General features: G+C 32.7%; 50 protein-coding genes (1 of these 50 running past the window's edge). 23 read left to right on the top strand and 27 right to left on the bottom strand.

All coding sequences use genetic code 11. The features are described from left to right. The 6 genes from FLACOL7796_RS23195 to FLACOL7796_RS23170 form a co-directional block, all read left to right on the top strand. Positions 1-1,383 carry the 3' portion of a glycogen synthase gene (locus FLACOL7796_RS23195; RefSeq protein ID WP_173973148.1) on the top strand. 45 nt of this gene lie to the left of the window's left edge, so only the last 1,383 of its 1,428 coding nucleotides appear in the window; its start codon lies off the left edge, out of view; it ends in the stop codon at positions 1,381-1,383. Next, positions 1,373-2,653: a glucose-1-phosphate adenylyltransferase gene (locus tag FLACOL7796_RS23190; RefSeq protein WP_173973147.1), complete on the top strand. Its 1,281-nt coding sequence runs from the start codon at positions 1,373-1,375 to the stop codon at positions 2,651-2,653. Before FLACOL7796_RS23195 ends, FLACOL7796_RS23190 begins: the two co-directional genes overlap by 11 nt. Before the next feature lie 92 nt (positions 2,654-2,745). After that, positions 2,746-4,650, top strand: a complete 1,905-nt coding sequence (gene glgB / locus FLACOL7796_RS23185) for a 1,4-alpha-glucan branching protein GlgB (protein ID WP_173973146.1) — start codon at positions 2,746-2,748, stop codon at positions 4,648-4,650. Between the two features lie 203 nt (positions 4,651-4,853). Further along, positions 4,854-7,253, top strand: a complete 2,400-nt coding sequence (locus tag FLACOL7796_RS23180) for a glycoside hydrolase family 31 protein (RefSeq protein ID WP_173973145.1) — start codon at positions 4,854-4,856, stop codon at positions 7,251-7,253. 86 nt (positions 7,254-7,339) lie between these two features. Next, on the top strand, positions 7,340-8,152 hold the full coding sequence (locus FLACOL7796_RS23175; protein ID WP_173973144.1) for a M48 family metallopeptidase: 813 nt from the start codon (positions 7,340-7,342) through the stop codon (positions 8,150-8,152). Between the two features lie 173 nt (positions 8,153-8,325). Beyond that, complete coding sequence (locus tag FLACOL7796_RS23170; RefSeq protein WP_173973143.1) at positions 8,326-9,645, top strand: MFS transporter; 1,320 nt, start codon at positions 8,326-8,328, stop codon at positions 9,643-9,645. 93 nt (positions 9,646-9,738) lie between these two features. On the opposite strand, the gene FLACOL7796_RS23165 is transcribed toward FLACOL7796_RS23170, so the two are convergent. The 4 genes from FLACOL7796_RS23165 to FLACOL7796_RS23150 all read right to left on the bottom strand — a co-directional run bounded on the left by FLACOL7796_RS23165 (position 9,739) and on the right by FLACOL7796_RS23150 (position 12,727). Then, positions 9,739-10,470 carry a head GIN domain-containing protein gene (locus tag FLACOL7796_RS23165; RefSeq protein ID WP_173973142.1) on the bottom strand — a complete coding sequence of 244 codons (732 nt, stop codon included), beginning with the start codon at positions 10,468-10,470 and terminating at the stop codon, positions 9,739-9,741. A gap of 45 nt (positions 10,471-10,515) precedes the next feature. Continuing rightward, positions 10,516-11,574, bottom strand: coding sequence for a DUF4097 family beta strand repeat-containing protein (locus FLACOL7796_RS23160; protein ID WP_173973141.1), 1,059 nt, complete (start codon positions 11,572-11,574; stop codon positions 10,516-10,518). After that, positions 11,558-12,094, bottom strand: coding sequence for an anti-sigma factor (locus FLACOL7796_RS23155; protein ID WP_173973140.1), 537 nt, complete (start codon positions 12,092-12,094; stop codon positions 11,558-11,560). Before FLACOL7796_RS23155 ends, FLACOL7796_RS23160 begins: the two co-directional genes overlap by 17 nt. A gap of 78 nt (positions 12,095-12,172) precedes the next feature. Continuing rightward, the gene (locus tag FLACOL7796_RS23150; protein WP_173973139.1) at positions 12,173-12,727 is read right to left on the bottom strand and encodes an RNA polymerase sigma factor; all 555 of its coding nucleotides are present in this window, start codon (positions 12,725-12,727) and stop codon (positions 12,173-12,175) included. Between the two features lie 190 nt (positions 12,728-12,917). Here FLACOL7796_RS23150 and FLACOL7796_RS23145 point away from each other — a divergent pair, with 190 nt between their 5' ends. The 6 genes from FLACOL7796_RS23145 (at position 12,918) to FLACOL7796_RS23120 (ending at position 20,922) form a co-directional block, all read left to right on the top strand. Then, positions 12,918-13,919 (top strand): DUF6252 family protein, encoded by a 1,002-nt coding sequence (locus tag FLACOL7796_RS23145; protein WP_173973138.1) that lies wholly within the window; start codon positions 12,918-12,920, stop codon positions 13,917-13,919. A 247-nt stretch (positions 13,920-14,166) separates the two neighbouring features. After that, a complete protein-coding gene (gene lon, locus FLACOL7796_RS23140; protein WP_173973137.1) occupies positions 14,167-16,620 on the top strand; it encodes an endopeptidase La in 2,454 nt (817 codons plus the stop codon). 278 nt (positions 16,621-16,898) lie between these two features. After that, entirely contained in the window at positions 16,899-17,918 is a 1,020-nt protein-coding gene (porQ, locus tag FLACOL7796_RS23135) for a type IX secretion system protein PorQ (protein ID WP_173973136.1), read from the top strand. A 4-nt stretch (positions 17,919-17,922) separates the two neighbouring features. Further along, positions 17,923-18,522, top strand: coding sequence for a murein L,D-transpeptidase catalytic domain-containing protein (locus FLACOL7796_RS23130; RefSeq protein ID WP_173973135.1), 600 nt, complete (start codon positions 17,923-17,925; stop codon positions 18,520-18,522). A gap of 261 nt (positions 18,523-18,783) precedes the next feature. Then, positions 18,784-19,476, top strand: coding sequence for a (d)CMP kinase (gene cmk / locus FLACOL7796_RS23125; RefSeq protein ID WP_173973134.1), 693 nt, complete (start codon positions 18,784-18,786; stop codon positions 19,474-19,476). 69 nt (positions 19,477-19,545) lie between these two features. Further along, a complete protein-coding gene (locus FLACOL7796_RS23120) occupies positions 19,546-20,922 on the top strand; it encodes a nucleoside permease (RefSeq protein WP_173973133.1) in 1,377 nt (458 codons plus the stop codon). A 79-nt stretch (positions 20,923-21,001) separates the two neighbouring features. Here FLACOL7796_RS23120 and FLACOL7796_RS23115 read toward each other — a convergent pair whose 3' ends face one another. Further along, a complete protein-coding gene (locus FLACOL7796_RS23115) occupies positions 21,002-21,511 on the bottom strand; it encodes a hypothetical protein (protein ID WP_173973132.1) in 510 nt (169 codons plus the stop codon). Between the two features lie 124 nt (positions 21,512-21,635). Between FLACOL7796_RS23115 and FLACOL7796_RS23110 the strand changes: the two genes are divergently transcribed. The 3 genes from FLACOL7796_RS23110 (at position 21,636) to FLACOL7796_RS23100 (ending at position 27,211) form a co-directional block, all read left to right on the top strand. Further along, a complete protein-coding gene (locus FLACOL7796_RS23110) occupies positions 21,636-22,472 on the top strand; it encodes a hypothetical protein (protein WP_173973131.1) in 837 nt (278 codons plus the stop codon). 485 nt (positions 22,473-22,957) lie between these two features. Next, the gene (gene rpsA, locus FLACOL7796_RS23105; RefSeq protein ID WP_056253708.1) at positions 22,958-24,736 is read left to right on the top strand and encodes a 30S ribosomal protein S1; all 1,779 of its coding nucleotides are present in this window, start codon (positions 22,958-22,960) and stop codon (positions 24,734-24,736) included. A 138-nt stretch (positions 24,737-24,874) separates the two neighbouring features. Continuing rightward, entirely contained in the window at positions 24,875-27,211 is a 2,337-nt protein-coding gene (locus FLACOL7796_RS23100) for a DUF7619 domain-containing protein (protein ID WP_173973130.1), read from the top strand. A gap of 353 nt (positions 27,212-27,564) precedes the next feature. Here FLACOL7796_RS23100 and FLACOL7796_RS23095 read toward each other — a convergent pair whose 3' ends face one another. Then, positions 27,565-28,095, bottom strand: a complete 531-nt coding sequence (locus FLACOL7796_RS23095; RefSeq protein ID WP_173973129.1) for an ExbD/TolR family protein — start codon at positions 28,093-28,095, stop codon at positions 27,565-27,567. A 27-nt stretch (positions 28,096-28,122) separates the two neighbouring features. Continuing rightward, positions 28,123-28,647, bottom strand: coding sequence for an ExbD/TolR family protein (locus tag FLACOL7796_RS23090; RefSeq protein WP_173973128.1), 525 nt, complete (start codon positions 28,645-28,647; stop codon positions 28,123-28,125). Between the two features lie 211 nt (positions 28,648-28,858). Between FLACOL7796_RS23090 and FLACOL7796_RS23085 the strand changes: the two genes are divergently transcribed. Continuing rightward, positions 28,859-29,413, top strand: a complete 555-nt coding sequence (locus tag FLACOL7796_RS23085; RefSeq protein ID WP_173973127.1) for a fasciclin domain-containing protein — start codon at positions 28,859-28,861, stop codon at positions 29,411-29,413. 93 nt (positions 29,414-29,506) lie between these two features. Here the strand turns inward: FLACOL7796_RS23085 and FLACOL7796_RS23080 are convergent, their stop codons facing one another. The 9 genes from FLACOL7796_RS23080 to FLACOL7796_RS23040 form a co-directional block, all read right to left on the bottom strand. Continuing rightward, positions 29,507-30,352 (bottom strand): EamA family transporter, encoded by an 846-nt coding sequence (locus FLACOL7796_RS23080; RefSeq protein ID WP_173973126.1) that lies wholly within the window; start codon positions 30,350-30,352, stop codon positions 29,507-29,509. Positions 30,353-30,464: 112 nt separating this feature from the next. Beyond that, entirely contained in the window at positions 30,465-30,605 is a 141-nt protein-coding gene (locus FLACOL7796_RS23075) for an SsrA-binding protein (protein WP_173973125.1), read from the bottom strand. Between the two features lie 86 nt (positions 30,606-30,691). After that, positions 30,692-32,140, bottom strand: a complete 1,449-nt coding sequence (locus tag FLACOL7796_RS23070) for a serine hydrolase domain-containing protein (protein WP_173973124.1) — start codon at positions 32,138-32,140, stop codon at positions 30,692-30,694. 21 nt (positions 32,141-32,161) lie between these two features. Further along, positions 32,162-33,976, bottom strand: coding sequence for a M56 family metallopeptidase (locus FLACOL7796_RS23065; RefSeq protein ID WP_173973123.1), 1,815 nt, complete (start codon positions 33,974-33,976; stop codon positions 32,162-32,164). A 5-nt stretch (positions 33,977-33,981) separates the two neighbouring features. Beyond that, complete coding sequence (locus FLACOL7796_RS23060) at positions 33,982-34,350, bottom strand: BlaI/MecI/CopY family transcriptional regulator (protein ID WP_173973122.1); 369 nt, start codon at positions 34,348-34,350, stop codon at positions 33,982-33,984. 26 nt (positions 34,351-34,376) lie between these two features. Further along, positions 34,377-35,981 (bottom strand): M56 family metallopeptidase, encoded by a 1,605-nt coding sequence (locus FLACOL7796_RS23055; RefSeq protein ID WP_173973121.1) that lies wholly within the window; start codon positions 35,979-35,981, stop codon positions 34,377-34,379. A 49-nt stretch (positions 35,982-36,030) separates the two neighbouring features. Next, positions 36,031-38,052 (bottom strand): M56 family metallopeptidase, encoded by a 2,022-nt coding sequence (locus FLACOL7796_RS23050; protein ID WP_173973120.1) that lies wholly within the window; start codon positions 38,050-38,052, stop codon positions 36,031-36,033. A gap of 5 nt (positions 38,053-38,057) precedes the next feature. Beyond that, on the bottom strand, positions 38,058-38,426 hold the full coding sequence (locus tag FLACOL7796_RS23045; RefSeq protein ID WP_173973119.1) for a BlaI/MecI/CopY family transcriptional regulator: 369 nt from the start codon (positions 38,424-38,426) through the stop codon (positions 38,058-38,060). Positions 38,427-38,762: 336 nt separating this feature from the next. Beyond that, positions 38,763-39,980 (bottom strand): MDR family MFS transporter, encoded by a 1,218-nt coding sequence (locus FLACOL7796_RS23040; protein WP_173973118.1) that lies wholly within the window; start codon positions 39,978-39,980, stop codon positions 38,763-38,765. Positions 39,981-40,077: 97 nt separating this feature from the next. Here FLACOL7796_RS23040 and FLACOL7796_RS23035 point away from each other — a divergent pair, with 97 nt between their 5' ends. The 7 genes from FLACOL7796_RS23035 (at position 40,078) to FLACOL7796_RS23005 (ending at position 45,158) form a co-directional block, all read left to right on the top strand. Next, on the top strand, positions 40,078-40,677 hold the full coding sequence (locus tag FLACOL7796_RS23035; protein WP_173973117.1) for a DUF1684 domain-containing protein: 600 nt from the start codon (positions 40,078-40,080) through the stop codon (positions 40,675-40,677). Beyond that, positions 40,677-41,324 carry a TatD family hydrolase gene (locus FLACOL7796_RS23030; RefSeq protein ID WP_173973116.1) on the top strand — a complete coding sequence of 216 codons (648 nt, stop codon included), beginning with the start codon at positions 40,677-40,679 and terminating at the stop codon, positions 41,322-41,324. The genes FLACOL7796_RS23035 and FLACOL7796_RS23030 overlap by 1 nt, the downstream gene beginning before the upstream one ends. Before the next feature lie 128 nt (positions 41,325-41,452). Beyond that, positions 41,453-42,166 (top strand): tRNA threonylcarbamoyladenosine dehydratase, encoded by a 714-nt coding sequence (locus FLACOL7796_RS23025; protein WP_173973115.1) that lies wholly within the window; start codon positions 41,453-41,455, stop codon positions 42,164-42,166. Positions 42,167-42,337: 171 nt separating this feature from the next. Continuing rightward, positions 42,338-43,000 carry an HAD family hydrolase gene (locus FLACOL7796_RS23020; protein ID WP_173973114.1) on the top strand — a complete coding sequence of 221 codons (663 nt, stop codon included), beginning with the start codon at positions 42,338-42,340 and terminating at the stop codon, positions 42,998-43,000. A 71-nt stretch (positions 43,001-43,071) separates the two neighbouring features. After that, complete coding sequence (locus FLACOL7796_RS23015) at positions 43,072-43,914, top strand: DUF2911 domain-containing protein (RefSeq protein WP_173973113.1); 843 nt, start codon at positions 43,072-43,074, stop codon at positions 43,912-43,914. Positions 43,915-44,217: 303 nt separating this feature from the next. Continuing rightward, on the top strand, positions 44,218-44,742 hold the full coding sequence (locus FLACOL7796_RS23010) for a TetR/AcrR family transcriptional regulator (protein WP_173973112.1): 525 nt from the start codon (positions 44,218-44,220) through the stop codon (positions 44,740-44,742). A gap of 2 nt (positions 44,743-44,744) precedes the next feature. After that, positions 44,745-45,158: a nuclear transport factor 2 family protein gene (locus tag FLACOL7796_RS23005; protein WP_173973111.1), complete on the top strand. Its 414-nt coding sequence runs from the start codon at positions 44,745-44,747 to the stop codon at positions 45,156-45,158. Positions 45,159-45,164: 6 nt separating this feature from the next. Here FLACOL7796_RS23005 and FLACOL7796_RS23000 read toward each other — a convergent pair whose 3' ends face one another. The 11 genes from FLACOL7796_RS23000 to FLACOL7796_RS22950 all read right to left on the bottom strand — a co-directional run. After that, on the bottom strand, positions 45,165-45,794 hold the full coding sequence (locus tag FLACOL7796_RS23000) for an MCP four helix bundle domain-containing protein (RefSeq protein WP_173973110.1): 630 nt from the start codon (positions 45,792-45,794) through the stop codon (positions 45,165-45,167). A 78-nt stretch (positions 45,795-45,872) separates the two neighbouring features. Continuing rightward, the gene (locus tag FLACOL7796_RS22995) at positions 45,873-46,481 is read right to left on the bottom strand and encodes a hypothetical protein (protein ID WP_173973109.1); all 609 of its coding nucleotides are present in this window, start codon (positions 46,479-46,481) and stop codon (positions 45,873-45,875) included. 80 nt (positions 46,482-46,561) lie between these two features. Next, on the bottom strand, positions 46,562-46,723 hold the full coding sequence (locus FLACOL7796_RS22990) for a hypothetical protein (RefSeq protein WP_173973108.1): 162 nt from the start codon (positions 46,721-46,723) through the stop codon (positions 46,562-46,564). A gap of 336 nt (positions 46,724-47,059) precedes the next feature. Next, positions 47,060-47,746 (bottom strand): SH3 domain-containing protein, encoded by a 687-nt coding sequence (locus tag FLACOL7796_RS22985; protein ID WP_173973107.1) that lies wholly within the window; start codon positions 47,744-47,746, stop codon positions 47,060-47,062. Positions 47,747-47,748: 2 nt separating this feature from the next. Next, positions 47,749-48,063 carry a hypothetical protein gene (locus FLACOL7796_RS22980; RefSeq protein WP_173973106.1) on the bottom strand — a complete coding sequence of 105 codons (315 nt, stop codon included), beginning with the start codon at positions 48,061-48,063 and terminating at the stop codon, positions 47,749-47,751. Between the two features lie 19 nt (positions 48,064-48,082). Further along, the gene (locus FLACOL7796_RS22975; RefSeq protein ID WP_173973105.1) at positions 48,083-49,819 is read right to left on the bottom strand and encodes a sodium:solute symporter; all 1,737 of its coding nucleotides are present in this window, start codon (positions 49,817-49,819) and stop codon (positions 48,083-48,085) included. A 122-nt stretch (positions 49,820-49,941) separates the two neighbouring features. Then, on the bottom strand, positions 49,942-52,473 hold the full coding sequence (locus FLACOL7796_RS22970; protein WP_173973104.1) for a PIG-L family deacetylase: 2,532 nt from the start codon (positions 52,471-52,473) through the stop codon (positions 49,942-49,944). Between the two features lie 205 nt (positions 52,474-52,678). Then, on the bottom strand, positions 52,679-54,310 hold the full coding sequence (locus FLACOL7796_RS22965) for an LVIVD repeat-containing protein (protein WP_173973103.1): 1,632 nt from the start codon (positions 54,308-54,310) through the stop codon (positions 52,679-52,681). Positions 54,311-54,523: 213 nt separating this feature from the next. Continuing rightward, positions 54,524-55,063, bottom strand: coding sequence for a hypothetical protein (locus FLACOL7796_RS22960; RefSeq protein WP_173973102.1), 540 nt, complete (start codon positions 55,061-55,063; stop codon positions 54,524-54,526). A gap of 198 nt (positions 55,064-55,261) precedes the next feature. Next, on the bottom strand, positions 55,262-57,055 hold the full coding sequence (locus tag FLACOL7796_RS22955; RefSeq protein ID WP_317168360.1) for a BamA/TamA family outer membrane protein: 1,794 nt from the start codon (positions 57,053-57,055) through the stop codon (positions 55,262-55,264). A gap of 120 nt (positions 57,056-57,175) precedes the next feature. Continuing rightward, positions 57,176-57,671: AI-2E family transporter (locus FLACOL7796_RS22950; protein WP_173973100.1), on the bottom strand; the 496-nt coding region annotated here is incomplete at its 5' end.

Genomic DNA, 57,671 nt, shown 5'->3' with positions numbered 1-57,671 from the left:
GTTGGTGGTTTGGCTGACGTTGTAGGCGCTTTGCCAAAATATCAGACGAATGCAGGTCATCAGGTTCGTGTTGTTGTTCCTTGTTACGATACGAAGTTTAAAAATGAAAATAATTTTGAATGTGTTCACTGGGGGACGGTAAAACTTGGAAATTTTGATTTTCCGTTTAGTGTCTTAAAAGAAACAACAGATAAACTGGGCTATGAATTGTATCTGATTGAAATTAAGGAATTATTTGATCGACCAAATATTTACGGATATGAGGATGATATAGAACGTTTCTTCTCTTTTCAGATAGCCACTCTGGATTGGATTACAGCACGCAAAACGGTTCCGGATGTTATTAATTGTCATGACCATCATACGGGATTAATTCCGTTTTTGGTAAAATATGCTTATAAGTATGAGAAATTAAGACCTGTAAGAACAGTAATTACGATTCATAACGGATTATATCAGGGATGGTTTGGTTTTGATCAGTTGCATTATTTACCAGAATTTGATTTAATTCATGTTGGCTTTTTAGAATGGAACAATTCTCTTAATTCATTGGCAGTAGGTGTAAAATGTGCACATGCTGTAACTACCGTTTCACCAAGTTATTTAAACGAAATTAACATTGCAGCAAATGGTCTGGAATCTTTATTTAATTCGGTTAGGGATAAATCAAGAGGTATTTTGAACGGCATTGATTTTGAAGTATGGAATCCGGCAAAGGATCAAATGATTACAGAGAATTATGCTATAGATACTTTAGAAATTGGTAAACAAAAAAATAAAGAAAAGCTGTGCGAACAATTTGATTTAGATCCTGAAAAGCCATTATTTAGTTTTATCGGTCGTTTGTTTGAAGAAAAAGGAGGGGACTTATTGCCTCAGGCTTCCGCTTTAGCCTTATCTGAGAATTTTGAAAATATCAATATCCTGATTTTAGGATCTGGAAATGCACAAATAGAAGAACAATTGCTTCAATTACGAAATGATTATAATGGCAATTACAATGTATTTATTGGTTATAATGAAGAGTTGGCGCATTTAATTTATGCCGGCTCAGAATATATTTTAATGCCTTCACGAGTTGAACCTTGTGGACTGAACCAAATGTATGCTCTTCGATACGGTGCGGTGCCTATCGTGAGGAGAACTGGCGGTTTACGTGATACAGTAATTGATTTTGGAGATAACGGAAACGGAATCTGTCATGATCAGGCATCTGTAGGAGATATTTGTTATTCTATAAATCGTGCCGTGAAATTGTACGATGATAAAATAAGTTTTAATGCAATAAGAAAGACAGGAATGGCAATTGATCATTCCTGGGAAAGAGTTTGTCAAGAATATATTGAAGTATACAACCTAATAATTGAGAAAAATGAAGTTTAAAAAGAAAAATGTAGTTGCTATTATTTTAGGAGGAGGACAAGGATCACGTTTGTTTCCGTTAACAGAAACCAGATCAAAACCAGCAGTGCCAATTGGTGGAAAATACCGATTAGTAGATATTCCTATTTCAAATTGTATCAATTCTGATATTTTTAAAATATTTGTCTTGACGCAGTTTAATTCAGCTTCTTTAAATGCGCATATCAAAAACACTTTCAATTTTAGTATCTTCAGTCAGTCATTTGTAGATATTTTAGCGGCAGAGCAAACTCCGGATAATCCAACCTGGTTTCAGGGAACTGCAGATGCTGTTCGTCAGTGTATGTCGCATTTTTTAAAGCACGATTTTGATCATGCCTTAATTCTTTCGGGCGATCAGTTGTATCAAATGGATTTTAACGAAATGCTGGAAGCTCATATCGCAGCCGAAGCAGAAATTTCGATAGCTACTTTACCTGTAAATGCAAAAGACGCTCCTGAATTTGGAATCTTAAAAACATGTCACGAAAGTTTTGTAGAAGCTTTTATTGAAAAGCCTGACGCATCACTTTTACCGGAATGGGAATCTGAAGTAAGTGAACATATGCAGGAGAAAGGTAAAAAGTATCTGGCCTCAATGGGAATTTATATTTTTAACCGTCAATTGTTAGAAGATTTGATGGCAGATCCTGAAACAAAGGATTTTGGTAAAGAAATTATTCCGCAGGCTGTTGGTAAACATAAAATTTTGAGTTACCAATACGAAGGCTATTGGACAGATATTGGAAATATTGAATCCTTTTTTGAAGCCAACATTGGTTTAACGGCAGATATTCCTGAGTTTAATTTATTTGATAATGATAATAAAATTTTTACGAGACCAAGGTTATTACCGCCATCAAAATTTAGAAATTCGAACATCAATCAATCCTTAATTTCTGAAGGTTGTATTATTAATGCTAAAGAAATTAAAAGTTCTGTAATTGGTATTCGCTCCAGAATAGGTGTTGGTACTGTACTTGAGAATTGCTATGTAATGGGGAACGATTTTTATCAGGATCTTGATGAGATGAATCACGAAAGCAGTATCAATAAGATTCACGTAGGAATAGGTGAAAATTGCTTTATAAAGAATGTTTTGGTAGATAAAAATGTTCGCATAGGAAATAATGTTCACATTAATGGGGGCAAGCATTTAGATAATTTTACAAACGAATTATATAGTATAAAAGACGGTATTGTGGTTATTAAAAAAGGAGTTGTTCTTTCTGATAATTTTAGAATAGAATAAACTGGAAATATTTAAATCTCAAATTCCAAATTCCAAATTGCTTCGCCCGTTCGCTAACGCTCGGGTTCAAATTTCAATTATAAAAGCCAAATATGACTAAAGTTATCACGCATTCTCTTTTTACTGATTTTGATATTGATTTATTCAAAGCAGGAAAACACTTCAAATTATATGAAAAATTAGGAGCACATTTAGTTGAAGTTAACGGAGTAAAAGGCGTTTACTTTGCAGTTTGGGCACCAACGGCTCAATCTGTTTCTGTTGTTGGTGATTTTAATTACTGGACACAAGGAGAGCATTTATTGCAGGTTCGCTGGGATTCTTCAGGAATATGGGAAGGTTTTATTCCAGATGTTACCAAAGGAGCACTTTATAAGTATAAAATTCAATCGAATATAAACGGAATCGTAACTGAAAAAGCAGATCCTTTTTCGCTGTATTGCGAAAAACCACCTCATACAGCATCAGTTGTGTGGGATCTGGATTATAATTGGAAGGACGAAAAATGGATGCAATCACGTCAGGATAATAATGGTTTAGACAAACCTTATTCTGTTTATGAAGTTCATTTAGGCTCATGGAAACGTGGCGAAAACAATCGCTTTTTGACTTATCTCGAGCTTGCTGATGATTTGGTTAATTATGTAAAAGAAACAGGTTTTACTCACGTAGAATTCATGCCTGTGATGGAATATCCGTACGATCCATCTTGGGGATATCAACTTACAGGATATTTTGCACCAACTTCCCGTTTTGGGAAACCGCAGGATTTTATGGTTTTGGTCGATAAATTACACCAGGCTGGTATTGGGGTTATTTTAGATTGGGTTCCGTCACATTTTCCTGATGATGCACATGGTTTAGGTTTCTTTGATGGTTCACATTTATACGAACATCCGGATCGCAGAAAAGGATATCATCCGGACTGGAAAAGTCTCGTTTTTAATTACGGACGTAATGAAGTTCGTGCATTTTTAATAAGTAATGCCGTTTTTTGGTTGCAACATTATCATGCGGATGGTTTACGAGTTGATGCTGTAGCTTCGATGTTGTATCTTGATTATTCGAGAGAAGAAGGCGAGTGGGAACCTAATATTTATGGAGGAAGAGAAAATCTGGACACGATTAGTTTTCTTAAAGAATTTAATGAAGTAATCTACGCTAATTTTGATGGAGTTCAAACTATTGCCGAAGAAAGTACTTCCTTCCCGATGGTTTCGAGACCTACTTTTACAGGAGGTTTAGGTTTTGGAATGAAGTGGATGATGGGATGGATGCACGATACCTTGAAATATTTCCAGAAAGAAACGGTATATCGAAAATACCATCAGAATGATTTGACGTTTTCGATGACGTATGCTTTTACGGAGAATTTTATGCTTCCGTTCTCGCATGACGAAGTAGTTTATGGAAAAAAATCTATTGCCAATAAAATGCCTGGCGACGAATGGCAGAAATTTGCGAATTTAAGATTATTGTATGGTTATATGTTTACACATCCCGGAACAAAATTGCTTTTTATGGGTTCTGAATTTGGACAAAGTAACGAATGGAATTTCGAGAATAGTCTGGATTGGCATTTACTTCAATACGATTATCATTCCGGCATTAAAAAAGTAATTACAGATTTGAATAATTTGTACAAAACACGTCCTGCCTTATATGAAAAGCAGTTTACAGGAGAAGGTTTCGAGTGGATTAATTATTCGGATCATCAAAATGCGGTATTGTCTTATATTCGAAAAGGGAATAATCCAAAGGACGATCTGGTTGTCGTTTGTAATTTCACGCAAGTGATACGAGAAAAATATAGAATAGGAATTCCGAGGAAAGGTAAATTACAAGAAGTCTTTAATAGTGACGCCAGTATTTATGGAGGAAGCGGAGTAACCAATTCCGGTATTTTAAAAATTGAATCTTCAGCATACGATGGCAGAGATTTTTCGGTAGAATTAATTTTACCACCTTTAAGTGTAACGGTATATTCTTTTGTATAAAAAAGCAACAATTATTTTCTTCAATATTAATTTATCAATTTAAGGTTTTTAAATTATCGAATTACTTGTTTTTAGAGCTGTAATTTGACACTCGTTCAGAAAAAACGTTTTCGTGAATAAACCTTATATTGATAGTCGTTTATATGCTTTTTTTGTATGTTTGAAAGAGAGTTAACGTTATTATAATTAATTCATTTAGCGATATGATTACAAATACATCATTAGAATATAAAGGCGATTTATATCCGTCAAAAATTGTTTCATTTGAACATGAAGGCGATTCGATTTTTTTCAATACAGATAATAAAGTAATCTTAAAAGTCACTATTCTTAGAGACAGTTTAATTCGGTTTCGCTTTACCACAAAAGGTTATTTTAGTAATGATTTCTCGTATGCAATTGATAAAACGCAATTGCACGGTTATAATTTTTTAGAACTTACAGAAGAGGAAACTTATTTCCAGATAAGAACGAGTAAAGTAAAATGTAAAATTCAGAAAGCAGATCTTCGCTTGTCTATTTATGATTTAAACGATCTTTTGATTCTTGAGGACGAACTTGGTTTTCATTGGGAAGAAAGTTATGAATATGGTGGGAATATCGTAAAAATGAGTAAATCTTCAAAAGATGGAGAATGTTTTTACGGACTTGGAGACAAAGCGACTCAAATGAACTTAAAAGGCAAAAGATTAGAAAATTTTGCTACCGATCAATATGCTTATCAAAAAGATCAGGAACCATTATATAAGGTAGTTCCGTTTTATATTGGTTTGCACAACAAACAATCTTACGGTATTTTCTTCGATAATACTTTTAGAACTTTCTTTGATTTTTGTCAGGAAAGACGAAACGTTTCAAGCTTTTGGGCAGAAGGCGGTGAAATGAATTATTATTTCATTTACGGACCTCAAATGCAAGATGTTGTGACAACATATACCGATTTAACCGGTAAGCCAGAACTACCGCCACTTTGGGTTTTAGGATACCACCAATGTAAATGGAGTTATTATCCGGAAAGTAAAGTCAAAGAAATTACATCAAAATTCAGGGAACTAAAAATTCCGTGCGATGCCATTTATCTGGATATTGATTATATGGAAGGATTTCGATGTTTTACCTGGAATAAAAACTATTTTCCTGATCCAAAACGAATGGTTGCGGAATTAGCTGAAGACGGTTTTAAAACTATCGTAATCATCGATCCGGGAATTAAAATCGATAAAGATTACTGGGTTTATCAGGAAGCTTTAGAAAAAGATTATTTCTGTAAAAGAGCTGATGGACCCTATATGAAAGGTAAAGTTTGGCCCGGAGAATGTAATTTTCCGGATTATACAAATCCCGTAGTTAGAGAATGGTGGGCAGGTTTATTTAAAGAATTAATTTCAGATATTGGTGTAAAAGGCGTTTGGAATGATATGAACGAACCAGCAGTAATGGAGGTTCCGAATAAAACATTCCCAATGGATGTTCGTCACGTTTACGACGGAAATCCTTGTAGCCATAGAAAAGCACATAATATTTACGGTACACAAATGGCGCGCGCCACCTATCACGGTGTCAAAAGATTTACATATCCTAAACGTCCGTTTGTTATTACCAGATCAGCATATTCAGGAGCTCAACGTTATACATCGTCATGGACAGGAGATAACGTAGCGACTTGGGAACACTTATGGATTGCTAATATTCAGGTACAAAGAATGAGTATTTCCGGAATGGGTTTTACCGGTTCTGATATTGGTGGTTTTGCAGAACAGCCAACAGGCGAACTTTACGCACGTTGGATACAATTAGGTGTTTTTCATCCGTTTTGCAGAACGCATTCTTCCGGAGATCACGGCAATCAGGAACCATGGGCTTTTGATGAAGAAGTAATCAATATCACCCGAAAATTTGTGAGCTTGCGTTATCAGTTATTGCCTTATTTGTACACCATGTTTTGGCAATATATCGAGGAAGGAATTCCGATGCTGAAACCATTGGTTTATTATGATCAGGAAGATACTCAAACCCATTATAGAAACGATGAATTCATCTTCGGAAATCAAATATTAGTATGTCCGATACTTGAACCTAATGCTGTAGGTAGACGTATGTATATTCCAAGAGGTGAGTGGTATAACTATTGGACAAATGAATTCTCAACAGGTGGAAGAGAAGTATGGATTGATACAAAATTTGATGAAATTCCGGTGTTTGTAAAAGCAGGCGCTATAATTCCAAAATACCCGGTTCAGCAATATGTGGGCGAACTTGAATTTGATGAATTGACACTTGATTTATATTTTAAGAACGGAAAAGAAAAGTCTGTTGTTTATGAAGATGCTCAGGACGGTTATGATTATAAAAAAGGACGTTACAGTTTCTTATCTTTTAGAACGATTGGAAAAGAAAAAGAGCTAATTGTTCAGCTTCATAAAGAAGGAAAGTACCATACTCCTTATTCAAAATATAAAATTAACTTAATCGGACTTCCTTTTAAAGTAACAGAAATTGAAATTGATAATGAAAAAATAGCTTTTGATAAAATTGCTTTTGAAGAAAATCATTTCTTAATTGTTGATAAAGAGTTCAGTGAGCTTCATATTAGTGGCGAATAAGTAAATTCTGATAAAAATTTAAGTAATTATATAAAACAAAAAATAATTATAATTGTATTTTTGTGTGTGTTAAAAATTTAAATATCATGAAAAAACATTTATTATCGGGGATTATTACAGCTGTATTAGTTGTTGGCTGCGCAACTAACCCTGTTACAGGAAAGAAAAATTTAAACTTCGTTTCGAATGCTGAATTGTTTCCGTCGTCTTTTCAACAATATAGTACTTTTATAGCAGAGAATAAAGTTATAACAGGAACTGCAGATGCTAGATTGGTAGAAACTGTTGGTGGAAAAATTAAAAAAGCGGCAGAAAAATATTTAACTTATTTGGGACAAGGTGAATATTTAGCAGATTACCGTTGGGAATACAAACTGGTAGACAATAAAGAAGTGAATGCCTGGTGTATGCCCGGAGGTAAAATTGTAGTTTACTCGGGAATCTTGCCGGTAACACAAAATGAATCTGGTCTTGCTACCGTTATGGGACATGAAGTTTCTCACGCCTTAGCGAATCACGGTGCACAAAGAATGAGCGCTGCACAATTGCAACAAATTGGAGGAGCTGCTTTAGGAGCTGCAACTAGCGGAAAATCTGAATCGACTCAACAAATTTTTGCTCAGGCTTACGGCCTTGGATCAGAAGTAGGAGTAATGCTTCCGTTTAGCAGAAGTAATGAAACTGAAGCAGATAAAATAGGCTTGACACTTATGGCAATTGCGGGTTATAACCCAGATGATGCCATTGCATTCTGGACAAGAATGTCGGCAAAATCAGGAGGGGCATCTCAACCGGAATTTATGAGTACACACCCATCTGACGCAACAAGAATTGCGAATTTGAAGTCATTGATTCCTGAGGCAAAAGCTACCGCATTAAAAGTAGGTATCATTAGATAAAAACAAATTACTTAAAAAAATAATTAAAAGCTATTCATCGCGGTGAATGGCTTTTTTTATGAAAAAATACTACTTTAAATTGTTCATAATTTATTAATACACGATTTGTCGAATTTCTATTTGATTATGATAAAAAATAGATAAATTCGTAACCTGTTAACAAAACCATTTCTATGAAAGATTTACAAAAAGGAGATAAAAAACTATTAAACGCCTGGGCTTTTTATGATTGGGCAAATTCGGTTTACACACTTACCATCGCATCAGCAGTATTTCCTATTTTTTATGAAGCTTTATTTTCTGAACGTGATCATTATATAGATGTTTTTGGCATGCACTTAAAAAATTCGGCTTTGATTAGTTTTATCACAGCTACGGCATTTTTAGTCGTTTCTTTTATATCTCCTTTATTATCGGGAATTGCAGATTATGTTGGAAACAAAAAAGCTTTCATGAAGTTTTTCTGTTATTTGGGAGCTTTATCGTGTATGGGTTTATACTGGTTTGATCTTGATAATATTTATGTAGGTTTATTGTTTTATTTTCTTGGTTTATTAGGATATTGGGGAAGTTTGGTTTTCTACAACTCCTATTTACCAGATATTGCATTTGAAGAACAACAAGATAGAATTAGTGCCAAAGGATATTCTTTAGGTTATATTGGAAGTGTAATCTTATTGATTATCAATCTGGCGATGATTATGAAACCAAAACTTTTTGGAATCACGGGAACAGATGGAGAAGCTGCAATGAAAGCAATGCGATATTCATTTGTAATGGTGGGAGTTTGGTGGATTTTATTTAGCCAGTATACCTATTATTATTTACCAAAAGGAAGAAAAGAAACGGGTGAGAAATTAACAAAATCTGTTGTTTTTAATGGTTTTAAAGAACTTAAGAAGGTTTGGTTATTATTAAAAGAAAATATTCCGTTAAAAAGATATTTAGGCGGATTTTTTGTCTCAAGTATGGCAGTGCAAACAGTTATGCTTGTAGCGACATATTTTGGAGCTCAGGAAATTCAATGGTCAACAAAAGAAGAAGGAACTATTGGATTAATTATTTGCATTTTAATAATACAATTGGTAGCTGTTGTTGGAGCTGTTTTAACCTCAAGAGCTTCTGCGAAATTCGGAAATATTCCCACTTTAATAGTCATTAATATCATTTGGGCAGTGTTTTGTGCTCTCGCTTTCTTTATAACTTTACCAATGCATTTTTATGTAATGGCGACTGTTGCAGGATTTGTAATGGGAGGAATTCAGGCTTTGTCACGTTCAACCTATTCAAAATTATTACCGGAAACAGAAGATACAGCTTCATTTTTTAGTTTTTATGATGTAGCAGAAAAAATAGGAATTGTAATCGGGATGTGTGTTTACGGTATTATCGATCAGATCACCGGAAGTCCTCGTGCAGCAATTGTAATTTTAGGAGTTTTCTTTGTAATAGCTATTTTCCTATTGAGAAGAATACCAAAAAAGGCACTTTAAATTAATAAAGTGCCTTTCGGGGGATTTTTAATTTGTTCTAAAATAGAACAAATTGATTTGATTGATGATCGTATTTTCTCTAAGTTGTTTTAGTTACGCTTTTGATATACTTCCTGAACCCGAAACTTTTACATCTCTTTTTTCAGGATTTCCTGTGTATTTAATATCGCCAGAACCTGCTATTCTTGCTGTTAAGCTTTCTGCGCAGTTAACGCGGCTGTTGCCAGATCCTGAAACATTTGCATCAACATTTTTTGCTTTTAAATTTGAAGCTTCGATATTTCCTGATCCTGCAAGTTTGGTAGTTAAGCTATCTGAGCTTCCTTTTAGACGTATATTTCCTGAACCGCTTAAATTCAATTCTAAATCATTTGAATTTACGTCTAAATCAAAGTTTCCTGAACCCGCGAGTTTTGCTACAAACTTATCCGTTTTGATCGCGTTTTTAGACTGAACATTTCCTGAACCTGATAAACTTACTTCTGATATTTTTTCGAAAGGAACTGTAACTTCAATTTTTTTACCCAAACTAGGTCTAATATTGCTGCCTCTTTCAACATAAATCTTTAGTACATTGTTTTCAACTTCAACTTTTATAGCCGCCACTAGATTTTCTTCTCCTTTAATAATTATTTTGCCTTCTTTTCCGGCTACTAAATCCACGTTAAATGACCCGGCAACTTTTACCGCATCGTAATCTGCTGTAGTTCTGGTTTCAGAAATAACATTTCCGTTTCCTTTAATTTTATTATTAGACCACTGCGCATTTGTAATAGAGCTTACTAATAATGCACTAAAAACGAATATTTTAAAAGTGTTTTTCATTGTTTTGATTGTTAAATTGTTGTTTTTGATTGATTTATGATTTTATTATCTTTTAGTTAGAATCACGTTTCCGTAACTAGAGTTAATAATGACTTTATTTTGGCCTTTTTTCTTATTATAACCACTTATTCTTTTTGTGTTGCTTTTAATCTCGCTCACTAAAACTTCTAATGAGCTATCATTTTTGATACTTCCGTATCTTGTATTAATATCAAAGTCAAAAGAATAATTTGCGTCATAACCTAAAGAAATATTGGTGTATCCAGTATTGATATTAACGTTCTTTGACTTTTCACTCATTGAATCTACGTTTATTTTAGAGTAGGTAGCATCAACACTTAGGCTATTTAATATTTCTGCGACAGATATTGTTACATAATTACTGCTGCCAATAAGTGAATTTATTTTTTGAAATTTAAAACTGCCGTAATTTCCCTTGCATTTAATGTTCTGACCTTCCAGTAATGATACATCTGTATAATTTGCATCTAAATTTAAGTTTCCTGACTCATTTATTTTTATTCCGGAATAACGTGCTTCAATGTTTCCATTTTTAATGTAGTCAATGCTTGAGTTCTGACTGTATCCAATTTCTATTCTATTACTGTCACCATTAAGTTTGCCCAATATAATCTTGCCATATTTACACGCAATATCAGTAGTAGACTCTAACGTCAGAGTAGTAATATTTCCGTATTTATTATTCAGTTTTACGGTTCCGTTTTTTGGAATTTTTATCACATAGTTAATTTCAAAACTATTGCTGCTTCCTCGGCTTTTTAGTGAAGAATTTCCAATATTAGTAATGGCCGTAACCATAGATTTAAGCGCATTAATATCGACATCGATACTATTTAATCTTTCGTTCACCCAGTTTTCATTCCCGCCAGAAACTTTAATGGTAATATCCAGATCAATTTTATTCTCGTCCCAGGTACTTACCGTGATATTGCCATATTTGTTTTCAATATCAATTCCTGCATTAGAATTTACTATAAAGGTTTTTTTTATGTTTTTTTCTTTAGAAATAAAAGTATCATCATTTGAAAATCCTAAAAAAGGAATCAAAATGAATAAAATAAGTATGTTATAATGTTTTTTCATCAGTTGTATTTTTAAATTTTTCGTTTTCTTCAATTCTCTGTAAAACCGTTTGCAAAAATGAGATTCGGGTTTGCAGGTTACTGATCATAGCGTAAATAATTTGTTTGTTTTCGCCATTCTTTTGAACTTCCTTTAGAATTTTGGTGTAATCAGCATCAAAAACTTTCATTTGTTTCAAAGCATCATTAATAATTTGCTCATTCTCAGGCGAACTTTTTTCTTTTAATTTAACTAGCTCATTATCAATTAAAATACTGAAAATAGAATCGGTTCGTTTGGTTTCTTTAGAAGCAAATTTAAATTCTTTAGGCTTTTCGTTATTGTTATAGAATAAAGACACACCCAGCAACACCACGATAGATGCAGCGATTGCCCAAACAGCGTAATTCTTTTTCTTAGGTTGTTTTTTATTGAGTTTGTTTAAGAAATCAACCTGATGATCAGCATTCATCCTTTTTACATCCCACTGATTCTCAAATTTTTCAAATAATTGATCTAAATCGTCATTTTCCTTTTTCATATATCTAATATTTATTTTTTAGTGGTGAGTCTGTTATCGCTTTACTGATCTGTGCGCACAAATTTGTTGTTAGTGATTTCATATCTCCTCTAATTTTTTTCGTAAACTCTCTTTTGCTCTACTTAACGTCGTTCGGCAGTTGGCATAACTAATATTTAAAATTTCGCTAATCTCTTCCTGATCATAACCTTCAATATAAAAAAGGGTCAAAACCATACGGTAATTATCTTTTAAGCTTAAAATTGTATCTAAAACCTGTTTCACTTTTAGTGAATTCAAATCTATATTTTCAGAAAAAAAACTTTCGCCATCTTCTGTTTTATACAATGTCTTGCTCAAATCTTCGACCTGAAAAGCATTATTCTTTTTATAAAAATCAATACTATAATTGACAATTATTTTCTTTAACCATGCTCCAAAAGCCACTTCTTGTTTATAGTCGTTTATTTTTGTAAAAGCCTTAAGGAAACCTTCTTGCATGACGTCTTGTGCAAAATGTTCATCTTTTACGATACGGTAGGCCACATTATACATGACTTTACTGTAACGATTGTAAACTTCGAATTGTGCCTTTTGATTGTTTTCTTTACAAAGCGCGATTAATTCTTCGATATTTTGGTTAGTTATACTCAAGTAATGATTGCTAGTTTTTTATAAGGACGGTGCTTTTTTTGGTTTGTTACACTTTTGCTAAAAATAATTTTATTTTTTTTGATAATAGCCACAATAATCGGGTGTATAAAAAAAAATATAAATTGAAATAATATTCTATGTAAGATTTTTATTTTATAAAATATATATTTGTACTCAAAAATAAACAAGTATGAAAAAAATCAATATTTTATTTCTTTTGCTTTTGGCAGAAGCGATATCATTTAGTTCATGTACCAAAGATTTTGAGGACGGACTTAATTACAATGGATTTAATAATGGTAATGAAGGAACTGGTGGCGTTGTGCAATCTGGCACTTTTAAAGCAACAGTTGGAGGCCAATCTTTTGTTGCTAATACTTCTAGTGCCATTGTAACAAATGATTTTGTACTTATTGCAGGAATTAGAACATCTAATAAAGATTTAATTCAAATCACTTTACCAAGTAACAAAGTAGGAACGTACAATTGGGCAAATAGTAAAGATCAAGGCGATAAATTCGTACTGTCTTATGGTTCAGTAGATTCTGAAAATCCGTTTATAAGTGCATCAAACGAAGTTGCAGAATTTTTTGGAGTGACAAACTACACTGATACAGCAATTGTTACCATTACAGCAGTAGATAAAACTAAAAAAACAATTTCAGGAACATTTCAATTTACAGGTTTCAGAGATATAGGTGATGATAAAACCGAAACAAAGGTAATTACGAATGGTTCTTTTACGAATATACCTTATACAGAAAATGCGCCTGTAATAGAATCTGATGGTTTTTTAAAAGCAAAAATTGACGGAGTTGACTTCGTTCAGGACAAAATTGATGTTGCTGCTGTAAGCTCAAGTGGTACTTATCCTTATTACAGTATAGTAGGAGTAAAGGACGGAGAGAGAGACAATAGTATACTTATAGGAGTTAGCAAATCGTATGCTGTTGGGACTTATCAGGCTTCGAGCGCTATATTAAATGGCGGAGGAGACGGTCCTGTAAATGTCGCTAATTCATCTTGTATATTAGATGATCTTATATATACTACCGAATCAGGTTCGCTAACCATTACTTCAAAAACAGCAACTAAAATAGAAGGTACTTTTAATTTTGTTGTTAGTAATTTTACTACTGGAAAGAAAAAAACAATTTCAGGCTCTTTCGGTATAAATACAGAAGATTTGTAATAATAAAAATAGTAAAGACATTAAATCCACCTTTGGGTGGATTTTTTTTTGGTAATGCAATTTGATTTTACTAGATTGGCTCACTAAATCGATAATCTATTGCCCATTTTGGCATAGTGATTGTCTATTTTAACAATCTATCTTGTAAATGAAGCGCTTAGTATGTTTTTATTACAAACTAATTAATCTAAGAGTGTAATTGCGGATAGAATTAAACTTTTAATGACAAAACGACTTATATATTATTATGTCAAATCATAAAATACTCACTATTGACAATCTGTCACTTCAAGAATTTGATTCAGAAGCAGAATTGATTCCATTATTAACTCCGGAAGACGAAGAGGAAATGAACAATGAAGAGCTTCCGCTTTCATTGCCAATTTTACCTTTACGTAATACTGTTTTATTCCCGGGAGTTGTTATTCCAATTTCTGCAGGAAGGGACAAATCGATTAAATTAATAAACGATGCTAATGCGGGTGGAAAAATCATTGGAGTAGTTTCTCAAATTAATGAAGAAGATGAAGATCCATCTAAAGATGATATTCATAAAATAGGAACTGTTGCAAGAATTTTACGCGTTTTAAAGATGCCTGACGGAAACGTTACGGTTATTTTGCAAGGAAAGAAACGTTTTGAGATTGATGAAGTTACTTCAGAAGATCCGTACATTACTGCAACAATAAAAGAAGTTTCAGAAGAACGTCCAGAAGAAAACGATACTGAATTTACGGCGATTTTAGATTCTGTTAAAGAATTGGCTATCCAGATTATAAAAGAAAGTCCAAACATTCCTTCAGAAGCTACTTTTGCGATTAAAAACATTGAAAGCCAATCGTTTTTAATCAATTTCGTTTCTTCGAATATGAATCTTTCGGTAAAAGAAAAACAAGGTTTATTATCGATAAACGGATTAAAAGAAAGGGCGCTTGAAACCTTACGTTATATGAACGTAGAGTTGCAAAAATTAGAACTAAAGAATGACATTCAGTCAAAAGTTCGTTTTGATTTAGATCAGCAACAACGTGAATATTTTCTTCATCAGCAAATGAAAACCATTCAGGAAGAATTGGGTGGCGTTTCGCAAGAGGAGGAAATGGACGAAATGGGATTGAAAGCGAAAACCAAAAAATGGGACGAAAAAACGCAGAAACATTTCGAAAAAGAGTTGTCTAAAATGCGTAGAATGAACCCACAATCACCAGATTTTGGAATTCAGCGTAACTATTTAGAATTATTTTTAGAATTGCCTTGGGGTGAATATTCTAAAGATAAATTCGATTTAAAACATGCTCAGAAAATATTAGATAAAGATCATTTTGGACTTGAAGAAGTTAAGAAAAGAATGATCGAGCATTTGGCGGTATTAAAACTTCGTAACGATATGAAGTCTCCAATTATATGTTTAACAGGACCTCCGGGAGTTGGTAAAACATCTATTGGACGTTCAGTTGCAGAAGCTTTAGGACGTGAATATGTGCGTATTTCATTAGGTGGTTTACGTGATGAAGCGGAGATTCGCGGACACAGAAAGACTTATATTGGTGCAATGCCAGGAAGAATTATTCAGAGTTTAAAGAAAGCAGGAACATCAAATCCTGTCTTTATTTTAGATGAAATCGATAAATTGTCAAGCGGAAATAGTGGAGATCCATCTTCAGCTTTATTAGAAGTGTTAGATCCGGAGCAAAACAATGCTTTCTATGATAATTTCCTTGAAATGGGTTACGACTTATCGAAAGTAATGTTTATTGCGACTTCAAACAATATGGCAAGTATTCAGCCAGCGTTGCGTGACAGAATGGAAGTAATCAAAATGTCAGGTTATACAATTGAAGAAAAAGTAGAAATTGCAAAAAGACACCTTTTTCCTAAACAATTAGAAGCACACGGTTTAACGGCTAAGGATTTAACAATTGGTAAAAAACAATTAGAAAAAATCGTAGAAGGATATACACGTGAATCTGGTGTTCGTAACTTAGAAACTAAAATTGCTCAGGTCATTCGTAACGCAGCAAAATCTGTAGCGATGGAAGAAGAGTATAATAAAAAAGTAACTGACGAGGATATCATTAAAGTTTTGGGTGTGCCAAGATTAGAGCGTGATAAATACGAAAATAATGATATCGCAGGAGTTGTGACAGGTTTAGCCTGGGCAAGTGTTGGTGGAGATATTTTATTTATTGAGTCGTTAATTTCCGAAGGTAAAGGTTCATTGACCATTACAGGAAATTTAGGTACCGTAATGAAAGAGTCTGCTACAATTGCGTTAGAATACATTAAAGCAAACGCGAAGAAATTAGGTCTAGATGTTTCTTTGTTTCAAAAGTACAATATTCACTTACACGTTCCGGAAGGAGCAACGCCTAAAGACGGTCCAAGTGCTGGTATAGCAATGTTAACTTCTTTGGTTTCTTTGCTGACTCAAAAGAAAGTTAAGAAAAGCTTAGCTATGACAGGTGAAATTACGCTTCGCGGAAAAGTTTTACCAGTAGGTGGGATTAAAGAAAAAATCTTAGCAGCAAAAAGAGCTAATATTAAAGAAATCATTTTATGTCACGAAAACAAAAGTGATATTGACGAAATAAAAGCAGAATATTTAGAAGGTCTGACTTTTCATTACGTAAAAGAAATGAGCGAAGTTCTGGCTTTAGCTTTGACAGATCAAAACGTTAAGAACGCAAAAACTTTAAAATAAAATTTTTAAAAGTTAAATTCCAATATTTTTTAAATTCCAAATTCCAATTTGACAACTCAGTTTTGGGTTTGGAATTCTTTTTTTAATTGGAATTTGGAATTTAAATATTGGAATTTCCTCGTAAAGTATTGGAATTTGGAATTTAAAAGATTGGAATTTCCTCTAAAGTCCGAGCTTAGAATTTTTTTATTGGTAATTTAAATTTATTTATTTTTTATCAGTTATATAATTTTATCTTCGCAGTTGCGTTATTCCCATATAGGATTCGCCCCAAAAGCATGTTGAAACGATTCGTTTTACTTTTATTTATGTTAATTTGTTCCGTTTCTTTCGGGCAAATAGGAGGGCGTTACACTTATCAGTTTCTTAATTTAACGACGTCACCAAGGCAGGCAGCGTTAGGAGGAAAAAATATAACGATTTATGATGAAGATGTCAATCAGGCGATGTCTAATCCAGCAGCTTTAAACGAAGATATGGACAATCACCTTGCAATGAATTATGGTAATTATTACGGAGAAGCTTCTTACGGAACAGCTTCATATGCCTATACTTACGATAGACACGTGCAGACTTTCTATGCTGGAATAAGTTATGTAAACTACGGCTCGTTTGATGGTTATGACGAAAATGGTCAGGCTACATCAGATTTTACAGGGAGCGAAGGCGCATTATCCCTAGGATATGCTTATAATATTCCTTTCACAGATATACATGTTGGAGCAAATGCTAAGCTAATAACTTCAACTCTAGAAACTTATAATTCTATTGGTGGAGCAATTGATGTGGGAATTATGTATGAAATTCAAAAAAATAATGTAAATTTGGCCCTAGTATTTCGAAATATAGGAACACAGTTTACCACTTATTCGGGAATACGCGAAAATATACCGTTTGAAATCATTGCCGGTGTTTCGCAAGAATTAGAACACGTACCCATTCGTTGGCATCTTACTTTAGACAATTTGCAACAATGGAATGTTTCTTTTTCGAATCCCGTTCGTGGCGAAACCAACATTGACGGATCAACAAGTAATGAAAAAGTTTCGTTTTTTAATAATGCCCTGAGGCATGTTATTGTAGGGGTAGAGCTTTTTCCTCAAAGAGTATTTAATTTTCGTTTAGGTTATAATTTTAGAAGAGGTGAAGAATTAAGAATTGATGAACAGCGTAATTTTTCAGGAATTTCATTAGGGTTTGGTTTAAAAATGAATAAGTTAAAATTTAATTATTCATATTCAAGATATACATTGGCAGCTAATACAAGTCTTTTTGGTCTAATTTTAAATTTTCAATAGTTATATGAAAATATTCAGTTTGTTTTTGTTCATGACTGTGGGGTTTTTTACGGGTACAAAACACTACTATAAAAAAGAAGTTATGTCTACTCTTGAAGTAGAAAGAATGAATACCAGAATTAGCGAGATAAAAAATATGATTAGTATTGATCCTAAATATAATACTAAAATCGCTTTTTTTGTTGATATGAGAATACCATCAGGTAAAAATCGTTTTTTTGTTTACGATCTTGTAAACAATAAAATTTTAGATCAGGGATTGGTAGCTCATGGTTCGGGATCTGAAACCGGAGTAAAGGGAAGCTTAAGATTTAGCAATACACCAAATTCAAACTGCACTGCATTAGGTAGATACGTTATAGAAAGCTGTTACAAAGGCGGATTTGGAAAGTCTTACAAATTAAACGGTTTAGACGAAACTAATAATAATGCTTTAAAAAGAGCTATCGTTTTGCATTATTACTCTGCGGTTCCTTATGAAGAGCAGGATTATTACATCAGCAATAGTCATGGATGTCCAATGGTAAACGAACAATTTTTTAAAAGAATCGAAAAAATAATCGACAGTTCAAAGTCTAAGATTATACTTGATGTTTACTATTAATTGTAACTGAATAACAAAAAAATAAATAAACTTTACGTTGAATAATACTATTATCAGTAAATATTTTTTTTACTGATAATTTTTTTTGCGTTCATTTTAAAATCTTCCTTTAATAAAAGTTAATTAAATCCTGTATTTTATTTTTACTTCTGTTCAATACTGTTTTATATTCGCAGAATGATTTAGAAAGTACAATGAAGATACGGCTGAAAAGGATTGAATTTGTATGGCAAAAGCATAATGAATTAAATTAAAACAAAAATGAAAAAAATTACCATTGCTATTGATGGATTCTCATCAACAGGAAAAAGCACTTTAGCAAAACAACTAGCAAAAGAGCTTGAATATGTTTATGTAGATACCGGAGCGATGTATCGTGCCGTTGCTTATTTCGCAATGCAAAATCAGTTTATAGGAAGTGACTTTTTTGATAAAAATGCCTTAAAAGAAGCATTACCTAAAATTCTGTTAGAATTTAAGTTTAATACAGATTTAGGTTTTGGAGAAATGTATCTGAACGGTGAAAATGTAGAAAAACAAATCAGAACTATCGAGGTTTCAAATTTTGTAAGTAAAGTAGCAGAAGTTTCTGAAGTGCGTTCTAAATTGGTAGAACAACAACAGGAAATGGGAAAAAATGCTGCTATTGTGATGGACGGAAGAGATATAGGAACAGTAGTTTTTCCGAACGCCGAACTTAAAATTTTCATGACAGCAAGCGCCGAAACCCGTGCGCAAAGACGTTTTGATGAATTACAGCAAAAAGGGGATAATGTATCGTATGAAGATGTTTTAAAAAATGTAGTAGAGAGAGATCATATCGATACACATCGCGAAGATTCTCCTTTAGTGATTGCCGATGATGCGATAGAAATAGATAATTCTTACTTAAGCAGGGAAGAGCAGTTCTCGGCTGTTTTAGAATTGGTAAATGATGTTGTAAAAACGAATTAAATTTTGTAGATTATTTATTTTAATGGTAGTTTTACCGCTTCATTTATATTTTAAAGACAATTTCATCATATGGGAATTAAAAACAGGTTGATTATAATGAGCTTTCTTCAATTTTTTGTTTGGGGAGCCTGGCTTATAACAATTGGAAATTATTGGTTTGGAACAAAAAATTGGGAAGGAACCCAGTTTGGTCTCGTTTTCGGAACCATGGGAATTGCATCTTTATTCATGCCCACTCTTACCGGAATTATTGCTGACAGATGGGTAAATGCCGAAAAATTATATGGTTTTCTTCATATAATTTATGCTTTAGTTTTATTTGGTATCGCACAAGTAACTACACCGGATAATTTTATTTATGTAATGTTTGCTGCAATGTGTTGCTATATGCCTACAATTGCTTTAAGCAATTCGATATCCTACACTTCGCTAAAATTAAATAATAAAAACATTGTAAAAGATTTTCCACCCATTCGTGTGTGGGGAACTATCGGTTTTATTGCCGCAATGTGGATTACTAATTTAAGCGGAAGCAAAGCAACTGAGTATCAATTTTATATTGCGGGAGTTGGAGCTTTGGTTCTTGGAATTTATGCTTTTACATTACCAAAATGTAAACCACAGCGTTTAACTAAAGAAGACGCTACACTAACAGAAACTTTAGGTTTAGAAGCTTTTAAGTTGTTTGGAAATTATAAAATGGCATTGTTCTTTGTGTTTTCTATGTTTTTAGGAGGTGCTTTGCAATTAACAAATGCTTACGGAGATGTGTTCTTAGATGAGTTTAAACATTTCCCTAAATATGCAGATTCATTTGTAATTCAATATTCGACTATTATTATGTCGATTTCTCAGGTATCAGAAACGTTATTCATTTTGGCGATTCCGTTTTTCTTAAGACGTTTTGGAATCAAACAAGTAATGTTGATTAGTATGCTGGCTTGGGTATTGCGTTTTGGTTTATTTGCCTTTGGAGATCCTGTAGGAGGTTTATGGATGATCATTTTATCTTGTATTGTATACGGAATGGCATTTGATTTCTTTAATATCTCAGGTTCTTTATTCGTAGAAAGCAATACCGATTCTAAAATACGTTCATCGGCTCAGGGATTATTCATGATGATGACTAATGGAGTAGGAGCGGTTTTAGGAAGTTTAACTTCAGGTTGGGCAATTGATCGTTTCTTTACAAAAACATTCAGCAATACAACTGAATTGGCAGGATTTTTACAAACAGATACTACTAATTCTAAAATGTTAGATTTTGTAAAAAGTCAGGGAAATTCAGTTTCTACAGAGGGAATTTTTGCAAATCCAATTTTAATGAAAGACTGGCACACGATCTGGTTGTCATTTGCAGCTTATGCATTGGTTATTGCAATTGCTTTTGCGATTCTATTTAAACACAAACACGATCCTAAAGAAATAGAGAATTTGAGTCACTAAGATCTCTATAATTATATAAAATCCCGTTTTCGATATATTGAAAACGGGATTTTCTTTTTTAGTGATGAATGTAGAGAACTTATTTTAGAGAAGCAATCAAATCTTCTACCTGTATTTTTTGTTGGGCGTATTTTTGCTGAAGCTCGGAGCCTTCTCCCATTCGGTTGTAATATTCAAGACCTTTATTAGCGAAGAATTTTTTGTGAAAGTTGGATATTTCCGGAATTTGTGGAAACTGAACATGAAAGTTCATTTCGTAATAAGCCTGCCATTCTCGTTCATTTTTATCTAAGACATAAGGTTTTATTGTTTTCTGATTGACATGAACCAATTCGTGCGCGATTAAAATAAGCATTAATTCTAGCGGAAATTCGAAAGTGTTTTCGGGTATACGAATGATTTGAGGTTTGCCAAAATCACCTTCAGTTGTCATGAGGATAAAATCGGGTTTAGCAGTTTCTCTAAACTCAAATCCTTTTAAATTAGCATTTTTGAGATTGTACTTTTTTAATAACCAATAAACAGCATTGATAACTTGTCCGTTTTTATGGAAAGTGTCTATTTTTAGTTTTGTTTCATCAAGTGTCATGGTCGTAGGATTATAATAAGGGATTAAAGTTCTGTATAAATTTACATTTATATTTTGAATTGATGTTTTTTATAGGTTTTTATTTACAATTTAAAGATTGTACATTTGCCTGTAAAATTGCAATATGTTATCTCAATACAAGAATTCTCTTCCTCCGTTTCGTACTGTTCGTTCGGTTTCTAATACATTTTGGGACTTTACTACTGGTGTTTTTGTTCTGGCGCTTGCATTAGCAGGGGCTTGTCTTATCGCTTACTTGATAGTGGAATTATATACAGAACCTTTACTGTCCGGAAAAGAGATTTTAGGTATAATTGTTTTGGTGTTATCCATTGCCGGCGCAATTGGCTTTTTTATATATAAGGTAGTCTATGAAAGAGGGAAACGATACACCACTACTATAATAGATGAAAAAGGAGTTCATTATTTTAACAGATTCAATAATACGATTGTCAACGAGTTGCTCTGGAGTCAATTTACAGAAAGGCCTTTAGGGAAACAAAAAGGACCTTATATCGCAAAATTTGATATTGATTGTTTGAGCTATAATTCAAGAGGAGGCAGGTCTGAAGGCGGTAGTATAACGAAACTTTTTTGGAGGATTAAAGTAAATGAAAAGGAAATTATCCATAGCGAATATTTTACTTCGAGTCATCTTTTTGGCGGCATTTATACTAATCGAGCAGATTTGATTAGGGCATTTTTATTGGGTTTAGCGCATTACAGACCTGAGCTTACCATAAATCCCTGGATTTTTATTGCAAACTCAATCAATATCAAGGATTACACTTTTTATCCTAAGTCAATATTGATTAATGTACTTATGGTTTTGTTCTTTGTGTTGTTGATGTTATTTATTGCGTTTTTGCTGTATGAAAGTTCAACTCCGTTAGAGCAGGAAAATGTTCTAAAAATGATTCATGATGTGTTTGTAAAACTTAAAAGTTTAATAGGTTTTTAAAGATGATAAGTGTTCGAAATCTATGGTTAAACCCGAAAGGTTTTTTTAAACCTGTTGGGTTTGTTCTGCTTACGGATCAAATCTTTGTCAAAGTTTGAAACTTTGACAAAGATAGCTGCGCATCGTAAACTTTAGCAGCAAAGGGCTTCGGCTTCGCTCAGTCTGACAAGTTGGGTTATTGAAAACGATAAAATTTCTAATCTAGCCCCGATAGAGCGGTTATCCTTTTATGGCGGTGTTCGCCATAAAAGATAGGAGCGAAAGCGGGACATTACGCCCTGAAAACCCTTAAATTTGCTGCTCCTGAGCAATAAGCTGATTATCATATAGAATTGTTTTGCTATTACAAATAAATGTAGTAATTTTGCAAACCTTTTGGCAGAGAAGAGTTTCCATTAGGTATCAACTATTTATGTAAAACAACTTCTGTTTTTTCTATCGCTTTATGAAACTCGAGAAAAGCAGAATACAAATTTTTTATCAGCATGTCTGAACAATTAAAATCACAAGAAGAGTTTTTAGCAAATTTTAACTGGCATAACTTCGAAGAAGGTATCGATGCAGTAGATGAGAAAAACTTACAAGAATTCGAAGACTTAGTATCAAAAACTTTCATCGCTACAGATCAAGAAGAAGTAGTTGAAGGTGTAGTTGTTAGAATTACAGATAGAGACGTTATCGTTGATATCAATGCAAAATCGGAAGGTGTTATTTCTTTAAACGAATTCCGTTACAACCCAAATTTAAAAGTTGGTGACAAAGTAGAAGTATTAATCGACATCCGTGAGGATAAAACAGGTCAATTAGTATTATCTCACAGAAAAGCACGTACTATTAAATCATGGGATAGAGTTATTTCTGCAAACGAAACAGGAGAAATCGTTAATGGTTTTGTAAAATGCAGAACTAAAGGCGGTATGATCGTTGACGTTTTCGGAATTGAAGCTTTCTTACCAGGATCTCAAATTGACGTTAAGCCAATTAGAGACTACGATGTATACGTAAACAAAATGATGGAATTCAAAGTGGTAAAAATTAACCACGAATTCAAAAACGTTGTTGTATCTCACAAAGCTCTTATCGAGGCTGATATTGAAGTACAGAAAAAAGAAATCATCGGTCAATTACAAAAAGGACAAGTATTAGAAGGTGTTGTTAAAAACATTACTTCTTATGGTGTGTTTATTGACTTAGGTGGTGTTGACGGATTAATTCACATTACTGACCTTTCTTGGAGTAGAATCAACCACCCAAGTGAAGTTCTTGAATTAGACCAAAAATTAAACGTTGTAATCCTTGATTTCGATGATGAGAAAACAAGAATTCAATTAGGATTGAAACAATTAAACGCTCACCCATGGGATGCTTTAGATGCTAATTTAACTATTGGTGATAAAGTAAAAGGTAAAGTAGTTGTAATCGCTGATTACGGTGCATTTATCGAAGTTGCAGAAGGTGTTGAAGGTTTAATCCACGTTTCTGAAATGTCATGGTCAACTCACTTACGTTCTGCTCAGGATTTCGTAAAAGTTGGAGATGTTGTTGAGGCTGTTATCTTAACTTTAGATAGAGATGACCGTAAAATGTCATTAGGTATCAAACAATTGACTCAAGATCCATGGACTGATATTACTTCTAAATACCCAGTAGGTTCTAAACATACAGGTATCGTTAGAAACTTTACAAACTTTGGTATTTTCGTAGAATTAGAAGAAGGAATTGATGGATTAATCTACATTTCTGACCTTTCTTGGACTAAGAAAATTAAACACCCATCTGAATTTGTAAATGTTGGTGAAAAACTTGATGTAGTTGTATTAGAATTAGATGTTGAAGGACGTAAATTATCTTTAGGTCACAAACAAACTACTGCTAATCCTTGGGATCAATACGAAGATTCTTTCGCTGTAGGAACTATCCACAATGGTGAGATTTCTGAAATCGTTGACAAAGGAGCTACTGTAGAATTCGGAGATGATATCGTTGCTTTCATTCCTACTCGTCACCTTGAAAAAGAAGACGGAAAGAAATTGAAAAAAGGTGATACTGCTGATTTCAAAGTAATCGAATTCAACAAAGAATTCAAAAGAGTAGTTGCTTCTCACACTGCTATCTTCCGTGAAGAAGAAGAGAAAAACGTGAAAGCTGCAACTGAAAATACTTCATCTAACTCTTCTACAAATGCACCAGCTGCAACTTTAGGAGATAACAATGATGTATTAGCTGCATTAAAAGCTAAAATGGAAAAAACTGAGAAAAAATAATTCTTAGTTTCCTCTAAATAGAAAGTTCCACAGCAATGTGGGACTTTTTTTGCTTTATAGTTTTGATTTTAAGATATTTTAACAAATAAAGTTGTGTTATAATCATAAAAAGTTATTTTTGTTTCAAAATACCACTTTATGAAAAAAATCTACTTTTTAGTTTCGGCTTTATTTTTTTTTAATGGTTTGAATGGGCAGGTTATTAATTTTGCTGACGCGAATTTTAAAACTAAGTTACTAGAGGCTAGTGACGCTAACAAAATTGCCAAAAATTTAGAGGGTAATTATTTTAAGATTGACAATAATAACAATGGTGAAATTGAGGAAAATGAAGCTCTAGCCGTTAAAGAATTGGATGTTTCACTTTCAAAAATTGCTAATTTAAGTGGAATTGAGTTTTTTATCAATCTAACATATTTAAATTGCTACTATAATGAAATAACTAATTTAAATATCAACAAGAATGTTGCTTTAACCTATCTGAATTGTATTCAAAATAAATTGACTAGTTTAAATGTAATTAATAACATTGCACTTGAACGATTATCTTGTGGCAACAATAAATTAGCAATTCTGAATTTAACCAATAATAAAGCTTTAATTACTTTATTATGCGGAAGCAATCCTTTAAAAAGTTTAGATATAAGTAATAATACCTTATTAACTACTTTACATTGTGACATGATTCAATTGACGAGCTTAAACGTTAATAAAAATACTGCATTAACCGTTTTATCTTGTGATGGTAATTATTTGACAAGCTTAAATGTAAGTAAAAATGTATTGTTACAGGAATTAGATATTAGTTCAAATAAATTAACGAGTATAGATGTTAGTAATAATGTCAAATTAACAAAGTTGTTTTGCGAAGACAATAAGCTTACAAATCTGGATGTGAGTAAAAATAGTGTACTAACCACATTATGGTGTGAAAAAAATGAATTAACAAGTTTGTTTGTAAAAAATGGAAGCGATGAAAAAAGCTTCACATTTTATGATAATCCCAACTTAAAATACATTTGCGCAGATGAATTACAACTTAGCAGTCTTCAAGGTTCAATCGAATTATATGGCTATACCAATTGTCATGTAAACGCTTATTGTTCATTTTCACCTAGCGGAACTTTCTATTCGATTCAGGGAAATCTAAAATTAGACAATAACAATGATGGCTGTGACGCTTTAGATATAAGTGTTCCAAATGTAAAATTTAAAACTACCAACGGGGCGACCACAGGAAGTTTAATATCTAATAATTTGGGAAATTATTCAATTTCAGCACAAAAAGGATCTTATACTATTACGCCAATTTTGGAGAATGAAACGTATTTTAATATATCTCCAGCAAATACAACTGTCACTTTCCCAGTGCAGACTAGTCCGGTTCAACAAGATTTTTGCATCAATGCCAATGGTATTCATTCAGATTTAGAAATCTCTTTACTGCCGTTGCAACCTACAAGACCAGGTTTCGATGTAGTATATAAAATAGTTTATAGAAATAAAGGAAACAATACACAATCAGGTTCAGTAAATCTAACTTTTGATGATGCAGTCATAGACTTTGTTTCAGCAAATCCTGCAACTACTACAAGAGCCGAAAACAATTTATCATGGAATTTTTCTAATTTAAAACCATTCGAAACGCGTGAAATTATATTTACTTTAAATGTAAACTCACCTATGGAAACTCCACCAGTCAAGAATGGTGACGGTTTGAAATTTATAGCTGTAATAACATCCGAGAATACAGATGAAACTCCAATAGATAACATATTTAATTTAAGCCAAATCGCTGTAGGATCTTATGATCCGAACGACAAAACCTGCCTTGAAGGTCAAGTAATTACCCCTGGTTTAATTGGAGAATACGTTCATTATATGATTCGTTTTGAAAATACAGGAACTTACAAAGCTCAGAATATTGTAGTAAAAGACATGATCGATTTATCTAAATTTGATATTTCTACCTTAATTCCCACAAGTTCAAGCCACTCTTTTATTACTAAAATTTCAGAAACGAATAAGGTGGAATTTATTTTCGAAAACATTAATCTTCCCTTTGATGATGCCAATAATGACGGTTATGTTGCTTTTAAAATTAAAACAAAACCAACATTAAAGGTTGGAGATTCTTTTACAAATGACGCAAATATCTATTTCGATTACAATTTCCCAATCTTAACCAATAAAGCAACTTCGACTTTTAAATCATTAGCAAATCAGGATTTTGATTTCTCTAATTATTTTACGTTATATCCAAACCCTGCAAATGACATTTTAAATATTACTATTAAACAAGATATAGAAATACAATCGTTTGCTATTTATGACATTTTAGGGCAATTGGTCATCGCGGTTCCAAATGCAAAAACAGTCTCAAATATCGATGTTTCAAAGCTTAGAACAGGTAATTACTTTATAAAAGTAAAATCGGATAAAGGAAGTTCAAATATGAAATTTATCAAGAAATAACAATTTAATTCTAAATAGGAAGTCCCACAGCAATGTGGGACTTTTTTTTAAACTTATAGTTTTTTGTTCTCTTTGTGATATAGTACACGGATGACACAGATCCGCAAGCGAAAACACGGATATAAAACGGATTTTTTAATTTTGTTGCTACGAGGAGGAATGATTTTACTCAGTTGTCAGTTCGAGCGAAGTCCAGAACTTTTCATGAATTGAAATTTGGAATTTCACCATTGAATTTTATTTTTTCAGGAGCTATTTCCTGCTTTCCGCTTCAATCTTTTTATTTTTTAAAGAAAAAAATAAAAAGGATTTCCACTTCAATCAGGGCTAGGGCAGTCGTTTTTAAAAGATATTTATCTCACTGCCAATAATTTTTCTTCTTCAGCAGTAAATTCATTTAGAATGCTGTAATTCTGAATGTTTAGTATCTTCATTTTATCTAAAATATTAACTAGATTTCCGTAATTAGATTTTTGAGAGGGTTTAATAATTACAATTATTCCATTTTTAGGTTTTCCAATATTTTTAGAATATTCAAGCACAATTTTACTTTTTTGAATTAATTCTTTTCGAATTCCGTTTTTACTGTAATTGATTTTTTTAGGAGTTTCAGTAGGATAATCAATTAGCCCCGAATAAATAATCATTTCGTCATTATCGTCTAGTAATATTGTCAATATACGGTTTTCATCTATGTATCTACAGCCAAAATACTCACCGCAATCATCACAATCAGGCATTCCATATTCTAAAATCTTAGGTTTAGCCAATTCACCAACAACCATAAAAAAGATTATCAACAAGAAAGAAACACTAACCATTGCGGTTAGATCGACTTTTGCGCTTAACTTTTTGCTTCTAACTTTTTTAGGCAGGTTTTGCATAGTTTTATGGTTAAATTAAATTGATAATTATCTTGAAGCTAAAAGATTAGATTCTTCCGGAGTAAATTCGTCGACTATTGAATAAGTATCAATGTTAGCAATTTTCATTTCATTTAGAATGTTTACTAAACTCCCATAGTTCGAGTTTTTACTTGGTTTAATAATTACAATAACGCCATTTTTTGGTTTACCAATAGAAGCGCAATATTCATGTATCCTTTTATTTTTCAGATATATTTCTTTTCGAATACTAGTTTCTTGAACATTCAATTCTTTTGGCTTTTCAAGAGGTCCTACTAGTAAACCAGAATAAGTTATCATCTTATCATTTTTGTCTAGTAAAATTGTGTAAAGTCTATTACTGTCTATACACGCAATAGGACCGCAACCTGGATCTTTATCGGGCAAAGCTAAATCAATTCCTTTAGGTTTAGATAGCTCAATCGTAACCATAAAAAAGATAATCAACAAGAAAGAAACACTTACCATTGCGGTCAAATCAACTCTTGTGTTTAACTTTTTACTTCTAACTTTTTTAGGTAGGTTTTGCATAAATGATAAATTGATTTACTAAAGTTAACAATAAATTTAACATATTGATCAATGTGCTTTTAAAAATAATCAAAAATAAATTTAAGTATTAAACGCTTGTTTTACAGTCATCTTTGAGGATGTTTCAATGTTTTTTAAACTTTTTTAAAGATTTAATAAAACCAAAACAATTATTACCGCGTAAATGAGCTTATAACTTAAAATATTAATTATGAAAACTAGAAAATTTTTAGCCGTAGCAATCTTAGCATTAGGATTTGGATTTACATCATTTGCACAAAAAACTGTAATGGTTGGAGGAGCTGCAATGTACCCGAATAAAAATATTATTGAAAATGCCGTAAACTCAAAAGATCATACGACATTAGTAGCTGCTGTAAAAGCTGCCGGATTAGTTGAAACACTAGAAGGTAAAGGACCATTCACCGTTTTTGCCCCAACAAATGCCGCGTTTGATAAGTTACCAAAAGGAACTGTTGAAACTTTATTGAAACCAGAAAACAAAAAAATGTTGCAAACGATCTTGACCTATCATGTTGTTGCAGGAAAAATGAATGCTTCTGATATCGCTAAAGCAATTAAAGCAGGAAAAGGAAAAGCTACTCTTAAAACTGTTAGCGGTGGTACTCTAACTGCATGGATGAAAGGAAAAGATTTATACATCAGTGACGAAAGCGGAAACAAAGCTAAAGTTACAATTGCAGATGTAAATCAATCTAATGGTGTAATTCATGTTGTAGATACAGTATTATTACCTAAACAATAATCACTGTTTCAATAGTAGGAGACAAAATTAAAAATTCCAAATTCCACTTTATATGTTGGGATTTGGAATTTTTAATTTTATAATTTTTGCAGTTTATCTTTTCGCTGTCAAAGTTGATCCGGCCGAAGCAATAACAACACAAAATACTGCCAGAATTTCATATAAATTCAGTTTTTCCTGCAAGAATATAAAGGCACATATAGAGGCTGCTGCTGGCTCTAAACTCATTAAAATACTAAATGTTCGTGGAGGAAGCTGACCTAAAGCCTTCATTTCGAGTGTAAACGGAATCGCGCTTGATAAAAGAGCTAAAGCAACACCCATACCAAAAAGTTTAGGAGTAAGATTTGCCAGTCCGTTTTCGTAGAAACCGAAAGGCAAAATTAAAATAGCAGCAAATAACATTCCGGTTGATACTGCCTGACCATCATTCATAATTTGAGAAACCTTTCCGCCCAAAACAATATAAGTTGCCCATAATGCACCAGCCAAAAGCGCAAAGAGAACTCCTAAAAGATCTACACCTTCATTTGTCCAGGGAGCAATTAAAGCAATTCCTATAGCGGCCAATATCACCCAGCAATAATCAATCAAACGTTTCGAACCAATTATAGCCACTAATAAAGGACCTACGAATTCAAGCGTAACGGCTAATCCGATAGAGATTCTTTCTATTGCTAAATAGAAAACCAAATTCATTGCGCCTAAACACAAACCATACGGAATAACCATTTTCCATTGTCTTGGTGTAATTGTTCTTAAATTTGGTCTGTAAGCCAATAATAAAATTACAGCGGAGAATCCAATTCGGATAGAAGCTGTTCCGGCAGCTCCAATTGCCGGAAATAAACTTTTGGCAATTGCAGCTCCGCATTGCACACTAACGATTGCTAAAAGCACAGCGTAAATAGGAGGGATATTAAAATCTTTGTTTTTCATTAGAAATAATTGATGAGATAAAAAATGTATTGACAAAGCAAATAATTTCTTTCTCAAGAGGGATTGTTGAAATTAAGTTCAACTCTTTATATAAAGGTTTGGGATATTTTGATTACTCTACGGCACGTTTTGTAACAAAAGCACGATAACCAATGATAGCCATTTGCCATTTTTTTGCTTTCGAAATGTCTAAACCTTGTTTGGTAAAACTAGGTAAAAGGACTTTATTGATTTTGGCTAAAATTTTATACATGGCATTTTAATTTTTGCAAAGATATAAAAAAAGACCTTGCGGTTAGGCAAAGTCTTTTTTGGTTGATTTTCAGGTTTCAGCTTGATTTATGATTTCTGCTGTAAGAGTTTATCAATCTTATCCAGCATTTCTTTTGCATTTGTATTGTCAGGTTTTAGTTCTAATGACTTTTTATAGGTTTCTTTTGAAATTTCGAGTTGATTGTTTCTAAAATAACCATCCGCCAAACTATCAAATGCATTCCCGGATTTTGGATTTTCTATCGTATTTAATTCTAAAACTTTGATTCCGTCATTGATTCTTCCGTGATCCATCAAAGTATAACCAATAATATTGAGTCGGTATTGAAAATCCCAATCAGGATGACTTTTTTTGATAGCTAAATAATTTTGTTTTGCTTTTTCGATATTCAATTTTAAAAAAGTCTGATTAATTTTTTCACCAGCGAGATAATAATCATCTTTTAATGATTGGTCTACAATTGATGCAACGTGGTTGATCACCTGACTCTGAACGTACAAAGAAGAATATTTGTGCCCGTTTGATAAAAATATAATCGTTAATTTATTATCAGGAAATTTTCTAAATGCTGTTTCATTTCCTCCGGTAAAACCATACGAAAGAATTTTATTCACAGGAACAATTTCCCAGCCATAACCAAAACGGTCTGTGTTGTTGGCAAATTGAAAAGATTTCCACATCGAATATTTAGTTTCTTTATTGAGGTAAACATCTTTACCTAGATTTTCGTTCCATTGTATAAAGTTCTGTAAAGTAATGTTTAAGCCGTTAGCAGAATGCGCATCAAAACCAAAATTTGAAGTGCTTTTTATATAACTCTTCGTTTTGATATCATAATTATAGCGAGGAGCACTATAAGGGAAATTTTCTCCAAAATTTGAAGAGAAATAAACGCCTGATTGTATTGCCGGAAACTGATTTTGCAGAATATAATCTTCAAAAGTTAAACCGGTGATTTTCTCTATAATTTTGGTTAAAAACAAATAGTTAGTCTGATTATAACTGTATTCATTTCCAGTAACAAACTCCATTGGTTTTTGAGATAAAATTGCCATTTTTTCATCAAAAGACATTGTAATTTTAATATCCTCGAACATCACAATATTAGGTAAACCAGAAGAATGTGATAGTAAATTTTTAACCTGTATGGTTTGCCATTCTTTAGGAAGATTCTCAATATATTTAGAAATAGGATCTTCTAATGACAATTTGCCTTTTTCAATAAGATGAAATACACCTATATTGGTTATAAGTTTTGTTGTAGAAAAGAGTTTAAAAGCAGTGTTTTTATCCACTGCTTTATGATCTTCAAGAGAAGCTTTTCCAAAATACTTCTCATAAATAACTTTACCGTTTTTTACAACGCCTAGTGCTACTCCCGGGATTTCGTTTATTTGTATTACTTCTTTAATGTAAGTATCAATTTTTTGTTCTATTAGTCGATCTTCATTTTTTTGACCAAATGACAAATTAAAAATCAATAGGAGAGATGTTATAAAAAATGAGTTTTTCATGTATGTTTTTAAGGATATTGATTACGATTTTTTGCTCTCTAATTCTTTTCTTTTTAATTCTTTTTCATAAAGTTTCATATCCTTCTCATATTGCTTCATGTGTTTTTCCAGTTGCTTCATATCAAGTTCGTGCTGTTTCATGTCAATTTCATATTGCTTCATGTTTACTTCAAAAGCTTTAGAGTCTTTGCCATATTTTTGCTCGATACCCTGAGTAAATTTATCCATATCGGCATTAAATTTATCCATAGCAAGTTCGTATTTAGCCATTTCCTTCTCGTACATCGCTCCTTTTTGCGACATAATTTCATCTACTTGTTTTCCGTAAGCTGATATTTGCGGTTCGATAACGGCCATTTTTTTCTCAAAATCAGCCATTTCTTTTTCGAATTTTGCCATTGCAGCTTTATCTTTATGATTTAACGGAGGCGTAGGAGGGGTTGGAATTTTAAAATTGGCATTAGGCGCTTGCGGCATTACTCCGCCGGGAAATGCAGGAGGAGTTGGCGGTACAGGTGGAGCAGAAGGTGCAGTTAACACACTGCCATTTACAATATTTGCCTGACCTATTTGTGTCATACGCCTTCCAACAACCGTTGTTTTATCTGAGGCATCCTCTGTAATAATGCCAACTTTTTTAGCACCATTACTTTCAGTGTTGATTACAATACCACAATTTGCGATAGCTTCGTCACCATCAATTTGCAGTATTTGAGAATCTTCTGTTCCTTTTTGAATATCAACTCTAATAGCGATTAATTCCTTTTTGCTATTTCTTTTTACATCAGAAATTACAACATCAATATTATGTTTTTGCTTTAAGTTTTCAGCCATTTCTTTTAATTGCTGATCAGTTGTATTTTTCTGAATTTTAAAAACATAAACAGGATCTTGTTTTTCAGCGACTTGCTTACGTGCTTTTTGTTCTTTTTCTTGCGCGATAATATTAATTTGAAATAAAAGAACAAAAGCTACAAGTGCCGGAATTATAGCGTAATACTTCCAGTAATTACGCTTTTTTGATTGATTTTTGTTTAACATGACGATTCGTTTTTTGATTAATGATTGATAAAAATGATTGGTAATAGCAACACAAGTTTCATGCGTTGTAATTTTTAAAAGCGTGTATTGATACGCTTTTTTATCGGATATTTTTTTGGCAGCTTCACTATCAGCAATAAACTCAAGGTTTTGCAGAATAGCTTTTTTGTACAGCCAAATGATTGGATTGAACCAGAATAACACACAGAAAACGCGTGATATCAATACATCTACAGTATGATTTTGATCACTATGTACTTTTTCGTGTTCAATAATATTCTCTAATTCTGAAGCCGTATACATTGATGAGTTGTACACGATGTAATCAAAATAAGAAAAAGGAGCAATGTTTTCGTTAATATCTATAAATTTAAAATCAGCTTGTTGTTGTACTTCTTTACCTTTTAAAACCGTATTCAAACTATAAAAATCAATGGCGAATTTTATTACCAAAGCAATAAAGCCAAGAACATAAATACCCAACAGAACATAATTCCAATTAATTTCAAAAGATTCATTTTGAACATTATGAAACGGAACATGAGAGAAATTCAAATTTGCAACTGCATTAGTTTTTTGTTCTATAGCCGGAGTTTCAATAGCAGCACTTGGCTCGACCCAAACAATCTTGTTGTATACCAAGAATGGTAAAATTACTGAGGTTATCAAACCTGCCAATAAAAACCATCTGCTGCTGCTAAAAAAGGTTTCCTTGCGCAATAAAAAGTAATAAGCGAAATAAAAAAGAACCAACAATCCGCTTGATTTTGCGATAAAAATAAAAAGTGCTTCCATAACAATTATATTGCTTCTTTTGAAGTTTCAATCATAGCTAAGATTTCGCGTAATTCTGCTGCAGAAATTTTTTCTTCTTTAGCAAAAAACGAAACCATATTTTTATAAGAACTATTAAAGTAGTTGTCGATTGCAGTATTCATATACTTTTTACTATATGCTTCCAACGTAACTACCGGATAATATTGATGCGTGTTTCCAAAAGCATTATGACCTACAAAACCTTTCTCTTCAAGATTGCGTACAATTGTCGAAAGCGTGTTGTAATGCGGCTGCTCTTCAGTAATCTCGGCTTGTATTTCTTTTACAAATGCTTTTTTAAGCCTCCATAAAATGTGCATGATTTCTTCTTCTTTATTGGTTAACTTTTGCATGATTTTAGTTTTTTAAGTAACTGAAACTATTCTTTTTTAGTTTCGATTACAATTACTCCGTTTTTACCTTCTTCACCATATTTTTTCGCAGCCTCCGGACCTTTAAAAACATTCATCGTTTTGATATTAAGCTCCTGAAGATCTTCGGCACTATTATTTGAGGTAATTACAACACCATCAACAATTACCAATGGATCTGATTTTTTCGCATTATCACTACTCGAAGAAGATACCGTAATAACAGTTCCGTCCTTGATGTTACTATTTATATTATAGCTATAAGAAGTATTTACATCAGCATTTACAACATTAGTACTAGTACTTGCACTAGTGTTTTTATCAGAAGTAGAATTATTTTTAGCATTTTTAGCAGAATTAGTATTGCTTTTAGCGTCTTGTTTAATAGTTATTGTTTTACTGGTAGAGTTTTGTTGGTCTTTACCTGATTCATCACCAGTTTGAAAACCTACTTTTTTACTGCCGTCTTTCTCTGTTGTAACGATTATTCCAAAATTTTTGATAGGCTTGCTTCCTCCAGTCTGAATAGATTGTGATTCGTTCTTGCCAATTTTGATGTCAATTTTAATCGAAGTCAGATCGCTTTCGGCATTTCTTTTTATATCAGAAGCTTCAAAGTCAATATTATGAATCGCTTTTAATTTCTCTTTGATTTCTTTTAATTCAGCATCCGTAGAATTCTTTTTGACTTTGTAAATATCAACAGACGCAATTTCTCCTGAATTTTCTTTTAGAATTTGTTGTCTTTCTTTTGCAATTACTTCAACCTGAAATAAAAGAACAAAAGCTACCAGCGCCGGAATGATCACATAGAACTTCCAGGAATTTCTCTTTTTTGATTGTTTTTTGTTTAACATAATAATTCGTTTTTTGATTAATGATTGATAAAAATGATTGGTAATGGCAACACAATTTTCATGTGTTGTTATTTTTAAAAGCGTGTATTGATACGCTTTTTTGTCGGATATTTTTTGTGCAGCCTCGCTATCAGCAATAAACTCCAGATTTTGCAATATGGCTTTTTTGTACAGCCAAATAATTGGATTGAACCAAAACAACACACAAAAGATTCTCGATACTAAAACATCTATAGTATGATTTTGCTCGCTGTGTACTTTTTCATGTTCAAGAATACTTTCTAACTCTGAGGCGCTGTACAGTGATGAGTTGTACACGATATAATCAAAGTAGGAGAAAGGAGCAATATTTTCGTTAATGTCTACAAATTTAAAATCAGCTTGTTGTTTTACTTTTTTGCCTTTTAGCACAGAATTCAGGCTATAAAAATCAAAAGCAAACTTTAGTAATAAGCCCAGAAAACCCATAACATAAATTGCTATTAAAGCTAAATTCCAATCGATTGTAAAAGATTCAGCTGCGTTAGGTTCCGGCGTATAAATTTGAGAACCATTTACTAAAAATGGAGTAGGATCGACCCAAACTGTTTTGGTATATACAACAAAAGGCAATACAATAGAGGTAACTAACCCGGCTAATAAAAACCATCTGTTACTATTAAAAAAAGTCTCTTTGCGCAGTAAAAAATAATAAGCACAGTAAAACAATACTAATAAACCTGTTGATTTTGCGATAAATGTGAAGAGTGTTTCCATAAATATTTATTTATCTTTTTTGAAGGTTTAATTACAACTAAGCTTTGAATTATTTTCTTGTCGTAATAACAATTACGCCGTCTTTTCCTTTTTCACCGTATTTGGCTACAGCTTCAGATCCTTTAAAAATTTCCATCTTTTTGATGTCTAATTTATCTAATTCACCCAGACTTTTATCTTTTACGATTACTCCGTCAACAATTATTAATTGTTTGTCTTTTTTATCAGATTGGGTAGTAGTTGATGATTCGCTGGTGTTACTTTTAATTATTGGATATCCTTTGTAAACCTTCTTTTCATTACCATCTTTGTCTGTTGGAGTTTTGGTAGTAATTTCTATTACACCATTTTTTCCGTCCGAACCATATTTTGCAGTGGCTTTTTCTCCTTTCAGGACATTTATACTGCTAATTTTGTTCGGATCCATATCTTTAGTGTCAAAATCAGGACTTGCTAAATCACCATTGATCACTACAAGCGGTTTTTCCTGTTGATTTACTATTGTTGTAACCTGTGAGTTTGTTTTTACAGTACCGTTATTAGAAGTGCTGGTTACAGTTTTTGTAGTGATGCTTATTGTGTTTTCTTTAGTGTTTACATCTACTTTGTCAATTGTTTTCTGATCTAAAAGTGAAAGTTCTTTTTCGTTCGATTTTACACCATTAATATAAATTTCTTTATCACTAATTTTAAAAGATTTAGTAAGATGTTTGGTAATAACAGTAATAATTGTTTTACCTGATTTTTTTGAAACATCTACACTTTCTATTTCCTTAGAATCCAGTTTTGCCAAATCCTCTTCAGTTGATTTTTCGCCATTAATAAAAATCTCTTTTTCTCCGGCCGCAACTGAATTACTTAATGCTTGTATATTGTTATCGGTAATTGATGATTCATCACTTTTAAAATCGATAGTTAATTTTCCGTTTTCAAGCGTAGAGACAATGATAGCAAAAGCTTTGATCGCATCATCTCCTTTAACCTGCATTTGTTTCGAAATTTCGTTTCCTTTTTTTAATTCGATTTTAATAGCAGTCAGTTCGCCTTTCGAGTTTCTTTCTAAATCTGAAAAACTTGCTGTAATATCAAAATTCTCCTTTAGTAATTTTGTTTTTTGATTGAATTCTCCGTCTGTGGTTGTTTTTGTAATTTTAAAAACATCCATTCCTCCTAAATTGCTTTTTGCCGTTACAATTTGAGGTTTTTCATGCGCAACAGTTTCAATTTGAAATAAAAGAACAAAAGCAATAAGTGCCGGAACAACAACGCAAAACTTCCAGGAGTTTCGTTTTTTTGATTGATTTTTGTTTAACATAACAATTCGTTTTTTGATTAATGATTGATAAAAATGATTGGTGATAGCAACACAATTTTCATGTGTTGTTATTTTTAAAAGAGTGTATTGATACGCTCTTTTGTCGGTGATTTTTTTCGCAGCTTCTTTATCGGCAATAAACTCAAGATTTTGAGTAATTGCTTTTTTATACCCCCACACAATTGGATTGAACCAAAAAAAGATGCAAAAAGCTCTCGAAATAAGTACATCTACAGTATGATTTTGCTCGCTGTGTACTTTTTCATGTTCAATAATATTCTCTAATTCTATAGCCGTATACATTGATGAGTTGTAAACGATATAATCAAAATAAGAGAATGGAGCTATGTTTTCGGTAGTGTCAATAAATTTAAAGTCAGCTTGTTGAGATACTTTTTTTCCTTTTAAAAGAGAATTTAAGCTTTTAAAATCCATTAAAAATTTCAATACAAAAGCAAGAAAACCAATACTATATAAAGCGATAATGATATAATTCCAATTGATCTGAAAAGATTCTTTTACCGGTTCAGAAATATTTATTTGAGTAAGATTCAAATTTATCATTGGAGTAGGATCGACCCAAATATCTTTGGTATACACCAAAAAAGGTAATACGACTGAAGTGATTAATCCGGCCAATAAAAACCATCTGTTGCTATTAAAAAAAGTCTCTTTGCGCAATAAAAAATAATAAGCACAATAAAACAAAACTAATAGCCCACTGGATTTTGCGATAAATATGAAAAATGCTTCCATAATAATTATTTTTCTTCTTTTGGAGATTCAATCATGGCCAGGATTTCGCGTAATTCTTGTGCCGAAATTTTCTCTTCTTTGGCAAAAAACGAAACCATATTTTTATAAGAACTATTAAAATAGTTGTCAATTGCAGTATTCATATACTTTTTGCTGTAGGCTTCTAAAGTAATTATAGGATAATATTGGTGCGTGTTTCCAAATGCATTATGGCCCACAAAACCTTTTTCCTCCAGATTACGAACAATTGTCGAAAGTGTGTTGTAATGAGGTTGGTCTTCAATAATTTCTGCCTGAATTTCTTTTACGAATGCTTTTTTAAGTTTCCATAAAATTTGCATGATTTCCTCTTCCTTGTTGGTTAACTTTTGCATGTTTTTCTAATTTTAATTCAAACCTACAACTATTTTTTTAGTTACGCAACTATAAAAGTAGTTAATTAACTAAAAAACACGTTTGAATAGAATTGAGAGCTTGAAAATGATGGGAGAGTTAACCGTAATTCCGATGGCTAACAGGAGCAAGGTTTTTCTATAATAGTCAAATATAAACGCAAAATTCGCAAGGCTTTATGTAGATATAGCCTTGCGAATTTTGCGTTTATATAAGAATCTAAAAATAAAAAAAACTAGCGTGCATTGCGGTTAAAACATACAGCTTTAATCTATTTGCAGTAAAATTTGTCAGATGAGTACAAGCAGAATAAATCTTTAGAGAACTTTCTCTTTATGCAATGCCTTCTTAATCCATAAACAACAAAGCGTTGCAATAATTCCGATAGAAGCCATGAAAAACCAATTGGTCTGATAACCTAATTTCGAGATGATTTCGAAACCAACTTTAGAACTAATAATGTGAGCCAAACTAAAACTCATTGTATAAAGCGCCATATATCGGCCTTCCTGTCCACGCGGAGCCCGACTCAGCGCAAATGCATTCGAAAACGGAAAGGTTAAGATTTCTCCAATCGAAATACAAATCATACTAATAACGAGAATTCCCGCCCAAACATTAATCAACAATAAATAAAAACTCAGCGCCATTATAAATGATCCGAGAATAATAATCCTGATCTTCGGAAAGCCCTTTCGTTCCATAAAACCAACGGTAGGCATTTCGAGCGCAAAGATTAGTAATCCGTTTAAAGTCATTAATAAACCGGTTTGAAATTCGCTTAAACCAAATTTCTCATTATGATATAAAGGTAAAGTCGTAAAAAGCTGAAAGAAAATCATAGCCGTGATAAAACTTACAAATAAGAAAACCCAAAAGATTTTATCATGAAAAACAGATTTTATCGCTGCAGCACTTTCAGATTTATCCTCGTGAACTACTTTTTTCTTCTCTTTAACCAATAAAGCAAAAATCGAAATCGAAACAATACACGAAGCGCCATCTATCCAGAATAAACCTGAATATCCAATTCCCATAATAATCAAACCACCCAAAGCAGGACCGGCAGCAAAACCTAAATTCACGGCTAAACGTACCAAAGTCAAGGCTCTTGTTCTGTTTTCTGGTTTAGCATAAGCGCCTAACGAAACAAACATTGCCGGACGAAACATGTCTGCAATGGTCATTAAAACAAACATCGCGATACACAATGCCCAAAATGTAGTAATGTATTGTATGAAGAAAAGCGAAACTCCACTCGTAAATAAACTGAAAATCATGATTCTGTAAAAACCAATTTTATCCGATAATTTTCCGCCCAACCATGAACCCAACATCGATCCTAAACCAAAAGCCACCATAATCCAACCTACCTGATTATATGTAAATTGAAGATCTTCTTTTAAATATTTTGATAAAAACGGAAGCACCATCGTTCCCGCACGATTGATAAAAGTAACAATTGTAAGTATCCAAATTTCTCTCGAAAATCCTTTAAAATTATTGATGTAGTGACTAAAAGCGGTCTTGAGCATTATAAATAAGTTATTTGCAACAAAGTTACGAAACTTTGTAGGGATCAGCGGTTGCTGCTTTGTTACTTTTAAACTATTTTTGCTCAAAATTTCTAAGATGAAAAATGTTATTGCTTTTTTAGTATTACTGATTGTAAATTTCTGTTTTGCCCAAAATAAATTTGATCAAAAAGAAGCTGAAAAATTTCAGAAGACCATAAATGGCGAATATGCTGATCCTAAAACAAGTCCGTTGATGGAAGAAGATTTAAAGACTTTCAAAACTTTAGATTTTTATCCTATAAACAGTAAATATTTTGTGAATGCAAAATTTGAAAAGGCGAAAAATGAAAAAGTTTTCGAAATGAAAACCACAGGAACAAGAACGCCAAAATATATTAAATATGGAACTTTATATTTTACTATAGACGGAGTAGAGCTTAAGCTGAATGTTTACAGAAATATAGAACTTTCGAAAACCAAAGAATACAAAGATCACTTGTTTCTGCCTTTCTCAGATTTAACTTCAGGAAAGGAAAGTTATATAGGAGGAAGGTATATTGATCTAAAAATCCCGAAAGGAAATACACTTGCGGTAGATTTTAATCAGGCATATAATCCGTATTGCGCTTACAATCATAAATATTCTTGTCCGTTAGTTCCGTTAGAAAACGATTTGAATGTTGAAATAAAAGCAGGGGTAAAAACTTTTCATTAATGCAATTTTTCAATTTTCATACCCATCAATTTACCAATCAATCTACTATTTTAGAATTGGTCAATCAATATCCGGAGGAGTTTGATGCGTCGATTCCGTTTTATTCTATTGGCATTCATCCGTGGTATATTAAGGAAGATCGAACTGATGAAGATTTGAGAATTATTGAAGAAAAATTACAAACCGAAAATTGCCTGGCAATTGGCGAATGCGGCTTAGACAAACGAATAGAAATTCCGTTAGATCAGCAAGTTTTGGTTTTTGAAAAACAATTGGCTTTGGCCGAAAAATACAAAAAGCCGGTTGTTATCCATTGCGTTGCCGCTTTTCAGGAAGTGATTGCCATTAAAAAGAAAATGAAAATTTCGGTTCCGATGATTATTCATGGTTTTTCTAAAAACAATCATCTCGCTACTCAACTAATTGCAGCAGGATTTTATCTTTCATTTGGAAAATATTTATTAAAAAATCCGGATTTAAAAACGGTATTTCAGAATACTCCAAACGATCGGTTTTTTCTGGAAACAGATACAATCGAAGAAAGTATCGAACAAGTTTACGATCTGGCATCAGAATATAAAAATATAACAATTAAGGAATTACAAGAGCTTATCTCAAGTAATTATCGGAATGTTTTTGAGAAGTAAAAATATGAAGTTGGTTACCTTGAGCAAAGTCGAAGGGCTTTAAAATTAGAAAGGGCTTCGACTTCGCTCAGCATGACAAACCTGAAACAAAATATTAAAAACAAATAAAAAACAACAAAATAAGATATATGGCAGAGTGGACAGAAAGAGCCGAGCTTTTATTTACAAAAGAAGGATTGCAAAATTTACAAAACTCAAATGTTTTGGTAGTAGGATTAGGCGGAGTGGGATCATTTGCAGCTGAGTTTTTGGCAAGAGCAGGAGTAGGTAGCATGACAATTGTTGACGGAGATGTTGTAGATATTACCAATATCAACAGACAATTACCTGCTTTACATTCAACTGTAGGACAACCTAAAATTACAATCGTAGGAGATCGTTTGATGGATATTAATCCCGAATTGAAACTTACGCGTGTTCAGGAATTTTTATCTCCGGAAAGAGCTTTTGAAATTGTGTCTCCGGAATTCGATTATGTTTTGGACTGTATTGACAGTATTACACCAAAATTAAACCTGATTATTGCAGCAAAACGCAAAAGAGTAAGAATCATAAGCAGTATGGGCGCTGGCGGAAAAATGTTGGCTTCTAAAGTAAAAGTGACTGATATCTCGAAAACCATCAATTGTTACTTTTCTAAAACCATTAGAAAACGTCTGAAAGCAGAAAAAATAAACAAACTAAAAGTAGTTTTCTCTTCTGAAATTCAAGACGAAAAAAGCTTAAAACTTACCGACGGAAAGAACTTTAAAAAGTCATTCTACGGAACCAACAGTTATATGCCGGGGCTGTTTGGCCTACACGTAGCCGAAACAGTAATTAGATATTTGCTTAAAAAGTAAGGCGCTAAGATTCTAAGCTTCTAAGTTGCTAAGGTATTAGTTTAGTAACTCTGAGTTCTTAGTTTCAGAATGCCTTAATAATAACTTTGCCAAAGTTTTAAACTTTGACAAAGTTGCTAGAAAAAAAACTTAGAGCCTTAGCAACTCAGAACCTTAGTACCTTAAAAAAAAATGATTAAAACAGTAATTTACGATATGGATGGTGTAATTGTAGACACTGAACCGGTTCATCGTTATGCCTACTACAAACAATTCTCAGAATTAAATATTACAGTACCCGAAGAAATGTATACTACGTTTACCGGATTTTCGACTCGAAATACATTTCAGACTCTAAAAGGATTTTTCCCGACGATTGAGCACGAGGTAGAAGATTTGATTAAGAGAAAAAGAAATATTTTTAATGATGCTTTTGATACCAAAGAAGATTTGTATCTTTTAGAAGGCGTTGAAGATTTGATTAAAGATTTACACAACAGCGGAATACAGTTAATTTTAGCTTCATCAGCTTCAAAAGTTACGATCGATCGCGTGTTTACAAGATTCAATTTGCATCAGTATTTTACGGATATTGTAAGTGGAGAAGATTTTCCGCAATCAAAACCAAATCCGGCTATTTTTATTCATGCGGCATCTTTATCAGTTGCGCCAAAAGAAGAATGCATCATTATAGAAGACAGCACAAACGGTGTAAAAGCAGCAAAAGCAGCTGGAATCTATTGTGTGGGATATAACAGTCAACATTCTAAGCTGCAGGATTTGTCAGATGCAGATATTATCATCAACAATTTCAGCGAATTAGACGCTCAAAAAATATCACAGCTAAAGGGCTGAATTATAGAAAATTTAACATTTGTTCGGTAATTGAATTTGTAAATTTGAACGAAACAAAATAAACTCAAAAAATGAAAAAAGTACTTATTGCATTAGCCATAATTCTGGCTCCTTTTGCTACAGAGGCGCAGATAAAAACACCACAAGCGAGTCCTAAAGGATATATCAAACAAACAGTTGGATTAACTGATGTTGAAGTTACGTATTCAAGGCCAGGTGCAAGGGGTAGAGCGGTTTTCGGAAATTTAGTTCCGTTTGGTAAATTATGGAGAACCGGCGCTAACGAAAATACAATCATTAATTTTGGTGATGATGTAGTAATCGATGGTAAAACATTGAAAAAAGGAAAATATGCAATTTATACTATTCCTAAAATCGAAAGCTGGGAAGTTATTTTTTACCTTTCTACAGACAACTGGGGATTGCCGGAAAACTGGAATGATGCTTATGTTGCTTTAAGAACTACTGTAAAAGAAGATGCTTTACCAACTCCGCTAGAGACTTTTACAATCGGAATAAATGGATTAGATCCAAATTTTGGATATTTAGATATGGCTTGGGAAAACTCTCACGTAGCTTTAAAATTCGAAGTGCCAACAGCTAAAATTGCTACAGCAAGTATAGAGAAAACTCTAAACGGACCATCTGCAAATGATTATTTTGCTGCTGCTACTTACTTGTTTCAATCAAATGGAAATATCGAAACAGCTAGAACTTATGTAGATAAATCTTTAGATTTAAGTACTGAAAAACCATATTTTATTTTAAGATTAAAAGCGCAAATCCAGGCAAAACAAGGAGATAAAAAAGGAGCTGTTGAAACTGCAAAAGCTTCACTTGCTGCCGCTGAAGCTGCTAACAATCAGGATTACGTAAAATTAAATAAAGACAGTATCGCAGAGTGGAGCAGATAATAATTCTTTGAATTGTTAAATTCCAATACTGACGAACTTCGAGATAAATTCCAAATTCCAATATTCAATTGGGATTTGGAATTTTTTTTTGATTTTTTGTGTTGTTTATGTCATCTCGACGAAGGAGAGATCACACAAGAAATTCCGTTACTAAATGGAGCAATCTTTGCCGAGTTTCTATTGTGATCTCTCCTTCGTCGAGATGACAAGATTGTGTAGAAAAATAAATATTAAGCAATATAGACAGACTTGTCTGTTTGTGTTAAAATATTATTTACATTTGTATCTGTAAATCATGATCAAATGTTACCAAAAGAACGAATTTTAGATACCGTTTCAGTCCTGTTTCACAAACAAGGCTATAACGCAACAGGCGTCAACCAGATTATCGAAGAAGCCAAAGTTGCCAAAGCGAGTTTTTATCAGCACTTTAAATCAAAAGAAGATTTATGTGTAGCGTTTCTAAATGAGCGACATACTTTTTGGTTCAATGTATTAGAAAACTTCACTTTATCGGAAAAAGATACAAAAGCAAAAGTTTTAGCTTCTTTTGATTTTTTAATAGAAATGAATCAAAAGGAAGATTTTCGGGGATGTAGTTTTCTAAATATTCTTTCAGAAATCCCTTCAGATAACACAAAGATTCTTAGCGTAATTCAAAGTCATAAAACAGATTTACGTCAGTATTTCAAAGCCATTTTACCCGATAATCTTATAGCAGATCATGTTTATTTACTTTTCGAAAGTTGTATTATCGAAAGTCAGTTATTCAAATCCAATGATCTGATCGAGCAGTCAAAAAAAATCATTCAAACCTTAATTTCATAAAAATGGAACAAAAATTACCGTTGCCACCTTTCACATACGAAACGGCATTAGAAAAAATTCAGTTGGCCGAAGACGCCTGGAACAGTCAGGATCCGGAAAGAGTTTCAAAAGCGTATACCATTGACAGCGAATGGAGAAACAGGGATCAGTTCGTAAACGGAAGGGAAGAAATAGTATATTTTCTCACTCAAAAATGGCAAAAAGAGAAAAACTATAAACTCAAAAAAGAATATTGGGCACATACCGAAAACAGAATAGCCGTTCGATTTGAGTATGAATATCAAAACCTAAACGGAGATTGGTTTAGAGCTTATGGAAATGAAAATTGGGAATTTGATACAAATGGTCTAATGCAAAAAAGATTTGCCAGTATAAACGATCTTGCGATTAAAGAAGAAGATAGAAAGTTGAAATAAAATCAACTAGTTCATACTTGGCGGCTCAGGAATTTTAATGCTTCTCTTTATTTTCTTTACGATTAGCAAATAAAAAGTAATTCCGCCCAGAATGATAAGCAATGCAATTTGCAATTGCCCAAGACTATTATTTTTGCTGTACATAGCATTAGCGCTTGCCAGTTTCGCCTTTCCTTCCTGAATCTGAATCTGAGATAATGATTCTAAAGTCAGTAAGGCATCATGGCTCAGACTGGCAATTTTGCTCCAGTTTTTGCTCGCTACCTGTTTGTTTATTTCTTTGCACGAAATCAAAAACGCATCAAAATACTGTTTTTCTTTATTGGTTAAAACCGTTTTAGCGTACAAATCATCAATATTATGAATTACATCAAGCGTACGAATAATTTCGTCTTTTTTGATGTTATCGCTTAAATCGAGTTTTTCAGCCTCAGCTTTTATAAAATGAAGTTCTTTAGAATATTGAAAAATATAATGTGCCACAACCAGTCGGTCATTAAAAATCTCATTGATATTTTTATTTACGTTTTTCGAATTCTGAAGCGTATTAAAGTTACCCAACAGAATGATTAGCATCACAATAAGTAAAATAAAAGCAGCTTTCGTTTTATTGCTGTATTTTTTTAAATCTTTCATAATGCTGCGTTTTAAATTGATTTGTAAGACTGTTTATTAAATGGAATGTATTGCTTAATTTTTGATAGGAACTTTGTTTTATTTTGCAAGTATTCCAACTTTTAAACCCTTCTTTATATTTTTTATTGAACCAATAGGCGCAATTTGTATGCTTTTATCTCCTTTTTCAACATAAAAATAATAAATGCTATTGGTGCTAATAAGGTAAATTTGCTTAGATTCACCACTATTGTAATTTAAAGTATAATTATAATCTATTTTATTTTCCCTGATGCGATGTATAGTAGAGTAGCCACCAGCAACTCCTGTTCCAATAAAAAATGATAATAAAATAACAGCAAACATTTTGAAAGAGGCAAAAATGTAATAATTTTTAATCTCGTCTTCAGATAGTTTTTCTTCAGATTTTAATTCGAAAATTTTTTGAAGTGTTCTATTATTACGGTACTTCAGAAAGATTTTTGGCAAATTATAATGAAAGACAAAAAGTGATATTATAAATAAAAGTGTTATTGGATTTGAAGTAAACTCAGCAATTGGACTAAGTAAAATGTCCATGATCGTTGAATATTTCAGAATATTTATTCCTAATTGATAGTAAAAGATGCTCTCTTTAAGTATTCCTAATATTACAAGATAAATGTAACCTAGGGGAAGTAGTTTTTGTATTTCCTCTGAATATTTCATTAAATGGTTTGTTTTTGGCAAAGACTAAAATAGTACTTTTTTATTACAAATATTCAATAGATGAGTTACAAAAAATATTATTATTTATTTTGAAAAATTAATGTTCTTGTTTGCTTGTTTACAATTTCAGCCCCTTCACTTAGAAATGCCGGATTTGTACATTCACCATAGCTGATATAAACGATGTGATCGTCATCATCTAAGTTTTCATTTCTCCTTTCGGCTTCGAGAGAACTTTCCATTCCCATAATCAATATAACAGAATTTCCTTCGCGATAAAGTTGTGTCGTGATTCCTATTAATCGATCTTTGCCAATTTGTTGCTTCTTTATCCTCCAATCCCAAAAGCATCATACAATATAATAATGAACACGGCTTCGAATCTTTCCATTTAGGATTTTGTTCTATAATTTCAGTTCCTTGATTTAAGTTCTCATAACATTTTGTGTAAAGTTGTGCCGAAATCGAATGATCTTCAATTTCCATACTCTCATCTGTATTTTGGCTTTTTGCCTGAAAGCTTAAAATTAATAATACAGCAAAGAGGATTTTTTTTATCATAGCTTAAATATTTAATACTAAAAAGGAGAAGCTTCAGCTCTTGATTTGTATTTGTTATTCTCAATAATCCATAAAATTATATATCCTCCCGCACCATCACCATTTAATGCCTGAATATATAAAATATTATTTACTTCATCATAATAGGCTTCCGAATACTCAAGATTGGGCTCAAACAAGTTTTTTAATGCACTCGCCGGAATTTCAATCTTTTCATTTTTTATTTGCACATCAATAGATTTATATTCCGTTTTCGGAATACCTCCGTCAGTTCCAAATATACCTAAATTGTCAATTTTAATAATAATATCTGAATCTTTATCCAGAAATTTTAATTTATGATTTGCTTTTATAAATTTAGTTTCTGTAAGTTCAATTCTGATGTTTTTATTGGCCAGAATTGCTTTACCATTGATATTAGACTTTAAAGGAATCTTTTTAAAAGTAGTAATATCTTTAAATTTATCCTTGTAGATATAACCATGCAAATCTTTTCCATTTTTTTGGTAATCTACATTTGCCCAATTACCTTCTGGTTCAAAATAATAGACAACAAATCCATTATCAAGTTTGTCCGAAATATTATTGGCTATTTTGGCAGAACTTCGAACATTTACATATCCGTCAGCATCATTTATTATAGCAAATTGAGAAAAGCAAAAATTAGAACTTAAGATTAAAAAGAGGTAAAAAATTTTCTTCATTTTTATTTATTTTGATTTCTTTTTCGAATAAAAAAAATCATCAAGGTAAAAATTAGAGCCGCTAGAAAAACGTAAAATCTTAGATTAGTACTTGTTGTCCCGCCTTCATTATCCCAAGGAGCGCCTAACGTAATGGTAGTAAGTATCGCTTCAACAAAACCAATAAATATTCTGCTAAATATTCCGCTTATTCCTTCTCCGCAATCTTTACAGGTAGAAAATCCATATATAAATCCCGTTAACGGAAACGAAAGCAAAACTCCAATAATAGCCGAAGTAAATAGTTTTTTTCTATCTGTTGTTGTCTTTTTTTCCAAAAGTTTAATTTTGTTTGAATTACTCCAAAACCACGTTATCAGTTTCTTTTTCTCCTCTAAAGAAAGCAATTTGTATAAACAATGCCAATATTATGGTTAAAATAGCACCAATAAAATTCAGCCATAAATAACCTAATTTTTCCTGACCGCTTGGATGTATTGCAATCGTAAAATAGAAAATGATAAATATGGTAATCTGGCTAATGATCGCACTAATAAACATTGCTTTTGCTTTTACATAGCGCAAGTAAAATCCAACTAAAAAGATTCCCAAAACGGTTCCGTAGAAAATAGAACCAATAATGTTAACCAACTGAATTAAATTCTCAAACAAAGTCCCTACACAAGCAAAAAGAATAGCTACAACTCCCCAGAATAAGGTGAAAAATTTAGTCGCATTTAGATAATGCTTTTCGGATTTTACGGTTTTTAAATTTCGTTTGTAAATGTCAATTGCTGTTGTAGAAGCTAAGGCATTCAATCCCGAAGCTGTAGATGACATTGCTGCCGAAAGAATTACAGCCAATAACAAACCAATAAGTCCTTTAGGTAAATAATTTAAGATAAAATGAAAAAACACATAATCCTTATCATTGGTTTCGCTATTACTATCTGCCCTTAAAATTATTTCTTTGGCACGGTCGCGAAGATCTTTTTCCTTGTTAGAAAGAGTAACTAATTCTTTTCTTAGAATTGGATTATCAAAATCCTGATTCAACTGATCGATGTACAGTAAATTAATTACTTTTTTGTCTTCTGAAAGCGTGCTTAATTTTTTCTCTAAAGCATGATATTCCTCTTTATAAGCCGATTTTTCAATAACAATTTTATTATTCGGATTAAAATTCAACGGAACAGGATTGAATTGGAAAAACACAAAAACCATAACTCCGGTTAATAGAATAAAAAATTGCATTGGCACTTTTAAAAGTCCATTCATGATTAAACCCATTTGGCTTTCGCGAACAGATTTTCCGGATAAATAACGGCCAACCTGAGATTGATCAGTTCCAAAATAGGCGAGGGCAAGGAAAAAACCTCCTGTAATTCCGCTCCAGAAAGTGTATTTTTCTTCAGGATTAAAAGAAAAATCTACAATATTCATTTTATCGTTAGCACCCGCAATATGCAATGCACTAGTAAATGTCATATCGTTTGGAAGATAATGTAAGATCAGGAAAAAGGTAATAAACATTCCCGACATGATAACAAACATTTGTTGTTTCTGGGTGACGTTTACCGCTTTTGTTCCTCCTGAAAAGGTATAAATGATGACAAGAACTCCAATAATAATATTCATTAAAGTCAAGTTCCAGCCTAAAAGTGCCGACAAAATGATAGCGGGCGCATATATTGTAAGTCCTGTTCCTAAACCTCTTTGCACCAAAAATAAGATAGCGGCCAATGAACGTGTTTTAAGATCAAATCGCTTCTCTAAAAATTCATAAGCTGTAAAGACTTTATTTTTATGATATAATGGTATAAAAGTCAGGCAAATAACAATCATAGCGATTGGCAATCCAAAATAGAATTGCACAAATCCCATTCCGTCATGATAAGCTTGTCCCGGAGTCGATAAAAAAGTAATGGCACTGGCTTGCGTTGCCATAACAGACAATCCCACGGTATACCAAGGGGTTTCGTTGTTTCCTAAAATAAAATCCTCGACGTTTTTACTTCCTCTGGTTTTCCAGGAACCGTACCCAACAATAAATAAAAGAGTAACAATAAGTACGATCCAATCAAATAGTTGCATAGGTTATGAGTATAATTGCATGATTAAGAAAAAAATCACAATGTAAATAGCATTGGCCACCAAAACATAGGTGTAGCTCTTTTTCCATTTCTTCGTTTTTTTAGCTTCCATATTTTGAATGTTTATTTTTTTATTTCCGGTTTAGGAGCTTCTATTGGCTGCTTTAATGAAATCATATTCGATAACAATCTGTAAGCACCGGCAACACCTTCCGGTAATTCTCTAAAAAAGCTCAAACCGGTGTAAATATAATATCCTTTTCCGTAAGGAGCCACTAATAAAGCCCCGTTTTTAGGCGATTCGCCTTTGTCATGAGACGATATAATAGGAGTGAAGGCAGGATCGTACTGATCTGGATAATACAAACCTTGTTCTTGTGTCCAGCCTTCAAAATCTTTTGAACTGATCTTGTTTGGCGTATTTAAAATAGGATGATTTGGCGCCAGAAAAGTAACTTTTGCATTTTCTTCGGTCACACGATCGTTTGAGATTTTTAGTGGATAAGGCGCAATCTGATCGGTTACAGTTTTACCATAAGTATTGTATTGTACGATCATGTTTTTGCCGCTTTTTACAAAATTAAAAAGTATATTTTGTTTGTTGGCTAAAGCATTTACAGTGTTATAAGCACGAACACCTGTAATTACAACATTAAAAGAATCCAGTTTTTCAGGTGTAATTTCTTCAGGTTTAATGATGGTTACTTTATAACCCATTTGAGCCAAACTTTCCGGAACTTCGTCGCCTGCACCCATAATATAGGCAATGGCGTCACCGTTGGTTTTTAAGTCAATTCGAATGCATTTTGATTCAGCTGGTTTTAATACCATTTGCTTGGTAATATGGCTGTAATCAATGATAGTCAAATCTTTATCAAAACGTTTATTATCTACAATTGCAATGCTTTTTGCAACGGCTTCTTCCGGATTTAGGGGCGGAGTAACCTCAAAATAAAAAATCTGTTCGTTTCCTTTTTTATCTAAACTAAAAGCAATTTCTTTTGGAGAAACATTCCAGCTTTTAGGCAATTCTAATTGTAGCTTTCCTTTAATATTATCTTTTCCTGCGCGTACTTTTACGGGAATCATTTTACTTTTTACAGATCCAAAAATCAGTACTTTCTCTAATACGGAAGTCGTTACTTCAGGAACGATATCAAGAAAATTATACATTTCGCCTTTTACGCCATCATTGTATTTGTAAACAACGGTACGCTCAAACGGAATTTCGACACCACGTATTTTAATATTAAAAACAACTTTTACCTGTCTGATAATATCCGGAATACCAATATTTTCCTGATTAGAAACGGTATACATTCCTATAGTAGCTTTTTCTTTTAACCAATAAGGCTGAGTATATTCAATAGTATTAGGAAGCTGAATTTGTAAATTGAATTTTTGATCGTTATTATTTTTTAATGCTATATTCTGCGGTGAATTTTTATTATCCGGCAATGAAGTTACACTCATCAATTGCATATCAACAGGAGATCTGTTAATAGCCTCAAGACTTAATCTGATCGTGCTTCCCGGAGTTGCTTCCTGTTCCGTGGCAACAGCCTCAAGATATAGTCCCGAGCAAGATGCAATGATGTTTTTTATAGCCGCCGATTTTAAAGATTTCCAATGATCATCTTCCAGAGCTTCAATCATTATATACGCTTTTACTAAATCAGGAATACTCGCCGATGGGTTACTAAAATCATATTTAGAGATGATTGTTGTAATTAAATCTCCAATTGGTTTTCCGTTTTTAACACGATTCCATGAAGTATCAATTCCATCAAATAAATCATCAAGATTTTTAGCTTCATCTCCTTTAATGAGTTCCAGATATTCTGTTTCCTGACCACGTGCCCCAGTACTTCCAAAACCTTGAGACTGGTGACGGCTTCGGCTTAAAGCTGCAATTTCCTGATTCGATTTCCCGATTCCGTTATAATAAACTCCTGTTTCCAGTTTGGTAAATTTTGATTTATTAGCGGCGTCAAACTTTTCCTGGCTGCCGTAAAACCACCACGACGGATTAAAATACAAACGCTTTACCTGCCAAGGTTTTACATCTTTTAATTGTTCCGGATATATTTTTGGATCATTGGTAAGTTTAAAACTTTCTACACTCAACATTGCCGATGATGTGTGATGCCCGTGAGTAGTGCCGGGAGAACGATGATCAAAACGATTAATGATTACGTCGGGTTGAAATTTTCTAATAGTCCAGACTACGTCTGCCAATACTTTATCCTTATCCCAAATTTCTAAGGTTTCGTCAGGATTTTTTGAGTAACCAAAATCATTTGCACGAGAGAAAAACTGCTCTCCACCGTCTATTTTTCTAGCTTCGATTAATTCCTGAGTTCTTATAACACCCAATAATTCACGTAATTGAGGACCAATCAAATTCTGACCTCCATCGCCACGTGTTAAAGATAAATAACCGGTTCTGGCATTCATCTCATTGGCCATATACGAAATCAAACGGGTGTTTTCGTCGTCAGGATGGGCAGCCAAATATAAAGCTGAACCTAAAAAGTTTAATTTTTTGATTTGATTGTAAATTTCTACAGAACTTGGTTTTTGTGGTTGTTGTGCAAAAGAAATGGAAATCCCTGTTAAAAAAATAAGAAGAATTTGTATCTGGATTTTTCGCATAGCGTAGTTAAATGTTTGAAAGAGCTTCAAAAATACTAATTATATTTTTGAACAGTATTTAAATGAAATGTTAATGTTTGGTTATTGATTTCCTTTTTTAAGAAAACTGGTTCAAAAAAAAAGCTGTTAGATCAAATCTAACAGCTTTTAATAGAATTAATATAAAACCTTATATTAGTGTAATTCTGGAATAGTACAGAAACAATTATTTTAGTTTGTTTTCTGTATCTTTATAAGTTCCGGTAATGGTTACATTACTATTTTTTGTTACTTTTCCGTAAATAGTAATAGACGAATCATTTCCTATAAAGTTAATTTTCGCTCCGCTATTTAATCTTAAGTCTCCCCAGATTACTACTGTACCTTCAATTTGTAATACAGCATTACTGTTGATGATTAACTCTGTAGGATTTTGTTGTTGGTATTTTCCTTGTGCTAAAGTTCCTCTCATATTAAAAGTTCCTCCGCTATTTAAAGTCAAACCATTTTGAATCGTGATTGAACCACAATGTGTTAATATCGCACCAGAATTGATCATAGCAGAACTAATTGCAGTAGAACCAGAGTATGATTTTATTTCGTTTGAATTTAAAATTAAATTCTGACCTTGGTTATAAGCACCATATCCTGTACAACCAGCAAAAACAGTACTTGGTTTTTCCATTTTGATAATTTTCAAACCACCTTTTCCGCTTGCTACATAAATAAAGTTACCACTTGATTTTACATAGTTTGATGAACCTAAAATATCTACTGTTCCTAATAAATCAAGTTGCGTACCTGTTTTATAAACATTTAAACCAGCAGCACCATTTGCAACAAATGCATAACCATCGTTTACAGAAACTGCGTTAGTAACATTATCTTCACCAGATGTAGCCAATGCAAGAGTTTGTACTTTCGAACCGCTATTGATATCGTAAACTCCTAAACCGTTATATCCTTCAGATACTAATAATTTAGTACCATCAAAGTCCATTGTTCTTTTTGCTCCGCTTACATCTGCAGAAGTTGTGAAACTTTTTTGTAAAGCAAGAGTAGATTCATTGTAAATATTTACACCTTTTGTACCACTTAAAGTAACGATTTTATCGCCACTAATAGCTACAGAACGCAAATCATCAAGAGTAGCTTTTCCTGAAATTGCTTTTGTTGTGCTATTAATTTTAAACAAACTTCCTTTATCTCCGGTAGTAGCAAAGTAAGAAGTTGAATTTGCTGCAACATCTGTTGTAACTTTTCCTTCAAGATTTGTAATCGTATATTTATCAGTAAGCATTCCAGAGCTCAATTGCATTGTAATTACAATTGAAGGATTGGTGAATGCCGCATTTTTATCGATATCTGTCGCCGCTCCAATAATCAAATTTCCGTTTGAGTAAGTAAGCGATGTAATATCAGTATTGGCAATTAATGCCGATGTAATTAGTTTAGGTTTGTAAGGATTAGTAACATCTATAAGGTCAATTGCTCCTGAATAAGCATCTCCACGCATAGTATACGCTACATAAGCATAGTTTCCGTTTACAGCCACATGACTTGCCTGTAACGTTTTTCCGCTACCATCTGTTGGAGGATTTACCTCTGCAATTTGTACCAATGGAAAATTATTTGTTGCTGATTCAGCACTTTTAGCGAATTTTCCGGTTGAAAGACCTGTAATAGAAAGTACTCCTGAATTAGTGTAATCCAATCTCTTACTTAAAGAAGTAATATCGTTATTGATTTCGATAGCATTGTCTTTTGCCTGATTATCAGTATTTGAATCATCATTGCTTGTACAAAATGTAAAAAGCGACATTGCTATAAATGAAAATAAATAAACTTTTTTATTCATGTTGTTTCTTTAATTTAATTTTTTGCAAATATAAGCCATAAAAACAATAAAATAAGGTATTACTTAAGAATTATTTAACTCAACTGTTTGTACGATAGTTATTTATGTTAAATGCGCAATGAATTGATGAATTAGTCGTTAAATTATAAAGAAAAAAAAGAGAGTATCATTAATTTGATACTCTCTTATATTGAAAATTAACTATTTAGTAAATTATCTTCTTCCGTGACCGCCATGTCCGTGATCATCATCATCATGTCTATCACGTCTATCATGCTTATCATGATGTTTGTCGTGCTTGTCGTGGTTTCTGTTATCATAATGTCTATAATCTCTACGATCATTACGACGCTCATTATAACCATAAACCTCTCCTGGTCTGTAAGGTCTTTGTGGAGCTCCGTGATATCCTTTATAATATTTTACTCTGTGACGATCAAAATAAGTGTAAGGAGTTCTTCCGTGGTAATCAGTTAAAACTACTTTATAGCCTCCGTATAAATCATAATTTCTATATTGTCTTGGTAAGTAAGTTGTTCTAACCCATCTTCCTCCGCCAAAATAAATAAACTGAGAAGCTCTTACATCATAATACGCTTCGATGTCTGGTAAATAATAATATTCCATTTCTGCATATCCCGCAGGTCCCCATGCAGGAGGAGATCCTATATTAACATTTATTGATACCTGAGCTTGTGTGGCGCTTGCAACCATCAGAAATAAACCTACGATTGCTATTTTTATTGTTTTCATTTTTTTTAGTTTTAATGTTAATGTTATTCCTGTTTAGGGATATTCATATACTGTGCCAAAAATGAAAATGAAATGTATTTGGTCGGATTAAATTAGCGTTTTAACGAGTAATGTTTATATAGATTTTTTGTAACGTTTTGATTTTTAAAACGTTTTCGTAAAATTATAATTTTGAAAAAAAATATAGACAAAATTCAATTATCGGTATTCTACAGCTCTTGGTTTAGCAAGTTCAAAATTTTGCAAACCAAAATCAGTGGTTTCAAAAGTATTTGTTTTAAATACATTATCACCCTGAAAAGGAATAGTAGGGTAGTAGGAAATCGAAAGCTGGAATGAACTAAATACTAAGTAGTCATTACTGATCAATAATCCCAGGGTAATCTTTTGATATGCTTTATTTCTTCCCATTGCATCATTAGGACTTCCTAGTACGGCAATCGAATAATTAAAAAATGGATTCATACGAAATCCCCAAAGTGAATGCGGAGAATAGGTTTGCGTCTGAAGTGACAAAACCATTTTATTCGTTCCATATATCGCACTATTGAATCCGGCTAAACCATTTTGTTCGTTGATATTCAGCTGATCTCCAATAATATCTTCACGGTTTACGCCTATAACAAACTTAGGATTAACAAATTGTCGTAGTTTCCAATTACCAATTGTATAAAGCTTTGTAAAATAATTGGTTTCCATCAAAAATGCCGTTTGATAGGTTTTTGATTGATGAAAGAAGGTACCTGCTTCAAAATTCATACTTAGAAATCCAAATTTGTAATAATTTCCAAATGAAAATTGTCCACCAACATAAGGCCTCCAAAAAGTATTTTTATATTGATATCCAAAAGTGACTCCATAGATCCTCCCAATAGGAACGTCTTCAACCTGGCCATTTCTAAAGAGATAAGTTTCTTTTATAAATTTACGTCTGTTAAGTCCAATTCCGGTAAGGATAAATTTTTCATCCGAATAAAAATTGGTGGGATCATAGAGTGGAGAAGGGCTTTCTTTATAATTAATATTAAGAAATCGAGCCGAAGCAACCAAATTGGTTATTCCGTTTTCATCTTCAAATACTTTAGAAGCATGTCCTGCCCATAAATCCTGAAAGTTATTTTTAAAAGGCTGAAAGGCATACGAACTGTCTGGCGCCTGCAAGGAATCTCGTCTAAAAATCTGACCTACATAAACACCACCGGCCCATTTCGTAAGCGGAGAATAAAAGAGTCGCTCTATATTGATACTTTTAGTATAATTATTGTCAAGATCCATGTTATAATGCAATGTTGTACCAATGTAAGTATTCTTGATATTTGGTACCGTGTACGTAACATCATTACCATTACTGCCATCATCAAATCGATTGGTAAAACGATATTCAAGTTGTTGTCCAGTTCCAAAAAAGTCTTTTTCTTTTACTCCAAGTGAAACGCGGCTACTGGAAATAGAAAATTTAGGAATTGTACTCCATGAATCCAAAACACGAATGGTAACATCTACAGAATCTGAAGCTACGCCGGCAACTTTATTTGTCACTCTCACAGCAGAAACATACCTCTGAGAACGTATCAAACGCTCAGATTCCTGTACTTTATAAGTATCATAAGGTGTATTTCTTTTGAATAGTAATAAGTTGTAAATCGCTATTTTTTTTGTTTTCAGATGCAATCTGTTTCCGGTTCTTTCTCCCCAATTTTTGGGCATTTGAGTAGTATCAGTAAGAGATTGTCCAAACGGATCTAAGGTCACGATATTGATTTTTCTAATGATTTTACCATTAAAATTGGTTGTGTCATTTTGCACCAGAATAGGTTCCTTTTTCTTTGTTTTAGCCGATCTGAATAATAGTTTATGAAGTGTTTGTGTAAATTTATTTCTCTTAGAATAATTTTTAATTTTAGTATAAACCTCTGTAGTGTCTTTTTTTTCTTTGGCATCTTTCTTTGACTTATCAACCTGACCATAGGTACTTTGTAAACAAAAGCACAAGAGGAGAAAGATTATTATTTTAGAGTTTAGAGACATTAGATGATTATACGGGCTTAAAAGTTATTTTTTGATATGAATATAGTAAATTAATAAGACTATTTTGTAAAAACGAGATACTATTTAATCTTCGGTTCGTGCTTTTCGAATTCTCCAGGTAAATTTTCTCGGCATATGATTTCCCATTAAATATCCCCAGGGCTCTAACGATTCAATTCGGTCAAATATTATCTTTAAAATTGCTAAAAGCGGAATTGCTAAAAACATGCCGGATATTCCTGCTGCGGCGCCACCGACAATGATTCCGATGATGGAAACAAAAGCATTTATTTCAACTTTAGAATTAATAATTAAAGGCACTAATAAGTTGTTGTCTATCAATTGAACAATTACATTCACAATTAAAATACCTAAGATTATTGAAGTATCTGCCGATCCTGTTAAAGAAGCCAAAACGGTAATAATTCCAGCAATTAAAATTCCTATGTAAGGTATAACATTAAGAATCCCTGTAATTAATCCTAACAGAATAAAATACTTGATTCCGATGATCCAAAGTCCTAAAGCTGTTAATACAGACACAACTATCATTTCTATAATTAAACTAACAATATAATTA

This window comes from Flavobacterium bizetiae (genome assembly GCF_902804475.1).
In the GTDB taxonomy this organism is placed as follows: domain Bacteria; phylum Bacteroidota; class Bacteroidia; order Flavobacteriales; family Flavobacteriaceae; genus Flavobacterium; species Flavobacterium bizetiae.
This window is presented reverse-complemented; position numbering and strand designations above follow the sequence as displayed.

Excerpts from the sequence above, each read along its gene's own strand:
- FLACOL7796_RS23190 (WP_173973147.1), top strand. The coding sequence starts at position 1,373 with ATGAAGTTTAAAAAGAAAAATGTAGTTGCTATTATTTTAGGAGGAGGA.
- glgB (WP_173973146.1), top strand. The coding sequence starts at position 2,746 with ATGACTAAAGTTATCACGCATTCTCTTTTTACTGATTTTGATATTGAT.
- FLACOL7796_RS23180 (WP_173973145.1), top strand. The coding sequence starts at position 4,854 with ATGATTACAAATACATCATTAGAATATAAAGGCGATTTATATCCGTCA.
- FLACOL7796_RS23175 (WP_173973144.1), top strand. The coding sequence starts at position 7,340 with ATGAAAAAACATTTATTATCGGGGATTATTACAGCTGTATTAGTTGTT.
- FLACOL7796_RS23170 (WP_173973143.1), top strand. The coding sequence starts at position 8,326 with ATGAAAGATTTACAAAAAGGAGATAAAAAACTATTAAACGCCTGGGCT.
- FLACOL7796_RS23165 (WP_173973142.1), bottom strand. The coding sequence starts at position 10,470 with ATGAAAAACACTTTTAAAATATTCGTTTTTAGTGCATTATTAGTAAGC.
- FLACOL7796_RS23160 (WP_173973141.1), bottom strand. The coding sequence starts at position 11,574 with ATGAAAAAACATTATAACATACTTATTTTATTCATTTTGATTCCTTTT.
- FLACOL7796_RS23155 (WP_173973140.1), bottom strand. The coding sequence starts at position 12,094 with ATGAAAAAGGAAAATGACGATTTAGATCAATTATTTGAAAAATTTGAG.
- FLACOL7796_RS23145 (WP_173973138.1), top strand. The coding sequence starts at position 12,918 with ATGAAAAAAATCAATATTTTATTTCTTTTGCTTTTGGCAGAAGCGATA.
- lon (WP_173973137.1), top strand. The coding sequence starts at position 14,167 with ATGTCAAATCATAAAATACTCACTATTGACAATCTGTCACTTCAAGAA.
- porQ (WP_173973136.1), top strand. The coding sequence starts at position 16,899 with ATGTTGAAACGATTCGTTTTACTTTTATTTATGTTAATTTGTTCCGTT.
- FLACOL7796_RS23130 (WP_173973135.1), top strand. The coding sequence starts at position 17,923 with ATGAAAATATTCAGTTTGTTTTTGTTCATGACTGTGGGGTTTTTTACG.
- cmk (WP_173973134.1), top strand. The coding sequence starts at position 18,784 with ATGAAAAAAATTACCATTGCTATTGATGGATTCTCATCAACAGGAAAA.
- FLACOL7796_RS23120 (WP_173973133.1), top strand. The coding sequence starts at position 19,546 with ATGGGAATTAAAAACAGGTTGATTATAATGAGCTTTCTTCAATTTTTT.
- FLACOL7796_RS23115 (WP_173973132.1), bottom strand. The coding sequence starts at position 21,511 with ATGACACTTGATGAAACAAAACTAAAAATAGACACTTTCCATAAAAAC.
- FLACOL7796_RS23110 (WP_173973131.1), top strand. The coding sequence starts at position 21,636 with ATGTTATCTCAATACAAGAATTCTCTTCCTCCGTTTCGTACTGTTCGT.
- rpsA (WP_056253708.1), top strand. The coding sequence starts at position 22,958 with ATGTCTGAACAATTAAAATCACAAGAAGAGTTTTTAGCAAATTTTAAC.
- FLACOL7796_RS23100 (WP_173973130.1), top strand. The coding sequence starts at position 24,875 with ATGAAAAAAATCTACTTTTTAGTTTCGGCTTTATTTTTTTTTAATGGT.
- FLACOL7796_RS23095 (WP_173973129.1), bottom strand. The coding sequence starts at position 28,095 with ATGCAAAACCTGCCTAAAAAAGTTAGAAGCAAAAAGTTAAGCGCAAAA.
- FLACOL7796_RS23090 (WP_173973128.1), bottom strand. The coding sequence starts at position 28,647 with ATGCAAAACCTACCTAAAAAAGTTAGAAGTAAAAAGTTAAACACAAGA.
- FLACOL7796_RS23085 (WP_173973127.1), top strand. The coding sequence starts at position 28,859 with ATGAAAACTAGAAAATTTTTAGCCGTAGCAATCTTAGCATTAGGATTT.
- FLACOL7796_RS23080 (WP_173973126.1), bottom strand. The coding sequence starts at position 30,352 with ATGAAAAACAAAGATTTTAATATCCCTCCTATTTACGCTGTGCTTTTA.
- FLACOL7796_RS23075 (WP_173973125.1), bottom strand. The coding sequence starts at position 30,605 with ATGTATAAAATTTTAGCCAAAATCAATAAAGTCCTTTTACCTAGTTTT.
- FLACOL7796_RS23070 (WP_173973124.1), bottom strand. The coding sequence starts at position 32,140 with ATGAAAAACTCATTTTTTATAACATCTCTCCTATTGATTTTTAATTTG.
- FLACOL7796_RS23065 (WP_173973123.1), bottom strand. The coding sequence starts at position 33,976 with ATGGAAGCACTTTTTATTTTTATCGCAAAATCAAGCGGATTGTTGGTT.
- FLACOL7796_RS23060 (WP_173973122.1), bottom strand. The coding sequence starts at position 34,350 with ATGCAAAAGTTAACCAATAAAGAAGAAGAAATCATGCACATTTTATGG.
- FLACOL7796_RS23055 (WP_173973121.1), bottom strand. The coding sequence starts at position 35,981 with ATGGAAACACTCTTCACATTTATCGCAAAATCAACAGGTTTATTAGTA.
- FLACOL7796_RS23050 (WP_173973120.1), bottom strand. The coding sequence starts at position 38,052 with ATGGAAGCATTTTTCATATTTATCGCAAAATCCAGTGGGCTATTAGTT.
- FLACOL7796_RS23045 (WP_173973119.1), bottom strand. The coding sequence starts at position 38,426 with ATGCAAAAGTTAACCAACAAGGAAGAGGAAATCATGCAAATTTTATGG.
- FLACOL7796_RS23040 (WP_173973118.1), bottom strand. The coding sequence starts at position 39,980 with ATGCTCAAGACCGCTTTTAGTCACTACATCAATAATTTTAAAGGATTT.
- FLACOL7796_RS23035 (WP_173973117.1), top strand. The coding sequence starts at position 40,078 with ATGAAAAATGTTATTGCTTTTTTAGTATTACTGATTGTAAATTTCTGT.
- FLACOL7796_RS23030 (WP_173973116.1), top strand. The coding sequence starts at position 40,677 with ATGCAATTTTTCAATTTTCATACCCATCAATTTACCAATCAATCTACT.
- FLACOL7796_RS23025 (WP_173973115.1), top strand. The coding sequence starts at position 41,453 with ATGGCAGAGTGGACAGAAAGAGCCGAGCTTTTATTTACAAAAGAAGGA.
- FLACOL7796_RS23020 (WP_173973114.1), top strand. The coding sequence starts at position 42,338 with ATGATTAAAACAGTAATTTACGATATGGATGGTGTAATTGTAGACACT.
- FLACOL7796_RS23015 (WP_173973113.1), top strand. The coding sequence starts at position 43,072 with ATGAAAAAAGTACTTATTGCATTAGCCATAATTCTGGCTCCTTTTGCT.
- FLACOL7796_RS23010 (WP_173973112.1), top strand. The coding sequence starts at position 44,218 with ATGTTACCAAAAGAACGAATTTTAGATACCGTTTCAGTCCTGTTTCAC.
- FLACOL7796_RS23005 (WP_173973111.1), top strand. The coding sequence starts at position 44,745 with ATGGAACAAAAATTACCGTTGCCACCTTTCACATACGAAACGGCATTA.
- FLACOL7796_RS23000 (WP_173973110.1), bottom strand. The coding sequence starts at position 45,794 with ATGAAAGATTTAAAAAAATACAGCAATAAAACGAAAGCTGCTTTTATT.
- FLACOL7796_RS22995 (WP_173973109.1), bottom strand. The coding sequence starts at position 46,481 with ATGAAATATTCAGAGGAAATACAAAAACTACTTCCCCTAGGTTACATT.
- FLACOL7796_RS22990 (WP_173973108.1), bottom strand. The coding sequence starts at position 46,723 with ATGGAAAGTTCTCTCGAAGCCGAAAGGAGAAATGAAAACTTAGATGAT.
- FLACOL7796_RS22985 (WP_173973107.1), bottom strand. The coding sequence starts at position 47,746 with ATGAAGAAAATTTTTTACCTCTTTTTAATCTTAAGTTCTAATTTTTGC.
- FLACOL7796_RS22975 (WP_173973105.1), bottom strand. The coding sequence starts at position 49,819 with ATGCAACTATTTGATTGGATCGTACTTATTGTTACTCTTTTATTTATT.
- FLACOL7796_RS22970 (WP_173973104.1), bottom strand. The coding sequence starts at position 52,473 with ATGCGAAAAATCCAGATACAAATTCTTCTTATTTTTTTAACAGGGATT.
- FLACOL7796_RS22965 (WP_173973103.1), bottom strand. The coding sequence starts at position 54,310 with ATGAATAAAAAAGTTTATTTATTTTCATTTATAGCAATGTCGCTTTTT.
- FLACOL7796_RS22960 (WP_173973102.1), bottom strand. The coding sequence starts at position 55,063 with ATGAAAACAATAAAAATAGCAATCGTAGGTTTATTTCTGATGGTTGCA.